This is a genomic window from Calothrix sp. CCY 0018, from assembly GCF_963920925.1.
In the GTDB taxonomy this organism is placed as follows: domain Bacteria; phylum Cyanobacteriota; class Cyanobacteriia; order Cyanobacteriales; family Nostocaceae; genus Rivularia.
The window spans coordinates 1-48996 of record NZ_CAWUDI010000056.1; the positions used below are offsets into that span (position 1 = coordinate 1).

39 protein-coding genes are annotated in these 48996 nt (G+C 37.7%); 23 read left to right on the forward strand and 16 right to left on the reverse strand.

What is annotated here, in order from left to right; translation table 11 throughout:
- Positions 1-123: 123 nt before the first annotated feature.
- Entirely contained in the window at positions 124-975 is an 852-nt protein-coding gene (locus ACM03V_RS29365; protein ID WP_414624342.1) for an Rpn family recombination-promoting nuclease/putative transposase, read from the forward strand.
- Between the two features lie 232 nt (positions 976-1207).
- On the opposite strand, the gene ACM03V_RS29370 is transcribed toward ACM03V_RS29365, so the two are convergent.
- The gene (locus tag ACM03V_RS29370) at positions 1208-1594 is read right to left on the reverse strand and encodes a hypothetical protein (RefSeq protein ID WP_414624343.1); all 387 of its coding nucleotides are present in this window, start codon (positions 1592-1594) and stop codon (positions 1208-1210) included.
- Between the two features lie 88 nt (positions 1595-1682).
- Between ACM03V_RS29370 and ACM03V_RS29375 the strand changes: the two genes are divergently transcribed.
- From ACM03V_RS29375 to ACM03V_RS29385, 3 genes are all read left to right on the forward strand, one after another.
- Complete coding sequence (locus ACM03V_RS29375) at positions 1683-2219, forward strand: AAA family ATPase (RefSeq protein ID WP_414624344.1); 537 nt, start codon at positions 1683-1685, stop codon at positions 2217-2219.
- Positions 2220-2454: 235 nt separating this feature from the next.
- Positions 2455-3354 carry a S1C family serine protease gene (locus ACM03V_RS29380; RefSeq protein ID WP_414624345.1) on the forward strand — a complete coding sequence of 300 codons (900 nt, stop codon included), beginning with the start codon at positions 2455-2457 and terminating at the stop codon, positions 3352-3354.
- A gap of 75 nt (positions 3355-3429) precedes the next feature.
- Positions 3430-4035 (forward strand): response regulator transcription factor, encoded by a 606-nt coding sequence (locus ACM03V_RS29385; RefSeq protein WP_414624346.1) that lies wholly within the window; start codon positions 3430-3432, stop codon positions 4033-4035.
- 168 nt (positions 4036-4203) lie between these two features.
- On the opposite strand, the gene ACM03V_RS29390 is transcribed toward ACM03V_RS29385, so the two are convergent.
- Positions 4204-7269 carry an NACHT domain-containing protein gene (locus ACM03V_RS29390; protein WP_414624347.1) on the reverse strand — a complete coding sequence of 1022 codons (3066 nt, stop codon included), beginning with the start codon at positions 7267-7269 and terminating at the stop codon, positions 4204-4206.
- Positions 7270-7729: 460 nt separating this feature from the next.
- Here ACM03V_RS29390 and ACM03V_RS29395 point away from each other — a divergent pair, with 460 nt between their 5' ends.
- From ACM03V_RS29395 to ACM03V_RS29420, 6 genes are all read left to right on the forward strand, one after another.
- Positions 7730-8785 carry a metallophosphoesterase gene (locus ACM03V_RS29395; RefSeq protein ID WP_414624348.1) on the forward strand — a complete coding sequence of 352 codons (1056 nt, stop codon included), beginning with the start codon at positions 7730-7732 and terminating at the stop codon, positions 8783-8785.
- Positions 8786-9003: 218 nt separating this feature from the next.
- Entirely contained in the window at positions 9004-9597 is a 594-nt protein-coding gene (locus ACM03V_RS29400) for a L,D-transpeptidase (protein WP_414624349.1), read from the forward strand.
- A 469-nt stretch (positions 9598-10066) separates the two neighbouring features.
- The gene (locus tag ACM03V_RS29405; protein ID WP_414624350.1) at positions 10067-11683 is read left to right on the forward strand and encodes a vanadium-dependent haloperoxidase; all 1617 of its coding nucleotides are present in this window, start codon (positions 10067-10069) and stop codon (positions 11681-11683) included.
- Positions 11684-11797: 114 nt separating this feature from the next.
- Positions 11798-13471 (forward strand): 4Fe-4S binding protein, encoded by a 1674-nt coding sequence (locus ACM03V_RS29410; RefSeq protein WP_414624351.1) that lies wholly within the window; start codon positions 11798-11800, stop codon positions 13469-13471.
- A gap of 23 nt (positions 13472-13494) precedes the next feature.
- Complete coding sequence (locus tag ACM03V_RS29415) at positions 13495-14895, forward strand: FHA domain-containing protein (RefSeq protein ID WP_414624352.1); 1401 nt, start codon at positions 13495-13497, stop codon at positions 14893-14895.
- 215 nt (positions 14896-15110) lie between these two features.
- Complete coding sequence (locus ACM03V_RS29420) at positions 15111-16091, forward strand: sulfotransferase domain-containing protein (protein ID WP_414624353.1); 981 nt, start codon at positions 15111-15113, stop codon at positions 16089-16091.
- A 46-nt stretch (positions 16092-16137) separates the two neighbouring features.
- On the opposite strand, the gene ACM03V_RS29425 is transcribed toward ACM03V_RS29420, so the two are convergent.
- A complete protein-coding gene (locus tag ACM03V_RS29425) occupies positions 16138-16635 on the reverse strand; it encodes an O-acetyl-ADP-ribose deacetylase (RefSeq protein WP_414624354.1) in 498 nt (165 codons plus the stop codon).
- A 115-nt stretch (positions 16636-16750) separates the two neighbouring features.
- Positions 16751-17596 carry a lysophospholipid acyltransferase family protein gene (locus tag ACM03V_RS29430; RefSeq protein ID WP_414624355.1) on the reverse strand — a complete coding sequence of 282 codons (846 nt, stop codon included), beginning with the start codon at positions 17594-17596 and terminating at the stop codon, positions 16751-16753.
- Between the two features lie 346 nt (positions 17597-17942).
- On the opposite strand from ACM03V_RS29430, the gene ACM03V_RS29435 reads away from it, so the two are divergent.
- A complete protein-coding gene (locus ACM03V_RS29435; RefSeq protein WP_414624356.1) occupies positions 17943-18509 on the forward strand; it encodes a TIGR02281 family clan AA aspartic protease in 567 nt (188 codons plus the stop codon).
- Between the two features lie 128 nt (positions 18510-18637).
- Here ACM03V_RS29435 and ACM03V_RS29440 read toward each other — a convergent pair whose 3' ends face one another.
- Positions 18638-19759 (reverse strand): Gfo/Idh/MocA family protein, encoded by a 1122-nt coding sequence (locus ACM03V_RS29440; protein ID WP_414624357.1) that lies wholly within the window; start codon positions 19757-19759, stop codon positions 18638-18640.
- A 144-nt stretch (positions 19760-19903) separates the two neighbouring features.
- Positions 19904-20098: a hypothetical protein gene (locus ACM03V_RS29445; RefSeq protein WP_414624358.1), complete on the reverse strand. Its 195-nt coding sequence runs from the start codon at positions 20096-20098 to the stop codon at positions 19904-19906.
- A gap of 224 nt (positions 20099-20322) precedes the next feature.
- On the opposite strand from ACM03V_RS29445, the gene ACM03V_RS29450 reads away from it, so the two are divergent.
- Positions 20323-21360: a cyanophycinase gene (locus ACM03V_RS29450; protein WP_414624359.1), complete on the forward strand. Its 1038-nt coding sequence runs from the start codon at positions 20323-20325 to the stop codon at positions 21358-21360.
- Between the two features lie 557 nt (positions 21361-21917).
- Here the strand turns inward: ACM03V_RS29450 and ACM03V_RS29455 are convergent.
- Positions 21918-22301, reverse strand: coding sequence for a hypothetical protein (locus tag ACM03V_RS29455; protein ID WP_414624360.1), 384 nt, complete (start codon positions 22299-22301; stop codon positions 21918-21920).
- A 587-nt stretch (positions 22302-22888) separates the two neighbouring features.
- Entirely contained in the window at positions 22889-23572 is a 684-nt protein-coding gene (locus ACM03V_RS29460; protein WP_414624361.1) for a hypothetical protein, read from the reverse strand.
- Between the two features lie 874 nt (positions 23573-24446).
- On the opposite strand from ACM03V_RS29460, the gene ACM03V_RS29465 reads away from it, so the two are divergent.
- A complete protein-coding gene (locus ACM03V_RS29465; protein WP_414624362.1) occupies positions 24447-26330 on the forward strand; it encodes a pentapeptide repeat-containing protein in 1884 nt (627 codons plus the stop codon).
- 248 nt (positions 26331-26578) lie between these two features.
- Entirely contained in the window at positions 26579-27310 is a 732-nt protein-coding gene (locus tag ACM03V_RS29470) for a CHAT domain-containing protein (protein ID WP_414624363.1), read from the forward strand.
- Positions 27311-27490: 180 nt separating this feature from the next.
- Here the strand turns inward: ACM03V_RS29470 and ACM03V_RS29475 are convergent, their stop codons facing one another.
- Positions 27491-29134: an acetolactate synthase large subunit gene (locus ACM03V_RS29475; RefSeq protein WP_414624364.1), complete on the reverse strand. Its 1644-nt coding sequence runs from the start codon at positions 29132-29134 to the stop codon at positions 27491-27493.
- Positions 29135-29249: 115 nt separating this feature from the next.
- Positions 29250-30617 (reverse strand): NAD-dependent succinate-semialdehyde dehydrogenase, encoded by a 1368-nt coding sequence (locus ACM03V_RS29480; protein WP_414624378.1) that lies wholly within the window; start codon positions 30615-30617, stop codon positions 29250-29252.
- Positions 30618-30770: 153 nt separating this feature from the next.
- On the opposite strand from ACM03V_RS29480, the gene ACM03V_RS29485 reads away from it, so the two are divergent.
- The 3 genes from ACM03V_RS29485 (at position 30771) to ACM03V_RS29495 (ending at position 35174) form a co-directional block, all read left to right on the forward strand.
- Positions 30771-31103, forward strand: a complete 333-nt coding sequence (locus tag ACM03V_RS29485) for a hypothetical protein (RefSeq protein WP_414624365.1) — start codon at positions 30771-30773, stop codon at positions 31101-31103.
- Between the two features lie 222 nt (positions 31104-31325).
- Positions 31326-33947, forward strand: coding sequence for a CHAT domain-containing protein (locus ACM03V_RS29490; protein WP_414624366.1), 2622 nt, complete (start codon positions 31326-31328; stop codon positions 33945-33947).
- Between the two features lie 12 nt (positions 33948-33959).
- Complete coding sequence (locus tag ACM03V_RS29495; RefSeq protein ID WP_414624379.1) at positions 33960-35174, forward strand: tetratricopeptide repeat protein; 1215 nt, start codon at positions 33960-33962, stop codon at positions 35172-35174.
- Between the two features lie 49 nt (positions 35175-35223).
- Here the strand turns inward: ACM03V_RS29495 and ACM03V_RS29500 are convergent, their stop codons facing one another.
- The 4 genes from ACM03V_RS29500 to ACM03V_RS29515 all read right to left on the reverse strand — a co-directional run bounded on the left by ACM03V_RS29500 (position 35224) and on the right by ACM03V_RS29515 (position 38986).
- On the reverse strand, positions 35224-35403 hold the full coding sequence (locus ACM03V_RS29500; protein ID WP_414624367.1) for a type II toxin-antitoxin system HicB family antitoxin: 180 nt from the start codon (positions 35401-35403) through the stop codon (positions 35224-35226).
- Between the two features lie 42 nt (positions 35404-35445).
- Positions 35446-35847, reverse strand: a complete 402-nt coding sequence (locus ACM03V_RS29505; protein WP_414624368.1) for a type II toxin-antitoxin system PemK/MazF family toxin — start codon at positions 35845-35847, stop codon at positions 35446-35448.
- Complete coding sequence (locus tag ACM03V_RS29510; RefSeq protein ID WP_414624369.1) at positions 35832-36110, reverse strand: hypothetical protein; 279 nt, start codon at positions 36108-36110, stop codon at positions 35832-35834. The genes ACM03V_RS29505 and ACM03V_RS29510 overlap by 16 nt, the downstream gene beginning before the upstream one ends.
- A gap of 1262 nt (positions 36111-37372) precedes the next feature.
- Entirely contained in the window at positions 37373-38986 is a 1614-nt protein-coding gene (locus ACM03V_RS29515) for an adenylate/guanylate cyclase domain-containing protein (protein WP_414624370.1), read from the reverse strand.
- A 352-nt stretch (positions 38987-39338) separates the two neighbouring features.
- Here ACM03V_RS29515 and ACM03V_RS29520 point away from each other — a divergent pair, with 352 nt between their 5' ends.
- The gene (locus tag ACM03V_RS29520; protein ID WP_414624371.1) at positions 39339-40547 is read left to right on the forward strand and encodes an RNA-guided endonuclease InsQ/TnpB family protein; all 1209 of its coding nucleotides are present in this window, start codon (positions 39339-39341) and stop codon (positions 40545-40547) included.
- 276 nt (positions 40548-40823) lie between these two features.
- Positions 40824-42347, forward strand: coding sequence for a VanZ family protein (locus ACM03V_RS29525; RefSeq protein WP_414624380.1), 1524 nt, complete (start codon positions 40824-40826; stop codon positions 42345-42347).
- Positions 42348-42505: 158 nt separating this feature from the next.
- On the opposite strand, the gene ylqF is transcribed toward ACM03V_RS29525, so the two are convergent.
- Together ylqF and ACM03V_RS29535 are read right to left on the reverse strand one after the other, a co-directional pair.
- Complete coding sequence (ylqF, locus tag ACM03V_RS29530) at positions 42506-43396, reverse strand: ribosome biogenesis GTPase YlqF (protein ID WP_414624372.1); 891 nt, start codon at positions 43394-43396, stop codon at positions 42506-42508.
- A 140-nt stretch (positions 43397-43536) separates the two neighbouring features.
- Positions 43537-43917 (reverse strand): VOC family protein, encoded by a 381-nt coding sequence (locus tag ACM03V_RS29535; protein WP_414624373.1) that lies wholly within the window; start codon positions 43915-43917, stop codon positions 43537-43539.
- Positions 43918-44328: 411 nt separating this feature from the next.
- Here ACM03V_RS29535 and ACM03V_RS29540 point away from each other — a divergent pair, with 411 nt between their 5' ends.
- The 4 genes from ACM03V_RS29540 (at position 44329) to ACM03V_RS29555 (ending at position 48866) form a co-directional block, all read left to right on the forward strand.
- Positions 44329-45615, forward strand: a complete 1287-nt coding sequence (locus ACM03V_RS29540) for an AAA-like domain-containing protein (protein WP_414624374.1) — start codon at positions 44329-44331, stop codon at positions 45613-45615.
- Between the two features lie 87 nt (positions 45616-45702).
- Entirely contained in the window at positions 45703-46785 is a 1083-nt protein-coding gene (locus ACM03V_RS29545) for a class I fructose-bisphosphate aldolase (protein ID WP_414624375.1), read from the forward strand.
- A gap of 221 nt (positions 46786-47006) precedes the next feature.
- A complete protein-coding gene (locus ACM03V_RS29550) occupies positions 47007-47801 on the forward strand; it encodes a class I SAM-dependent methyltransferase (RefSeq protein ID WP_414624376.1) in 795 nt (264 codons plus the stop codon).
- Between the two features lie 93 nt (positions 47802-47894).
- On the forward strand, positions 47895-48866 hold the full coding sequence (locus tag ACM03V_RS29555) for an MBL fold metallo-hydrolase (RefSeq protein ID WP_414624377.1): 972 nt from the start codon (positions 47895-47897) through the stop codon (positions 48864-48866).
- The last annotated feature ends 130 nt before the right edge of the window (positions 48867-48996 follow it).

A 48996-nucleotide genomic window follows, 5' to 3' on the forward strand; every position in this document is an offset into this window, starting at 1 on the left:
TCACGGATAATTGAAAATACTACGGCGGTTAAAACCGCCCGTGTCGCTTTCCTCTCAGGTCTTAAGACGCTGAGTTTCCCGCTTTCCGCGTATTTCGTATGAATAATTAAATATGCGAAATATATGCCAAAATCAGCAGATATCGGTAGCAAACGATTAATTAGTTTATCTCCCGATGCTTGGGTAAAGTGGGTGACGCAATCAGCGGAAGTTTCGGCAAGAGAAATACTTGCTTCGGAGTTTCAATGGATTAGTCGGGAAAGCGATGTTGTAGTCAAAGCTTTTCATCCACAAGTTGGTAATTTCTTAGTATTGAACGAACTACAATTACGTTACAACACTCGTTTACCAAGAAGAATTCGGGCTTATGCAGCGCTAGCAGAAGAAAAATACGATTTACCAGTTTATCCAGTATTAATTAATATCTTGCCACCACCGCAAACAGTAGAAATTGCCAGCGGTTATCAGTCGGAAGTTTTGGGATTGCAAGCACGCCAAGACTATCAAGTTATTAATTTATGGGAAGTTGACGTACAACTAGTTTTCCAACAATCTTTATCATCATTACTTCCCTTTGTACCAATACTTAAGGGTGGAAACGAGATAGCGGTTGTGCAGCAAGCAGTACAGTTATTACGTGCAGATGAAAAGTTAGATGAATTAGAACCACTTTTGGCGTTTTTTGCTAGCTTTGTATTATCAACTCAATTAGTACAGCAAATTATGAGGTGGGATATGACTGTATTGCAGGAATCACCCTGGTATCAAGAGATTTTGAATCAAGGAGAGATAAAGGGTTTAATTTCTGGAATTGAATTAGGTTTAGAACTAAAATTCGGTTTGGAAGGTTTACAGTTAATGCCGGAAATATCTCAAATTAAAGATATAGAAGTTTTAACCGCAATTAGGGAAGGTATACGCACAAAAAATACTTTAGAAGAAATTCGTCAGATATATCAAACTAATGAAAGTTAAGGTTTAGTACAGCAAATTATGAGGTGGGATATGACTGTATTGTAGGAATCACCCTGGTATCAGGAGATTTTGAATCAAGGAAGAAAACAAGAATTAATTTCTGGAATTGAACGGGGTTTAGAAGTAAAGTTTGGTGGGGAGTAGGGAGTTATGAGTAATTGTAGGGTGTGTGACGGCTACTATGAATTATCAAGTGTAACGAAATTTTAAATTATGCCGTCACGCACCACAACTAATTTTTAGACAATCTTTTCAATTGAGAATTAACAGCACTAATATACTCAGAATCATTAATTGTATCTGGAGACAATCTTCCGGCATCAATTCCATGTTTAACTAAATCTTTTGCGCTGATTTCACCAAATCTAATCGCTGTTAATAAGGAATTATAACCAGGAACATCTTGATTTTTAAATTCTCCTTGATAAGCTAAAGAAACTAAATTAAATGGAGTAATATTGTTTTGAATTTGACTCTGAACAACATTTGAATTAACAGCAGTTTTATTCGCTAAAACAGGTGGTGTAGCAGTAGTTGCAATTAAAATTGTGCCAACAGCAGCGAGTAATAAACGTTTCATAATGGCGGCTCCGGTATTTAATAATTTTGCGTAATTCAATTTGTTTTCCTTGATTTATATAATGCTGTACCAACCTGAGACGGCAATAAATGCTAAATGAGAAATAAATAAGAGGTTGATGAGAAATATGAATAATTCTTCTCTACCACAGCGGATTTGTGTAATTGGTACTAGCGGTGCGGGTAAAACAACTTTGGCTCGTCAAATTGCTCAAAAGTTGAATATTTTCCATTTCGAGTTAGATTCTCTTTTTTGGGAACCGAATTGGGTAACAGCACCTGCGGATATCTTCCGTCGTCGCGTGGAAGAAGCTTTGGTTGGTAATAACTGGATTGTTGATGGTAATTACAGCAAAACACGCGATATCGTTTGGGGAAAAGCTGATACTCTTGTTTGGCTGGATTATTCTTTCCCCTTGGTGATGAGTCGTGTTTTATGGCGAACTTTTCATCGGGTAACAACACAGCAACAAATCTGCAATGGTAATTATGAAACTTGGGGAAAAGTTTTCTCAAAAGAATCGATTATTTTATGGAGTTTACAAACCTACCGCAGACGCAAAAAAGAATATCCGATTTTAATTAAGCAACCGGAATATTCGCATCTTAATATAGTGCGGTTGACTTCTCCCCAAGCTGCGGAAGATTGGTTATCGAATTTGTGAAAACCTCACCCTCGCTTTACAAATAGGTAAATCTCTCCCTCTCCTTGTTAAGGAGAGGGTTGAGGAAACTGGTAAACGGTAAATCTCTCCCTCTCCTTGTTAAGGAGAGGGTTGGGGTGAGGTTAAAACGGTATCCTCCCCATTCTTCCAGGTGTAGATTCTGCCCAAATATCCGATGTCGTATCGAAGAATAAAGCGCCACAATACAAACATCACAGAGTACAACAAACTTTTTATGTCTTCACTACAAGCTTTATCAAACAATATTGCCGAAATCGTCGAACAATCTGGGAAAGCAATTGTTTCAATCAACGCCAACAGACGCTTTTCTCCCAGCGGTATTCACTGGCGCAAAGGTATTATAGTTACCTCCGATGAATCATTAAAACGTTGCGATCGCGTTTCTGTGACTCTCGAAAACAATGTTAAAAAATCGGTTTCACTTTTAGGACGCGATGCAACTACCGATGTAGCAATTTTCAAAATCGAAAATGCCGATATACCTGTTGCGACAATCGGCGATGCTGCAAATCTTAAAGTTGGAAATTTAGTTTTAGCGTTAGCTAGAGGTAGCGAAGGAGATATTCGTGCTGCAATGGGTGCGGTTAGCGTAGTTGGTGGTGAATGGCAAAGTATGAGCGGTGGAAAAATCGATCAATTTATCCGCCCTGATATTTCGCTTTATCCAGGATTTAGCGGCGGCGCTTTGGTTGATGCCACAGGAAATATTATCGGCATGAATACAACAGGAAGAAGAGGTACGGCTTTAACAATTCCTGCTTCTACAATCAATAGAGTTGTCGAACAAATAGTTACTAAAGGTAAAATTCCACGGGGTTATTTGGGTTTGGGAATGCAGCCAGTTAGACTACCGGATAGTTTGAAAAGTTCTCTGAATTTAACTTCAGTTGGTGGTGTAATTGTCGTGAATGTAGAACCATTAAGCGCTGCTGAAAATGCCGGAATTTTATTAGGAGATATATTGATAAATTTTGACGGCAATAGTTTAGAAGATACTAATGATATCTTGGCATTGCTCAACGATAGTTCTCGTATAGGTAAAAGCGTTCAACTGCAACTTATACGCGGCGGTAAATTAATTGAATTGCATATAACCGTAAACGAAAAACAATAATAAATATGCCCTGATACCCCGCAGTCGCGACAACGGAACGCAAAGAAAGAGGAAGAGAGAGATATATAATGACTTATGTCCGATTTCCAATCTGTAATTAGAATCATAGTAGTTGCAGCTTCCCCGGTTATTAGAATGGGTTTATCGGCAATGCTCGAAGATAACCCAAAATTCATTGTGGTAAAGAGTGTTTCAGATATCGATGAAATTGTAGAGCTACAAGCTGATGTGATATTGCTCGATTGGAATGAAACCGATTATGAATTAATAAAACAGCAGTTTATCTGGGCAACTATTATTATTGTCGATGAATTTGCAGATTTTAATTTGGCAACGATATTAGCTGCTGGCGTGAAAGGAATATTGCCGCAAACAAGTATGGAATCTGAGATTATTGCAGCAGTGGAAGCGGTGGTTTCGGGATTAATTGTACTGCATCCACAAGTTATTAATAATCAACAGTTGCTCAAAGAAACAAACTTGCAAATATTAACCCCGCGAGAAATCGAAGTTTTACAAATGTTAACTAATGGAATGAGTAACAAATTAGTAGCGCAGAATTTACATATTTCCGAGCATACCGTTAAATTTCACGTTTCATCTATCTTTCAAAAGTTGGATGTTTCAACACGTACTGAAGCTGTAGCAGTAGGAGTTAGGTTGGGGTTGATTATGTTGTAATTGGTAATTGTAGGGTGTGTTACGGCACGAATAAATCTTGTTTTAAGATTACTATTTAAATAATGCCGTAACGCACCATCGGATATTGTGGTGGAAGATTAAGAGTAAAAAACCGCAAAGAGCGCGGAGAGCGCTGAGGGAAGAGATGAAGAGGAATGGAAATAAATATTACCATTTTTCCAATTTATTCCAAGCAAATTCTCGTAACTGCTCATCGGGGTCATTTTCGGCTCTGTCGCGTAGTAGTGGTAATGTTTTGGCGTGGTTTGGGTAGTTTTCGAGAATTGCTTCAAGTGCAGTTTGACGAGGATTACAATTAGGATTACTGATAGACGTAAATAAATCGTTAAAGGAATTATCAGCAGCAATATCATATATGAAGTCATAAATATCAAGAGTGGGTTGCCAACTTTGAATTAATTCTTGCATCAGCGTCTCTCTAAGGGAATCTTTAATTAAATAATCATTTTCAAGCTGACAACATTCTATAAGTACACTTAAAATATCTGGTTCATCCTTCCAATTACTAGCTAATTCTTTAATTACTACACTTTTATCTACATCCTTATTATTGGACAAAAGTAGATTTTTCAGCATTGGTAAAGTATCGAGGTCATCTTTCCAACCTTTAACTAATTCTTGTAATGCTATAGCTCTTAAATGATTATTAGCATCATCAAAAACTAGATTTTTCAGCATTGGTAAAGTATTGGGGTCATCTTTCCAACCTTTAACTAATTCTTGTAATGCTATAGCTCTTAAATGATTATTAGCATCATCAAAAATTAGATTTTTCAGCATTGGTAAAGTATCGGGGTCATCTTTCCAACCTTTAACTAATTCTTGTAATGCTACTTTCTGTATTGTTTCTATTTGATCAATTCTGACTACATCATCATCATCAAGATAGTCATCATGATTATAGGGATAGCCATCATCGTCAGGTAAATCATTTAGCCTATTTATTTCAACTGTAGTAGAATCTATTAGCTTTTTAAGTAAAGGTAAAGTTTCTGGATGTGTTTTAAAATCTGTTGTAATCCATGAAATAACTTTAATACAAATCCTCTCAAAGTTAACTTCAATCATGGAGTATTCTTGAATGATATAATTAATAGATTTAAAAATAAATTTAAATAGTAAATGTACAATTGAATTGAGATTAGAAGGATTTTTTACTTGTTTAAAGCATTCATTTGCTACATAAATGTTAATAAAATCATCACCAATTCCGTTTTGCTCAATTAAAAATTCAATAATCTCCCCCACAAACCTCGCGTCAATCATCCCCGCAATCAATGTTAAAACCTCATACCAGTCTTTATCCCCCCAGTTTTTACCAAACACTTCTGTCTTCAACTGCTCAATACTTAAAGTTTGTGTTTCTTTAAACTGCCAAACAAATTCCCAAGCACAAAAATATTCTAAAAATGTTCGATGTATAAATCCATAATAATCAGCACCCAGGTAACACAACATAAAGTTGCGGGTTCTAAGTTGATTTATAATTAATTTAGCAGCAACTCTAGGTTTATCAACTTCTATGGTTTTTAAATACTCTTTGAGAATTCTTTCTAAATCGCTTTCTTTAATTAAATTGCCAGCCAAACCTTGATCGCTGGTTTGCATAAAATAAGCAACTTGACGTAACATTGCCTGCTTATCTTTATAATCAATCTCTATTGGATCTAATTTATCTTCTATTAAAGTACGTTCAACATCCCATTGATGTAGCAATACTCTCGATGCTTGATTATAAAGTTCGGCTCTATCTCTTGGTAATTCCTGGTTGCGGTTGAGAATTGCCATCATTGTTAACAATAAAGGATTCCCCGCTAATTCTCGAATCGCTTTTGAATTCTCAATCCCTTTCTGCAATCGTTCTTTTTTTCTAACTTTATCTGCTTCGTCATTAAAAGTTAATTCATGCCAGCGATAGATGAAATCTTGAATTTGTTCTGTTTCTAAATCTTGAATCATAAAATGCTTAAATTCAGCATCTCGCAATCTTTGAGATTTATATTTATAATCAATAACGCGAGAAGTCACAATTACCTGTACGTCTGGATATTCATTTGTGAAGCGATGAATATCTGTAATTACATCTTCTCTTTTGCCAGCGTCGAATACTTCATCTAATCCATCAAACATTACCAATACGTTACCAGCTTTAAGTTGGGTTTGTAGTTGATGTTGATTTAAATGATGTACGGCACCGCTACATTTATGGAAAAATTCGATAAAATTACTGCATTCTTTGTCATCCCGTCGTCGCATATAGGTACGCAATTCAATTAATAACGGTATTGGTTGAGAGATTGAATTATTTAAAGGTGATTCTGCCCAAGTTAATGCTAAATATTGTAATAGTGTAGATTTTCCGCAACCTGGATCTCCTAAAATTACTGTATAATTATAAGTTTGTTTGTCGTTAATAACTTCTAATACAGAACGTATGGGTTCTTGCTGGCTTTCTTGCAATCGTTTTAAATGTTCTTTCGGTAATTCATGTTGCGGTAAATTTTCATTTACTTCCCGCACGTTTTGAGCAATAAACATTCCCCATAACTTCAGTTCGTTATAGGCATAACCTGTAGTATCTAAACTTTCTAATTTTAGCTTACCGTATGTTTCTTTTATCGCTTCCTGATATCCTAATAAATCAAAATCGGGAATTATTCCGGCAGTTTCTTGAGTATTATCCTTGATTGCTTCGAGATTTTGCGAATCAAGAATAACTCTAAGTTTATCTGAATCCCGAATGATTGCTTTAACTTTTTTAAGATAGCGCTTACCAAGTTTTTTCCAATCAAACTCATCCGGTAAAGCTGGTAAATCTAATTCATACCATTTACTTTCTAACTTTTTAGTATTTAAAATTTCACATTCGTAATTAAAAGCACTTCCCAAAATCTCTTTAACATCTTTGTTGTAAATAAATTTATTAAAAGGCTTAACAAACTGCTGCAATTCCTCATCTTCAATATCAGCATCTTCTAATTCCTGCTGCACCAATAATAAAAACTCCTTTAAAGCTTTACCAGCAGCAACATCTATATCTTGCTTTTGCAAACGCTTCAACGCATTACCGGGAATACCCTTAAATAAATCTTTAGTCCAATCCTTCGCTGCATCCTTAGCGATATTCCCCAAATCCTTGGATAATTCTGACAAAATCGGTTTAAAAATAAACCCCGCAGCCTGCGCTACTCCCCAAACAACCAATAAATCCATCGCTTGCTCTTAGTAACATTTTGCTACGAGTATAGCGAATTAGATCGGTAATTTCTCTGTGGGCAATATTGTCTATTATATTTAAGGAATACGAAAGGGCTTAAGCCCTTACTACGAACCTTTATTATCTTTCAAAATTATTTCTTTTAATTCACATCTTGCACCATTCTTGTTAAGCCCCAATTCTCGCCTTAAAATAAATTTCAAGGCTTATATACAAAGTACGTTAAAACGCACTACAATCACCTCAAAATATTACCCAGTCTGATTTATCAGACTTTGTATGTGAGCCTGGGAATTTATTCCAAGGCGGTTTGTGAGGCTAACTGATAATGATGCAAGATGTGAGTTAAGAAACTAATTACCTATTACCTATTACCCATTACCCATTACCAATTCCCAATTTCCCCTAAGCTATACTTTAAAAGAAAATAAGCCCCCTAGCTGTCAAACTCGAACCATGCGAACAATAGTAGTCGGTGATATTCATGGCTGTTATGAAGAACTTATTCAGCTATTAAATAAAATGCAGCTTACCGATGAAGATTGTTTAATTTCGTTGGGAGATATTGTTGATAGGGGTGCCGATTCGGTTAAAGTCTATGATTTCCTCAAAAATCGTCCCAATACCATCGTTTTGATGGGAAATCACGAACGCAAGCATCTACGTAATACTCTTTCCTATTCCCAAGAAATTGTTAAATTACAATTCGGTAAACGCTACGATGAATTCCTAGAATGGGCTAACGATTTACCTTATTATTATGAAACCCCCGAAGCAATTTTAGTTCATGCTGCTGTAGAAGATGGTAAACCTATTGAAAAACAAGCCGAAGAAGTTTTATGCGGCTGTACTGCTGGTGAAAAGCATTTAAGTAAGCGCTACGGAAATACATATTGGACTGAGTTATACAAGGGTGAAAAAGCAGTTATTTTTGGTCATCATGTCGTTGGCTCGCGCCCGTTAATAGTTGAGGGGAAAATTTACGGTATCGATACTGGAGCCTGTCATGGTGCAAGATTAACTGGCTTAGTTTTACCTAGCTTTGAAACTTTTCAGGTACAGTCTCCCAAAGATTATTGGAAGGAAGAGTTGGTTAAATGGCAATTACCCGTGATGGTGGCTAAACCTTGGAATAGTTATAAGTGGGACAAAATCAAAGCAATTTGTAATGATTTCAAGGATTCAAGACATCCAGAATTAACTGCTTTTTTAGTTAAGAAAGAGCAGTGGATGAACAATTTACTCAGCAATGCTCCCAAAATAATTCTCAAGGTAGAAGAAAAACTAGCTGAATTAATTTCCCTTCACGGTACCGATAATTTCAAAAAACAAGCCCGCAATTTCAGCTATGCACCCCTTTTATATAAAGCAAATTCCAGCGGCATTACCAGGGATTTTCTCAAACAAACTTTGCGATCGCCTTCCGAATGGTTGCAGGTAATGGAGGAATTGGGGGTAGAGGGGGGAGATTGGGAGATTGGGAGATGGGGAGACAAGGAGACAAGGGGATGAAGAGGTAAGAGAATTATGGGAGCAAAAAGCCACATTACCCCATCATCATTCTCATTACTTACTACTCCTTACTCCCTAATTACACTTAATTCTCTGAAAAAATAAAAATAGGGGATTTTTCTCAGGTGGACTTATTAGACAGCAATTACAGTTGAGAAACATGGAAAAATAGTAGGCTAATGTTAATCAAAATCACCTTAATATCTCTCCTAAATTTAATGCTTGTTAGCTGTCTTCATTCAGATGCAAGTAGGAAAAATAATAATCCAATAACTTCTAAACCAAGTATAGGTTCAAAATCAAATAACCAGAAGATTGCTACAGGAAATACTAACCCACTCAATCATCTTGGTAACTTCATGACTTTAACAGCAACCGGACAGACTAATACTTTAAATAACCCTCTTTATAAACTTCGTCTCTATGCAGATGGAAAATTAGTTGATAGCTTTACAACCGTATCTGGACGAACGTTCACACAAACTAAAAGCCGTCACCAAAGCGGAACTGAGGCTCCCTTACCCGACGGCAAATACACTGTTGCTAGCTCTACAATCCCAGGGGCGATCGCCGAAGCAGGAGAACATTTCTTACCCATAGAGCCTAAATTGAAAACTGGACGCTCGGCTTTAGGTTTTCATTTCGATCCGTCTTTTGAAAAAAGTAATGGAGAAGATGGGACAGCAGGATGCATCGGATTAATTAGTACAGAAGATTTAGATAAGTTGTTGAGTTTTGTTGATACCTATAAACCTGAATTTCTCGATGTGCAAATTTTAGATAAGACTTATGCAACCAAAGCTAAGAAGTAATTTTAATTATTTAAGACGAAAAAATATAAATAAAATATAAATTTATCTTAATCATTTCGTTGAAATTATGGTTTGTAGATAAGATGCGCTTACCCTGTACTACAAACCTTTTAAATGTAGAGACTTAGCACTGCTACGTCTCCCCGTGTTTTGTTAGTATAAAAAACTCTTATAGATGCAGATAACGCAGAGGAAAGAAGTAAATAGGTATGGAAGTTAATTCATAAAAGTAATCTGAGATCCAAAATAGAATGACTAACTTACAGTTTTATATTCAAACTGCAAACTGCATAAGCTTAGATAAACTGCATCTAGAACAAAATAGTTGAGACACATTTATGTTTAGTATCTCAGCATGAAACTAAAAATAGTACCCTCATGGGTACCAAAAATGTTTCGTAATCGTATAACTTCTAGTTGATTGATCACTTAGTACACAAAACCAATTTCAATTATCAAGGAATTTTTCATGAACAACAAACAAGATTTATCTAAAGAATGTCAAGAATTCGCTCCTCAAAGCAGTTTTGAACGTCGGGAATCCTCTTTAGAAATCCGTCAAGAAGCAGCAAAAATAGCTTTTAATCGAGGTGTCATCGCACATATATGTAATGGTGAACAACAAGACTACCGAGATGAAAATGGCAATCCTAATTTTATTGCTAATTTCTCTAAAGGCTTAGAACATAACTATTTAGGCGAAGTTGACCCCCATGCTTATAACACATTTCTAACAGCTTTAAAGAGTGGTAAATCCGCAGACTTTGAAGCAATTCCTCTAGGTGGTTCTCGCAAACTTACCAACCCTCAAGCAGGATTAGCTTTTGATTTGCAAGGATCTGATAGCCATGCTTTGGCAATACGTCCTGCACCTCGTATTGATTCTGCTGAAAACTCCGCAGAGATGGCAGAACTCTACTGGATGTCACTTCTACGGGATATGAGTTTTGGTTTATACGATCGCAGCCCCCAGGTTGCAGAAGCAGCAGCAGATTTATCCAAACTTTCCGATTTTCGTGGAGCTAAAGTTAAGCGTCAAACTAAAGATGGTTTTATCGATGAAGTTACCTCACAAAGTCTGTTCCGAGGAGTTCTCGACGGGGATAAGGTAGGTCCTTATGTTTCCCAATTCATGCTCAAGGATATTCCCTACGGTTCGCTGACTATTTCTCAAAAACAGAAGACAGTCGCACCTGGGATAAATCACATGACTGATTATGATTCTTGGTTGCACGTCCAAAATGGTGGGTTAACGGGTTCAGATATTTTTGATTCCACACCCCGCTATATCCGCAATCTTAGAGATTTAGGTCAATATGTACACGTAGATGCTTTATACGAAGCTCACCTAAATGCTTGTTTGATACTGTTGGGAATGAAGGCTCCTGTAGATGAAGGAAACCTTTATAAAAAAACCAAAGCTCAAGATGGCTTTGGTACTTTCGGTGGACCTCACATTCTCAGCTTGGTGACAGAGGTTGCAACCCGCGCTCTCAAAGCAATGTGGTTCCAGAAGTGGTTTGTACACCGTCGCTTGCGTCCCGAAGCATTTGGGGGAAGGGTTCACAACCATCTCACCGGATGTGCAAAATACCCAATTAATTCAGAACTATTTAATTCCTCTGTTTTGCAAAAGGTTTTCAGCCAATACGGAAACTATCTGCTACCAATGGCATACCCTGAAGGTTCTCCCACCCATCCATCTTACGGTTCCGGACACGCAACCGTTGCAGGTGCTTGTGTCACGATTCTCAAAGCTTGGTTTGATGAGTCTTGGGTAATTCCTCAGCCCGTAGTTCCCAATAATGATGGTACTGAGTTGATTAGCTACAGCGGCACTGATGCAGCAACGATAACAGTTGGTGGTGAGTTGAACAAGCTTGCTTCTAACATTGCGATCGCTCGTAATGGTGCTGGGGTTCACTGGCTTTCTGACTATACAGAATCGATCAAATTGGGCGAACAAGTAGCTATTGGTATTCTCCAAGAACAAGCATTGACTTATAACGAAGACAGTTACTTTAAGCTCACAAAGTTTGATGGCACCTCAATCAAAATTTCTTCCGCAGGAATAGAAACAATTTAGTAATCTGTCCCATAAGTTTTGTTGGGTAATCCAAGTTCGTAGTAAGGGCTTTAGCCCTTTCATCTAAGGATTAAAATCCTTACTACAAACCAATAATTTTCAGGAGTGTAAACAATGTTAAGCAAAGTATCAGAAAGCAAAATGCACGCGGTGAGATGGATACTGGTGATTGGTTGGTTAATTTTAATTATTTCTCTGTTTTACGACCCCATAAGCCACATTCTTACTGACCCCACAAACCTCTTATCTCCTCTGCGCGATAGTCACGAATGTATCCCGGTTCAAGGCGATCGATGTATTTTTGAAAAAGCTTATCCGATTGGTACCAGAATTTTTTGGGGAATGGTACTTCCTTCGCTTGTATTTATTGTTTTCGTATTTGGTCATGAAACTTGGCGGCGTATTTGTCCTCTCTACTTTCTTTCACAAATTCCCCGTGCTTTGGGTTTGAAACCACGATTAAATATTGAAAATAATCAATGGTTAGTTAAAAACCATTTTTATCTACAGTTTTTTATCCTATTTCTAGGTTTAAGCAGCCGCATTTTATTCATTAATTCAACAAGATTGATTCTCGGTTTGTTTTTGGTTGCGACTATTTTATCTGCAATTACAGTAGTATTCCTGTATGGAGGTCGTAGCTGGTGCCATTATGTTTGTCCTTTTGGTGCCGTACAAACAGTGTTTACAGGACCTCGCGGTTTATTAGGAAGTAGCGCTCATCAAGCACCACCAAAAAGTATTACCCAGTCCATGTGTAGAACTGTAGACAAGACAACTGGTGAAGAGAAAAGTGCTTGTGTTGGCTGTAAGTCGTCTTGTATAGATATTGATTCTGAAAAATCTTATTGGAGCGATTTGCAAAAACCGGGACGAAAGTTTCTTCAATATGGTTATCTGGGATTAGCGATTGGCTACTTCCTTTATTACAGATTATATGCTGGAAACTTCAGATATTACTGGTCTGGTGTTTGGGCTTACGATAATTCATTATCTGCTCTTTGGAAACCAGGTTTTTATGTTAATAATCAGTCGATTGCAATTCCAAAAATTGCTGCTGTACCGCTAACTTTAGGATTCAGTATCTTAATATCCTATCAAATTTGTCACAAACTAGAAAAAATTTATCGAGGTTATTTAAAACATAAATATCCGGAAATGAGTTCTCAACAAGTATTGCACCGGACATTTACAATTATTACCTTTCTAGCTTTTAATGCTTTCTTTGTTTATGGAGGAAGACCGGAAATTCTCCGCTTACCAATAGTATTACAACTATTATTTAACGCGCTGATAGTTTTAGTCAGCACTATCTGGTTGGTTCGTAATTGGAAACGTAGTGCCGAACAATATCAAAAGGAAAGTTTAACTCATAGCTTTCGCCGTCAACTCCAAAAATTGCCTCTTGATATTGAGCAATTTCTCAACGGACGTTCGTTAGATAAACTGAAAGCAGATGAACTGTTTGTGTTAGCAGAAGTATTACCTCAATTTTCCGAACGAGGTCGGCACTATGTATATAAATGGATGCTGGAAGAAGCTTTAGCAGAAAAATGCACCTGCCCCGAAAACAGTTTTGAATATCTAATGCCAATACGTCAAAAGTTGGGATTACCAGATGAAGAACACTACCAAATTTTATCTACCATTAGTAGTGAAAGTCCGGAAATTATCTATCCTCAGCAACAAGAAAAAACAAAGAAAACACAAACATTACCTACACTCAAAAATCATCAGAAATCGTCATCAGGTTCTGCGGAAACACAAATCCGACGTAAAAAGCGTTAAACACTTATCTATTTTTGAATATCATGAAAATTAAAGCAATCAATTATCAAACAAGCTCCTGCCAAGAGAAAATTATTACCCCAGAAATAGAAAGTCTTAATAAATGTTTAATTGGCAGGCATCCTAATTGCGATCTAGTTCTCAATACTCCGGAAGTTAGTCGTGTTCACGGGATGATTTATGCTTACGAACAACAGTATTACTTTATCGATTTAGCTAGTAGCGATGGTTCCCGCATTAATAACCAAGAAATGGAAGTGAATCAAAGTTATCTCCTTAACCCAGATGATGTTATTCACATTGGCGATTTTCTATTACTTATTGAAGAAATGCAGCCTCTCGAACATCAATCCAAATCTCAAGTAAAAGCATGGCGATCGCCTACCTTGTCTGCTCGTTGCGTGCGGGTAATTGATGAGACACCAGATGTGAAAACGTTTACTTTTGTTGCCGAACCATCTGTTGAATTTACTTACCAACCGGGACAATTTGTAACCTTGGAATTAGAGATTAACGGTAAGGCTGTTAAACGCGCTTATTCTATCTCTTCAACTCCTTCTCGCCCTCATAGTTTAGACATCACTGTTAAACGAGCTACTCCCCCAAACGATGCACCCGATGCACCTCCGGGTTTAGTCTCTAATTGGTTGCATGACAATTTACAAGCTGGTAGTCAAGTTAAAATTGGTAGTCCATTAGGGGATTTTAGCTGTGTAGAACATCCATCATCAAAAATATTATTTATCTCTGCGGGTAGCGGAATTACACCAATGATGTCGATGTCGCGCTGGTTGCTGGATACAAACGCTGGCTCAGATATAGTCTTTTTCCATAGTGCCCGTACTGCTGACGATATCGTTTTTCGGCAAGAATTAGAGTTGATGGCATCGAGGTATGCTAATTTTCAACTTGCAACTACTCTTACTCGTGAAGATTCTAACTCAAGCCTTGGGGGTAGAGTTGGTAGATTTGATAAATCAATGTTGCATGAAATAGCCCCCGATTTTACCGAACGAACTGTATATGTTTGCGGTTCCGAGCCTTTTACTCAACAGGTGAAAGCAATGCTTGAGGAATTAAAATTCCCTATGGAAAATTACTACGCAGAAAGTTTCGGGAAACCAAAGAAGAAAAAAGACAACAACATTCAACTACAAAAGACGTTAACTACGAAGCAAACAGAAACCTTAGTTTTGGCTAAATCGGGAGTAGAGCTGGCTTATGAGAGTGCAGATACTATTTTAGAAACTGCTGAAAAAGAAGGGATCGAATTGCCTTCTATGTGTAAGATGGGGGCTTGTCAAAAATGTAAATTACGGCTTCTAGAAGGTGAAGTTCGTTATGATGAAAATCCAGAATGCGAAGAAGGGCATATTTTAACCTGTATTGCTCAACCTGTAGGGAGAGTGGTAATTGAAGCTTGATGAAGGCGTATTTTTGCATCGAGATCCGGTGAAAATGCCGGATTTTTTGATTAAAATGAACAATTAAACTTTGTTAATTACTAATGTAAAATTGTTTGTTAAATTCTTTTATAACCATACTTTATATTAGATTTTAATCTTATTTTCCTTGATTAAAGATATTATTGTTGTAAATCACTGTGCGGCAAATCTGTTTATTTAAGGAGTTAAATGTAATGGAAAGCAAAGAATTATCCCTTATTCCACAAATGAACTGTATACCCCGTTCGTTTGATTCAGATGCACCAGAAAACTTTTATACTGCGCCTTTTATTAAAAAGAGTGGAATGCAAAATGTATTTAATCATTTTTTAAATAGAGATAGCGATATTTATGTAGCAACTTATCCAAAATCTGGCACAACTTGGACTATATCAATAATTGAACATTTAATAAACAAAGTTCCCCAAAAAGGTATTTCAACTGGTGCTAGTTTAGTAGAGGCTTGTTTGTGGTTAGATAGAGCCGCAAGTGGAGAAAACTGGCGTTTAATGTTTTCAGAATTGGAGAAGATGAAATCTCCAAGATTTTTTAAATCTCATGCGAGTGTGGGTTTAATAAAACAACCAGCAAGAATAATTCAATGTATAAGGCATCCTCTAGATACTTTTGTTTCTGCATGGCATCATATCAGAGGAAAACTGGATCTTTTTTATTATAACGGGTCGTGGGGTCATTTCTTTTCAGAAATAGCGCTGTCATCAAAATATGAAGGCGGTGATTGGTTTGATTATCACGAAGAATTTTTGAACGCATCTAGAGAAGGACAAATTGATGCATTATTTTTAAGGTATGAAGATATGAAGAAAGATAATGCTATTAGTGCCATACATAAGCTTGCCTTCTTTATTGGAATTGAATCCTATGATGCTGAAAAAATATCGATAGCAACTGATTTTCAAAGCATGAAGCAAAAATCGATTAAAGAGGGACATCTTGATACAAAAGGAAATTTATCTCAAGTTTTAGTTTCTCAAGAAGTTGGTGATCAGAATACTCCATCTAAGGCTCATATACGAAAAGGAGTTGTTGGAGATTGGGTGAATTATTTGAGTGATGATGAGTTGACTATGTGGCGAAACTATGTATATGCCAAAAAAGATTCATGTCCTCATGTTATTGATTTTTTCTCTTTAGATAATTTACTTTGTAATTAAATGGTGCGTTGACGGCAGCGACAACACACCCTACAACAACAAGTTATTAATTAGCCAAAATCCTTTTATAAATCTCAGAATTATCCTTACCAAAACAACAAAAAATAACTTTCAGCATACAGTTATTCTTCTCTAATTCTTCCGAACAAGTTTTCACGGCAATTTCAGCGGCTTTATCTTTGGGATATCCATAAATACCAGTGCTAATGCAAGGGAAAGCCAAAGATTCAAATTTTTGTTCGGCAGCGATTTGTATGCATTTACGGTAACAATTAGCTAAAAGTTCTGGCTCCCCATTATTACCACCTTGCCAAACTGGCCCCACGGTATGAATAATAAAACGTGCGGGTAAATTATATCCTTTAGTTAACTTCGCATCACCAGTTTTACATCCTCCCAAAGAACGACATTCCATAACAAGCTCTTTTCCTGCTGCTCTGTGTATCGCTCCATCAACACCACCACCACCGAGCAAACTGGTATTTGCAGCGTTAACTATTGCATCAATTTTTAGTTTTGTGATGTCGTTTAAAATTACTTCCATATCTATCAAATAAGTTAAAAACGGCTTGAGATATATTTTTTCAACGCAGAGAAACGCAAAGGTTGACGCAGAGGAGCGCAGAGTTTTTTTATTTTTACCTACTCCCAATTACCAATTACGAATTATTATTAACTTCCCTTGCCAATTTATCCATTTCTTGCTGCATTTTTGTGCAAACCAAATCGTAACAAGCATCTACATAATCGCGATTTTTCGCTACTTCTTTACCATATTTTTCAAAAATAATCGGTTTGCAAATACGGGTATGAATTTGTACGGGAAACGGTATATTTGGTAAAGGGCCAATTGCTAAACCCCAAGGTAAACCTAAATAGATGGGAAATACTCCTGGATCTAATTGATATAGCCACGGTAAACCCCTATCGTTTAATTGTTTCACTAATTCGTAGAAATCGCCTAAAACAATTAAAGTTTCGTGTGCCCCTACTGAAATTGCGGGAATTATCGGTACTTCGTGTCTTAAAGCTAACTTGATAAATGCTTTATTCCCGGCGAAATTAATATTGTAACGCTGGTTGTAGGTACGAAACATATCATATTGTCCCCCTGGATATACCAAAACGCTGGCACCTTTTTTTAAAGCTGCATTCGCTGGTTTCGGATGAGCGGCGATCGCACCTGTTTTTTGAGCTATATTACCGAGAGCGGGACTAACTTCCCAAGCATAAGGATGCATCAAACCATACGCTAAACGTTCGGTTCCATATCTACGGAACCAATCGTACATCATCATAATCATATCGGGAGTTGCCATCCCCCCATTGTGAGAACCAACTATCATTACTTGTCCTTCGGGAGGAATATTTTCCCAACCATCGGTTCTAACTCGGAAATAATTGCGGTAAAACCACTCCCAAATCGGCATGAATGATTCAATAAATTTGGGATCTCTTTCTTCTAAAGACCAACCATGTATAGATTTAGTTTGCTGATTACTCATAATTTTAATATATATGTTCTTCTGTCTCTTCAAAAGCGATGATTCAACACCACCTTTGATTAATATTAAGCAAGTTATGAAAGACTAAACATAAAATACAGTGACTAGTTACCAGTTACCAGTTACCAAGGTCGGATTTTTATCTACTACCAGTTTTCATTTCAGGTAAATCCTGCTTTAGTATCGCGATCGCAATTACAAACTAGATTATAAATATTGTTCACTGCTAACTGTTCACTGTTCACTGTTAACTGTTCACCATACCTTTATATAACCGGGCTAAATTTTGATCTCCACCTGGGTACTCTAATAATAAGCAGGTTCGGCAAAATTAGGAAAATAATATATGAAAGGTGTTTTCAGTCGGTGGATTACCAAAATTACGGTTATACCCACATTATTAATTTTACTTTCAAGTAATACCGCTACGGCTAATGACCCCGGAGCCTGTTTCATGACAACCGAAGACGGCAGAACCCTCGATTTGGGAAGGCTTTGCGGCATCACACCCATCAAACCTGTGGATACGGGAGTTTATCGAATTCCTATCAAACGTCGCAGGGGAAATACTCCCATAATAGATGTTACATTCAACGGTAAAAAAACTTTTGAGATGATATTTGATACAGGTGCTAGCGGCACTTTAATTACTCAATCGATGGCAAATGCTTTACAACTCAAGCCTTCGGGAACCCTTCAAGCCAGCATCGCCGATGGTTCGATAATAAAATTAAAAACAAGTCAAGTAAAATCAATTGGGGTTGGTGGTGCTGAGGTTAATAACGTTCGAGTCGCCATAGCCCCCAAGGCAGAAACCGGACTTTTAGGACATGATTTTTTTGGTAACTATGACGTAAAAATCGGGCAAAATACAATTGAACTTCACCGTCGTCAGAAAACGGCGAGTAATTAGGTTTGTAGTAGCGCTGTCTTCGCATCTTATCGAAATTTCATCTCAATTTATTTACAACTGCTGTAATTAGGATGTGCTGTTAGCGTAGCGTGCCCGCCAGGGCATAGCACTACTACGAACCTTTTAACTCAAATAAACTTATCTAAATTTGGTACATTTACCCAATTGGATGTTTCATTAGATTCGTGAGACTTATCCATCAACAATTGAGAATAAACTCCTTCACGTAAAGATGGTGTTGTGGATTCTCCGCTATTAATCGCTTCTACCCATTGATCCACAACTCGCAAAAATCCAGAAATACGACCATCTGCATAGTTTTTAGGAAACGTTAATCGATTGGGAATTTCGATTTCTGCAACTGGTTTACCTGCTTTAGCACCCCAGACGCGGAATCCATGTACGTAATCTTTTTGATTTTCGCTAGCTAAAATTAATGTCCCTTCATCTCCATAAACTTCGATCGCATGGGTACGTGGTGCGAAAATTACTGCACTAATAGAAACTTGACATGGTGTTCCCGAAGCTAATTCCAACATTAACGCACAGGTATCGTCTGTAGTGACGGGTTTCATTTCGCCGGTTGCTGCATCTTTTCTTTGAGGAATTGCCGTTGTAAAATGAGCATTAACTCGACTTACTTCTCCAAATAACCAGTGAATGTAGTCGAAAGTGTGGGAACCCAGGGAACCCAAAGCACCACCACCTTTTTCTTTTTGAGAATACCAGTTCCAAGCGCGATCGGGATTAGCTCTGGAGGAACCAAACCAGTTGATTGTAATTAAACGTTTGTTGCCAACATAGTTTTGAGCTAATAATTCGCAAAATAATAGCCATCCGGGTACGAAGCGAAATTCAAAGTCTACGGTAGCAGCTAATTTTCTTTCTTGAGCTAAATAATAAAGTTCTTTGGCTTCTGAGACGTTTAAAGTAACTGGTTTTTCTAATAATAAATGTTTTCCGGCTTCTAAAACTTGCTTTGCCATTTCGTAATGTAGAAACGGCGGTGTTGATATCGCGACTGCTTGTACTTCGGGTAATTGCAGGATATCAGTAAGATTGTCGCAAGCGTTTGGGATGTCGTTGGATTCAGCGATTTCCTTGGCTTTATCCAAATCCCGATTGTAAACGGCGACTACTTGAGTACGGGGATGGGCTTTCAATCCGGGGATATGGACTTTTTTTCCGAATCCCGTTCCTACTACAGCAACGCCAATTTCACCCTGTTGTTTTTTTGATGCAGCGGTCATAAATGTAAATTATATGTAGATAAAGCGTTAATCTTATAATTTACAACAATACTTACTTGTTCCCAAGGGATTCGGGATAAAAAACCATTATAGAGACAGAGGAAGGAGTTTAAGAGAGGTTTTTTAGAAGGCAGTTGTAGAAAATTAAGTTCGACTAGCTTTTAATCTACTATCGTTGCGAATAGATTGAGAAATAGCTTCTACCAACAACAATCGCTCATTAATAGATAATTGCAGAACGAAATTTAACAAACTATGGGCATATGTTGTTGCCAAAGAATATGTTTGAATTTTGTTGAGATTATCTTCTAATTCTGTACGTAGCGATTCTAAAAACAAAGCATCATTACCTAATTCAGAAGCTTCATCATCATATTCGTGATTATCTTCAACTTCTTCTAACCGTTGATTATATGTATTAATTAGATGATTAAATTTATACCTAAAACAAAACTACAAAAAAATTAGATAAATTATTTTTTAAGCGTATAAAAAAAAACTGATAAAACATAAATGCAATGTGACTGTAATATTGAACAGTACAAGTTACAAATAACTGATTTATGGCTATAAAACTTCCGGATTACAGAGAAGCAGGCGATAGTAACCATTTTGAATATTTTGTAGAGTATGGAAAGGTTAATAGTTCTTCTACAAAACCTGCCATCCTTTTAATCGGTGGTGCTGCAAGAGCAACGGTAGGGGAAGATGCAGCTACTACATGGTTTCTCAAACAAGCCAATCGCGGAGATTATTTAGTTTTGCGTTGCGGTGGAGTTGGCACACAAGCACAGTGGATTACAGATAACTATGTTGACTTAATCAATTCGGCTGCGGAACTTTCTATTGATAGTCGCGAAGCCGCTAATAATCCGGAGGTGGTGCAAATTATTAAAAATGCGGATGCTTTATATATTGCTGGTGGCGATCAAAACAAATATGAAGATTATTGGGAAGGAACTGCGACTGAAGATGCAATTAATTATTTAATCAATGATAAGAAAGTTCCTGTAGGTGGAACTAGTGCCGGGATGGCAATTTTAGGAGACTATTATTATGCTCCTTATAACAAAGGATTGCTGAGTTCGGAAATTTTAGATAATCCCTGTCATGATAATACCCAAGATATTTTTCACAGCAATTTTCTCAAAATTCCCTATCTTAAACACGTAATTACCGATACGCATTTAGATAGACGCAACGACAATCACCCGGAAACAAGATACGGAAGAATTTTCGGTTTAATGGCTCGAATTATGGTAACAGAAAATCACCCAGTTTACGGTATTGGTTTAGAAGAAGGTGCTTTTGTAGCTATTGATGAAAAAGGAATTGCTCAAGTTTTTGGTAATGGTTCTGACAAAGGACAAGATGCATATTTTTTACAAACTAATGACGCATTACCAGAAAAAATAAAACCGGGTTCTCCGTTAATTTGGGATAATAAAGGACGAGCAGTTAAAGTGTATAAAATTCAAGGCACGCCGGAAGGAAGCGGCTCTTTCGATCTTAACAACTGGTTAACTGCTTCCGGAGGAACTTGGGAATATTGGTATACCACAGATGGCTATTCTGGTTTTCGACAAGAACGAATTAAATAGTTAAAACCGCAGAATTTCCCCAGACTTTAATTAACTGGGAACCAACACTAATTAAGCCCCGTCACCAAAGCCCTTCGGGCTTAAGTCGCGAAGTAAAAAGTAATAAGTAAGAAGTAATAAATTTTAGCCCGAAATATGGTATAAAGCCTCGTCTTTTAAAGACGAATAAAAACCAAATTTATCATTATTTGAATCCTCTACCTTTTAGGTAGAGGTATTACTTATTACTTATTACTTACTACTTCTTACTTGTGAACCCAGAAGCATTAACCATCCGCTTGAGGTATCTATTCCGCTTGTGTTCGTATAACTTAAACACCATAAAAAATGGCTGAAAAGCTTAGAAAATCAAACTTCTTACTTCTTACTTCTTACTTCTTACTTCCGCGAAGCGGTACTAGTCACACAACGGCACGGCAATAATGCGGAAAGAAAATCTACACCGCGTTTTGCCTCCCCTAGAAACAAGTGACTGAAAAACCGAAAAAACCGAAAAAACTGAAAATTTAAGTTTGAATCTAAAATCTAAAATCTAAAATCTAAAATCTAAAATCAATTCAACGAATCGGATAAGCAGGTGTTCTTAATTGTTTTTTATCTTTAATTAAAGGTGTCATCCAAGGTGCTGAAGGTGCTGAAGGTGGTAAATGTACGGGTGCATAGTTGTAACCGGGGGATTTTGGTACATAAGCTGGCGGCATTTTATCATTTATACCTTCTTCAGCTGGCGGAATCCAACGTGGTGGCGGTGGCATCGGATTTACACCACCTTGCTCTGGATTCAACATTGCATCCATCGAATTTTCTAGTTTGACGGCTTGATATTTGACGCTATCTATTTTACGTAAGGCAACGTTCTTTACCGTATTTGTCAAACCTGGTTCATGAGTTAATAAAACTGTGAATATCGCAATTGTTAAACTAAGAATTTGCTTTTTCATATTTATCGCTCCCGACAACTTAGAAATTCCATGTATCCATGTACTCAGCTAGCAACTGCCATCTGCTTGCTTTACTCGCTTCGCGATCGCAATTTTTCATAAACATCTATAAGTCAGTTTTGTATTGATATATACTCCGGTCGCCGTTCCTATGCTTACCCTGGCAATATACGTTTGATTCACGAGCTAAACCAGTCTATTGAGCAGCTTTGAAGAAATCAAAAGCCACCTCAAATGCCAATATAACAAATATATTCTCAGCAATTATACTAATTATATTGTATTGAAATATGCTCTGTCATCATTCCTTAACTAAACTTATATTAGTTTGTTATATAGTTATTTAGTTAGGTTATTATTTTTAAATTCGTTTATAGCGAGAATAATTAAATGGTTTGCCTGTTGCCTTTATCTTTGAGCAATAACCGAAAAACCAAAACCTATAACTTATCTCAAACAGGAGCGATAAGTTAGCTATGATTCAATATTCAATACACATTCTACAAAACTAAAAAGACGCAGCAATACTACGTCTCTTTTTGCTATATAATTATTTCCAAATTTTCCAAAATTCAAGAATAGTCATTTTATCTCTTCAACAATGAAATTACTTGTTCTCCACTAATCTTGATAAAGTAAAAACACCAAGAAATAATACCAATTAATTTTAAGCTATCTTCAAAAAAATAAGTATCATCTTTTTGAAATATAAAACTATCTGTAGGAAGTATTTGATCGACAGTAATTGATAGAAACAAAAAGCTGATTGCTATGGCAAATATTGTAAAATGATTATCCAAAATTGTATCTCTAAATTTTAAAACCAAATATATAAATATTATTCCGTAAGCCAAAAAAGTCATTTTTTCAGATATTTTAAGGTAATAAGGAAAAATTTTTTCATGGAGCATAAAAAAATCATCTATTACTAACAGCAACGTGAAGCTGCCGAAAGATAATAAGAATTTAGAATATTTATGGGATTGTTTTACGCTAAATAATACAGTTCCACTAAATAATAATATTGCTGCCGTAGCAGACCACAAGAAAATTCCTATGTTTGAAAATAATCCATAATAAGGCTCTACAGAAGCAGCTACGAATACGTCTCTAAACAACACCGAAAACTGTACTTCTGATTGCAACCATGCTGCAAGTAGCATAAAAAATGCTAAAAGATATATTCCAAAAAAGATAATATTTGCCTGCTTAAACTGAGTAGATTTTAATTGTTGAGGTCTACAATTTGTTTTTGCTAATTTATTAAACATTTAACTCGATCAGAACATTACTCAAAGGTTAATATCAGGTTAACGTTAAAATAAGTAGTTTTAACTTTCTTTATGTAATCTTTGTATACTTTTTAACCTTACTTAATATTTTAAACAATATGACGCGGCTTAAAAATAAGTAAATATACTGCTGCGTGTTTGCACCACTAACTATAATTTTTTGCGACGAAAATATAGAATCCGACACAAAAAAACTCTACTTATAGAAGTCTAAGAATTAACCACAAAAATTTGTTCAACAGCTTACCGACTACCCAGCAAGCGAATTGACTCGCTTTTAAAGCAGTACCCAAGTTATTGTGAATCATAGCCCATTCATAATATTCGGGTTCGGTATCTAAAGCTATTTCTGCTTCGCTGCCAGCATTCGTTATACCAATTCTGTATGAGGCTGCGCTTAATCGCCCTCACTCTGGAAGAGTGGGGCTACCCAAACAAAGCCCACCTGCGTGGGCTGAATTCGGCGCATCTTTATAAAGAAATGGTATTAGTAGCTGATTGATAATATTGAAATAAATTTGGAGACGCTTTTCATCCATTGGATTTAAAAATATTTTTTCACTGCTTTATTAGAAAACTATCCATAAAGATTTTTCAAGAGTGAATAAATACATTTTGTAGGAATTGGTAATTGGGATTGGGTAATGGGTAATTGGTAATGGGTAAGTAGGTAAGCCCGCATTAATTGTATATTTACTACTCAGTTATATAGCTGTTCCCCATTCCCTATCCAAACGAAATGTTAAATTAAATCTTGGCAGGGGTACTTATTCCCTATTCCCTACCTCAACCGCATAAGTTGATTCCACTGACACCCATATAAACTTGTAGTAGAACTTTTGGAATTATTCCTGTGGATTACTCAGGGCAAAACCTACGCGGAAAGTCATTTAAAGGACAAAACTTAAAAAATGCTGATTTTAGCGATGCCGATATTCGCGGCGCAAATTTTACCAATGCAATTTTAACAGGTGCAAATTTTAGTCGCGCTAAAGCTGGGTTGCAAAAGCATCATGCGATTTTTCTGGTGTTTACTTCGTGGTTGCTTGCAGGGATATCGGGATTTTTATTTGCCTTTAGTGGTGCTTTGGCAGAATCAATCTTTGATAGCTCAAGTAGAGAAAATCAATTAGCAGGCTGGGTTGTAATCGTTACATTGATTATCTTCTTTTTTATTATAGTTCGCCAAGGAATACAAGCTGCTTTAGGAGCCTTCGCCGTATCCGTAGCCTTCGCCGCAGCCTTCGCCGCAGCCTTCGCCGCAGCCGTATCCGTATCCGTATCCGTAGCCTTCGCCGTAGCCGGAGCCTTCGCCGGAACCGTATCCGTAGCCTTCGCCGTAGCCTTCGCCGTAGCCGCAGCCTTCGCCGTAGCCGGAGCCTTCGCCGCAGCCGGAGTCGTAGTCGGAGCCGTAGCCGGAGCCGGAGTCGTAGTCGGAGCCGTAGCCGTAGCCGAAGCCTTCGCCGTAGCCGTAGCCGGAGCTGTCGTAAGTGCTTATATTGGGTGGCGAGCAATCAAAGGAGATAAAAAGCACGCCATCATCCGTAATTATGCTGTGGCTTTTGCGGCGTTTGGCGGTACAAGTTTTCGCAATGCTGATTTAACTGATGCAAATTTTACTCTGGCAAACCTCAAAAATACTGATTTTAGAAACGCGATTCTAACTCGTACTTGTTTCCGAAAGGTGAAAAAACTTGACTATGTACGTCCAGGTAATACCTACTTGAAACATACCGAATTATGTCAGGTATTAACTACGGGAAATGGACGAAATAAAAATTTTGACCGTGAAGATTTGCGGGGAATTAACCTGCAAGGAGCAGATTTAATCGATAGTAGTTTTATTGCTGCCGATTTAAGTGCAGCTAATTTACAAGATAGCGATTTATCGAGAGCCAAGTTAGTCCAAACCCAGTTAGATGAAACGGATTTTACTGGTGCTATACTTACCGGGGCTTATATTGAAGATTGGAATATTACCACTCATACCAATTTTAATGGAGTGCGCTGCCAATGTGTTTATATGCGACTCCCCACGAAAGATAATCCCGAACCTTTACGGAAACCCGATAACAGGGAAGAAGTATTTGGAGATGGAGAATTTGGGGATTTTATCAAACCAATAGTTGACACCCTCGATCTTTATCATAATCAAGGAGTTGACCCCAGGGCAATAGCGATTGCATTTAAAGAGTTAGCAGAAAAGCACCCCGAAGCGAATTTAGAAATCGTAGCGATGGAAAAACGGGGAGAAGATAAATTTTTACTCCGTGCTAAAGTCGCTCCGGAAACGAAGAAATCTGAATTAAGTCAGCAGTATTTTGAGAGTTACAATCATCTCAAAACTTTGTCTCCACAAGAGCAAATACAACATTATTTAAACCAGATATCAGTAAAAGATAAAGAAATTGAAGGGCAACAAAGGCAGATTAGTAGTTTAGAAAATATGGTAGGAACTGCATTAGGTCGTCCACAAATGCAGGTAGAAACTTTTCACTCTCAAGGAGATGTGATGTCTGATCAAGATACTACTAATTATAATTTAGATCGAGCTAAGTTTGGTGGTGGTTTTGCTGGTACGGGAGGAAGTCAATCAAGTGGTAATTTAGGTGATTATTCTACTAACAATATAGAATCTCAGCAGTCAAGTTTAGTTCTGATTGTTTGTAGAAAATGTAGTCATAAAAATCCAAATCATTTTAAGTGTTGTTCTGAATGTGGGACGAAATTGACTTAGTGAATGTATGAATATAGCTGTTTTAAATTGGATGCAATACAAGGAGAGAGGCTTCAAGTCTTGCTCCCTCTCCCCCTTCCCCTCTCCCAAGCTTGGGAGAGGGGTGCCCTTCAGGGCGGGGTGAGGGAGAAAGATTATGGTTGTTACTGGCATAAAACTTGTATGAACGAAGCACGCGGAAATTCTATCAAAGTCAACAGCCTAGCTGCACACCCTACATTATAAATACAAATTAAGAGAACAAAATCATGTCAGAATCAAAATACAATTTAAGCAATGCAAAATTTGGTGGTGGATTTGCGGAAGGAACCCAAATCGGTGGTACTTTGAATGATTATTCTACAAATAATATCACTGACAAAAATTCAGAAAATCCAGAAACTAATACTGCTGATATCAAAACAATTTTAGTATTAGCTGCTAATCCCAAAACGACTTCACGTTTACGATTAGATGAAGAAGTACGAGAAATTGATGCTGGTTTGCAAAGAGCAAGAAAGCGGGAAGCTTTTGATTTACAATTTGATTTACAAGTACGTTGGGCTGTGCGAGTTCGAGATGTTTCCCAAGCTTTATTAGATTTTAAACCGCAAATCGTGCATTTTTGCGGACATGGTGGTGATGATGGTTTAGCTCTCGAAGATGAAACTGGGAGAGTACAGTATGTTTCCACAGCAGCATTAGCGGAATTATTCGAGTTGTTTAGCCCAAAAAATAATCAAAATCAAAAAAATATAGAATGCGTGATTCTAAATGCTTGTTATTCCGAAGCGCAAGCAACGGCAATTTCACAATATATTCCCTACGTAATCGGGATGAATAAAGCCATCGGAGATAAAGCCGCCATTGAATTTGTAGTGGGTTTTTACAGTGCTTTAGTTGCTGGTGAGTCAATTGATTTTGCTTACAAACTCGGATGTAACGCGATCGCAATGGCTGGAATTCCGGAAAATTTAACTCCCATACTCAAGGTGAAATGAAAGGATTAGTAGCAAAATTAGATTCAGATAATGTTTGGGAGACGTAGCAGTGCTACGTCTCTACATTGTTAGCAGTCAAATATAGCGCTTTTCCGTTGAGTAAAAAATTAGTCCTCACCCCGCCTGCGGCAGCAGTATCCTTACTAAGGAGAGGGCAAAGGGGTGAGGTTCAGTCTGTGTCTACACCGCACAATTTAATTCCCCAGCTTTTTTAGTAAACCGCATATTTTCGCGATAATCTACACGACAATCAATTACGGCAGGAACATCTTGGGCTAAAGCTTCCTTGAGCATGGGTACTAAATCGGTAGCAGCTTCAACTCGATAACCTTTTAATCCCATGCTTTCGGCGAATTTAACAAAGTCGGGATTACCAAATTTGATAAAAGATGCTTTACCTTCACCAAATTGATTTTCCTGTTTCCACTCAATTAAACCATAGCCACCGTCGTTGAAAATCAACGTTACAAATGGCGTACCCACTCGCAATGCTGTTTCTAATTCCTGACAGTTCATCATAAAGCCACCATCGCCGCTGACAGCAACAACTTTACGGTTGGGATGAACTAATTTCGCGGCTAAAGCACCGGGAATTGCAATTCCCATCGCTGCAAAACCATTGGAAATAATACAGGTATTTGGACTATGACAATGATAATGACGGGCAATCCACATTTTATGTGCGCCGACATCAGATATTACAATATCATCAGGCCCCATCACCTGGCGTAAGTCGTAAATTACCTTTTGCGGTTTCATGGGAAATGCGTCGTCTTTCGCGTGGTGTTCGTAATCCACACGAATACTTTCCCTTAGTTTAATTGCATAGGGTGGCTCTTTATCATGTCTATTTGCTACCTTCAAAATCTCATTTAGAGAATCGGAGATATCACCAACAACTTCCACTTCCGGAATATAGCTACTATCTATTTCTGCTAACTTTGTAGCAATATGAATAATCGGAATTTCCCCATCGGGATTCCACTTTTTAGGCGAAAATTCAATTAAATCGTAGCCAATTGCAATTACTAAGTCAGTATTATCAAAACCACAAATACTAAAATCTCGTTGCTGCAATCCTACAGTCCATAAAGCTAAAGGATGAGTATAAGGAATAATCCCTTTACCCATAAAAGTATTCGCAACCGGAATATTTAAGTCGGTAGCAAATTGTGTTACCGCATCGCTAGCTTTTGCACGAATTGCTCCATTACCAACTAAAATTATCGGATTTTTAGCTTGAGAAATTGCCGCAGCAGCAGCCCTTGTAGTTGCAAAAGAAGCATAGCTTTTTTCTACATTATCTTTACGCAAAGGCTTACCTTCTACAGGCATTGCGGCGATGTTTTCGGGTAAGTCAATATGTACCGCACCTGGTTTTTCTCTTTGCGCTCGTTTAAAAGCTTTGCGGACAATTTCTGGCGTAATACTCGGACGAACAATTTGCTTGTTCCACTTAGTTACAGGAGCAAACATTGCTACCAAATCTAAATATTGATGGGATTCAATATGCATTCTATCGGTTCCCACCTGTCCGGTAATCGCGACCAACGGCGCACCGTCAAGGTTGGCATCTGCAACCCCAGTCATCAAATTAGTCGCACCGGGACCAAGTGTAGAAAGACACACCCCAGCTTTCCCCGTCAAACGTCCGTAGACATCCGCCATAAAAGCCGCACCTTGTTCGTGACGGGTAGTAATAAATTTAATTGGAGATTTTTTCAAAGCCTCCAAAACGTGTAAATTCTCTTCACCGGGGAGTCCAAATACATATTCCACCCCTTCATTTTCCAAGCACTTGACTAGTAATTCTGCTGTATCCATTATGATTCCCCAAGTTTTAATAAGAGTTAGGAGTTAGGAGTTAGGAATTAGGAGTTGGGAATTAGTGTTTTTTTACAACCAACAACTAACAACTAACAACTAATAACTAACAAAATCATTTCACCCACACAGTTTTAACATTGACAAACTCATGTATGCCTTGAATGCTTAATTCTCTTCCATAACCCGAAAGCTTGGTTCCACCGAAGGGCATTCTGGGATCGGATTTGACTAAACTGTTGATAAATACAGCCCCCGCCTCGATTTCGGAGATTAAACGCTGTTGTTCTGCGGTGTCTGTTGTCCAAGCACTCGCACCCAAACCGAAGGGTGTATTATTGGCAATTGTTATGGCTTCATCAATATCTTTAACCCGAAATAACATCGCTACAGGGCCAAAAAATTCTTCTTTAGCCGTGGCAGAATCGGGAGAAATATCGCTAAGAATTGTTGGTGGATAATAGTTTCCCTTCATATTTAATAAAGGCTTGCCTCCCATCAATACTTTTGCACCGTTATTGATAGATTTTTGCACTTGTTCATCTAATTCTTTAAGAATATCGGCAGTAGCTAGGGGACCTATATTAGTATCTTCCTGCATTGGGTCGCCGATTTTCAAGGCTTGAAATTTTTCTAACAGTAATTTTTCAAATTCGTCTGCAATATCTTCAGCTACAATAAACCGTTTCGCTGCGATACAAGATTGCCCGTTGTTCAACATTCGTGCTGTAGTTCCCGTGACAGCCGCCACTTCTATGTCAGCACTTGCTAAGACGATAAACGGATCGCTTCCTCCCAATTCCAAAACCGTTTTTTTGAGATGCTTGCCAGCAATAGCAGCTAAAGATGCTCCCGCTCCTTCGCTTCCCGTTAAAGTGGCAGCTTTAACTCGTTCGTCGGCAACTATATTTGCTACCTTGTCCGAACCTATTAATAAACTTTGAAAAACACCTTGGGGAAAACCCGCTCTTTGAATAATATTTTCAATAGCTAAAGCACACTGAGGCACATTAGAAGCGTGTTTGAGCAAACCAACATTACCAGCCATCAGCGTCGGAGCAACAAAGCGAAACACCTGCCAAAACGGAAAATTCCACGGCATCACCGCTAGAATCACCCCTAAAGGTTGGTATTTAACAAAACTTTTATTAGCATCGGTTTCCACGTAAACATCAGCAAGAAATTCGGCAGCCTTATCCGCATAATAACGACATACCGAAGCGCATTTTTCAACTTCAGCAACAGCGCTTTTATAAGGCTTACCCATTTCCAAAGTCATTATCTTGGCAAAATCCGCCTTATCTTGCTCCAAAATATCGGCAGCTTTGAGCATCCACTCAGCACGTTGCTCAAAACTCGTCTTGCGGTAATCCCCGAAAGCTTCATGCGCCGTGGATATAGCATTCTTCACATCCGCATCACTCAAAGACTCAAAAGACTTGAGAGTTTCCCCAGTCGCAGGATTTATCGTGGCGATCGCCATTTTTTCCCCTCCCGAATAAATAGTGTGAGGTAACTTTACAGTCTTACACAAAATTTTCCAAAGCTACCACCACTTTTGGGAAGAGATGGGGAATGGGGAGATGGGGTGTAGAATTTTAATTGATAACTGTTCACTGTTAACTGGTAACTGATAATGGCAGATATTCAAGTAGCGATTGAGGGTGAAGATTCGGTTGCAGCTACGGAGGCACTTTTATCAATTTCCGGAATCTCTGGAAGCTATACTATACCCGAAGATACTGAAAGAGAAGGAATAGCAATAAGCGCTGCAACCATTGCCACGATAGTTGGAATTGTGGGGGGAACAATGGCAATAGCAGAACAAATTCGTAAGTGGTATCTCGAATATAAGCAGCACAAGTCTGGTAAAAAAATCGCCAAGGTGTTGATTGTGGGGAAGAATGGCGAAAGGTTACTTTTAGAAGGTGCTACAGCCGAACAAATTCAGCGGATTTTGAGCAGTTGATTTTATTTGCAACAAACTTTATAAAATAACGAAAACCTAACCCCCCTACCCCCCTTCCCTACGAGGGAATGGGGATAATAAGCCTCTCTCCTTACAGGAGAGAGGTTTGGAGAGAGGTCTTTTTTTTCGGGAGATGTCTAACAACTAACAATATCAAAAACTTCCGGAATCATACTTATTACCATTGGGGATAATATTTAACATTCCCATTTTCCCGGATTTATGCAAATCCTTCATTTCAACCTCAAATTTATTCAGGATAATTACGTAGAGCTACGTTACTTTGAAGACAATAAAAACAAGTATCAAAGCCGTTCGCTTCCTTTAACAGAAATTGCCGATTTAATTCAACTGGCGGAACAAGATTACTATGTACCTTTACCGGAAGACTACGTAAAAACGGGAACCAAGCTATTTAATTGGTTGGATGGAGACAGGTTTTTTCAACAATTACTGGATAAGCAGCGAGGAAAAGGGGTTGTTTTAGCTCTCAGCACGTCGGGAAATATCGCGCACCTACCTTGGGAATTATTACACAACGGTAAATGCTTCCTGGTAGAAACAAAGCCGGGGATAATTCCGGTGCGGTGGGTGTTATCGGATACTACACAAAAAATATCAATTAAGCCAGAGCCAGAAAATCGAGCGTTGCAAATGTTGTTTATGGCTGCTTCCCCTTTGAATGTGAAACCCGTGCTGGATTTTGAGAAGGAAGAAGCCAGCATATTAACAGCTACAGCGCGACAACCTTTGACGCTAACAGTAGAAGAAAGCGGTTGTTTGGAAGAGTTGGGATATTTAGTAGAAGATTATGGTAAAGAAGATGATAAACAATATTTTGATGTTTTACATTTAACTGGTCATGCGACAATAAAGGATGGAATACCAGCTTTTATTACAGAATCTCCCACGGGTGAAGCTATAGAATCAACCGCTGATGATATCGCTACAGAATTACAGTTTCAGTTACCCAAATTAATTTTCCTTTCTGGTTGTCGTACTGCACAAGCTGGTAATAGTGGTGCGGTGCCTTCAATGGCGGAATCTTTGCTGAATGCTGGTGCTACTTCGGTTTTGGGTTGGGGACAAAAGGTTTTAGATACCGATGCAACTGCGGCTGCTGCGGCTTTATATCAAGCGTTGTCGGCAGGAAAGCTGTTAACTGAAGCTTTGGTTTTGACTTATCAAGCTTTAATTAAGAATAAAGCGCGAGACTGGCATTTATTACGGTTGTATGTAGGGGATACTTTACCGGGGAATTTGGTGACATCTTTACGCACTAGGGGAAGGAAACCAGCACCACCTCGTTCGTTTAATGCCGAATTTTTAGATCCTGCGGGTAAGGTGAAAGTACCAACTAGAGAAAGTTTTGTTGGTAGAAGACGACAGTTACAAAGTTGTTTGAGAAGTTTAATTAATCCCTCTTCTGAAGAAATTGGGGTGTTAATTCATGGAATGGGAGGATTGGGTAAAAGTAGTTTAGCTGCGAGATTATGTGACAGGTTAACTAATTTTCAGCGCGTTGTTTGGGTAGGAGGAATTGACGAAGCAAGTTTAGTAAATCGGTTGACGGAGAAGTTAGATAATCAAGAATTGCGGGAAACGCTGCAAAATCCAGATGAAGAATTAAAATTTCGGTTGAAAAAAGTATTTGGTTGGCTACAAGAAACCGGGGATAATCCTTTTTTGCTAATTTTAGACGACTTTGAAGCCAACTTAGAACCCCGCAACGACAGTTATATATTGCAACCGGAAGCAGCAAAGGTATTATCAGCTTTAGTTTGGGCGATTCGTGACATTTACGCATCTGACAGAATTATAATTACCTGTCGCTATGACTTTGAATCAACTTATTTACAGCAATTCTACAAACAACCCTTAGAAGGAATGCATGGTGCAGACTTGCGAAAAAAGCTGAATCGTCTCGCTGCTTTTGAGGCTCAATCCCAGGTAGACGAGACATTGCGAGCAAAAGCGCAACTGTTAGCAGATGGTAATCCCCGGTTGTTGGAATGGTTGGATAAATTATTGCAATCCAATCGCGATTTACCCACAGATAACGTAACTACAGTCATTGCGACGCAAGGAAGCAATCCCAAACACCCAACTTCTCACGAGTACATGAGTGTTACTAACGTTGATATTGCGGCAATTTTGGATAAATTAGAAATTGATTCAGGAGAATTGCGGGAACAGGTTTTAGCAGAAGAATTGTTGCAGCAGATGGATAATACGATGCGGGAAATCCTGCAACTTGGTTTAGTGTTTGAGTTACCCGTACCTAGGGAAGCATTAGCAGCAGTTTGTGAAAGTATTGTTGATTTGGGTAACTATATAGATAAAGCTGTAGCGTTGGGATTGTTGGAAGTTAGCCCGGATGAATCGTTAAGAGTGCCGAGGATTTTACCTTTGAAATTGTCGGGTGATATGGATTTGTGTAAGAAGGCTTCGCAGGTTTTATATCGGTTGTGGTGGGAAGAGGCAGATAAAGCAGAATTACTTTGGTTCGGGAATATTCCACATTTAATCAACTATCCTTTCTCTTGGATGAAAATAACAGAAACTACAAGGGAAGAACGAATGTTAGAAATTTCTCGGTTAGCGTTACAAGGAAAAGAAAAAAGAATTTTAGTAAATATAGGATCGTTTATAGCAAGGAGATGGAATTACAATAACAGATGGCAAGAAGCAGCTAATATTTGCCAAGAAATTTTAAAACTAGTAGAAGATTATCGCATTTTTCATAACCTATCTATTTCTCAAGGACATCTTGGTAATATTGATAAAGCCTTAGTAAACTGTCACAAAGCCTTAGAATTATGTTCATTAGAACATGAAGGATAAAAAGCTTCAATAATTCATAATTTGGCAACCATTGAAACTCTAAGGGGTAATTTTGATGAAGCGATAAGTCTTCATGAAAAATCGTTGAAATTAAAACAAAGTATAGGCGATGTTGGAGAAATAGCTAGAACATTCAGTGAATTAGCAAGAATAAAAGCTGAACAAGGAGAATTTGAAGAAGCGCTCAAGCTCTATAAATATTCTCTTTCACTTAAAAATCCCATTGTTGCTCCTAAGTTTAAAGCGTTGGTCTTTAATAATATGGCAAATATATATACTGAACAAAGGAAATTTGACGAAGCGCTTGCTCTTTATGAGCAATCTTTTAAAATCTGTGAAAGACTTGAAAATATTGAATTAAAAGCAGCCGTTTTACACGGAATTGGTCGTGTATATGATGCTCAGGATAGATTTGACGAAGCAATTAATATTCTGCATAAATCTCTAGAACTCAAAAAATCTATAGGGGATATTAAAGGAGAAGCAGCAACTTTATCAACATTAGGGCAACTGTTAGCAGAAGAAAAAGAAGATTTTAGAACAGGTTTAGCATATTTAGAAGAATCGCTAAATATTTACAAAAAACTTCAATCCTCATCTGTAGAGGAGATCGAGAGGATTATTCTTATTGTACAACAGCAACAAGCAATTACGTTGCATAATACAGCAGTTTCTAAAGTTCAAGAGGGATGTTTTGATGAAGCGATCATACTTTATAAGCAATCTCTTGTAATTACAGAAAAGACAGGTGATGTCTTAGATAAAGCGAAAACTTTAGGAATGTTAGGTCAGTTATTAGCCGATGTCAAAGGCGAATTTGATACAGGGCTGGATTACTTGCAACAGAGCTTAGAAATATTACAACCTCTTCAGAGTACTGACGTTAAAACAATTAAAACAGTTATCTTTAAATTACAAAAAAAGCAGGCAATAACTTTATATAATGAAGCAATAGCAGAAGTTCAGCAAAAACGCTTCAAAAAAGCTTTTACTCTTTTTCAGCAATCTCTGGAAATTACTGAACGCATTGATGATATAAAAGGAAAAGCAATGATTTTTGTATGGTTGGGGAAAATTATAGCTGATGAAAAGCAAGATTATACAATCGCACTCGACTATTTACAAAAGTCTTTGGAGATATTACAGCGTATAAAGTCACCGGATGCTCAAACTGTCAGGGAAATGATTGATAAAATTAGGTCTGCGCAACGTAACTCAGAAAGTTAGGAATTGGGTATTGATAATTATAAGTTAGCGTGTTGGGTTGCGCTGTCGCTTAACCCAACCTACGAAGATGCTTTTTTTCAACATATAAATAACCTTTAATCGCATCTTTAATATTTTCCACCGCTTCATCCAGCGATTTACCTTGACTTACGCAACCAGGAAGCTCGGGTACTTCAGCAACGTATCCTTGATATTCAGAATCGAATATAAAAATTACTTGAAATTTCACTATCAATCAACCTTAATAAAAAAGAAATATTTTCATAAATTACTATTTTGGTTTTTTGCCTCTTTCCAAAGCTTTTGACTCAGGAGGTGGAGGTTCGGGTGGCTTTTGAAGTATTTTAATTATTACCGTAGTAACTTCGTTTATTTTATCGTCCTTCAATTTTCCTATATATCGAATTATCTTACTTTTGGCGACTGTTGCAATAATATTAGGACGAATATAACAAGGACTTAAATTTAATTTACCAGTGATAAAATCTTTATCTTCCAACTTAATTTCATCATCTCTGCCAGGTTTGCTGGTAATAGGGCAAATTATTATATCATTACTATCGGATTGTGCGATTATTAAAGCAGGTCTTCTCTTTGTAGTAGATGCATCTGAGAATGGAAAAGGAACTGAGATAACATCACCTTTAGTAAAATGATCTACAGTTCTTTCCACGCTTCATCTTCCTCTGGTGTTAACCAAATTTTGCTCAATGATGATTCGCTTAATTCGATAAAATCTTCTACTACCGTTTGAGTATCATCTGTATCGTTATGCAAACTATGGATTTTCTCAACTGATAATCCAGTTAGTTTTGCTACTAAAGTTAAATCGATTCCTTCATGTAACATATTTACTGCAACTTGGATTAATCCTTGCTGTAAACCTTGTTCCCATGCTTCACGTAAAGTGTTAGCTTTAATTGCTCCTTCGTACATAATTTTTAATTGTTTAGGTTACGCTGTTGCTCGATCCAACCTACTATAGGAATCCTTTTTGATTTTTGATTCAATATTCTGCGGAGTAATCCTATATTACATAAATATAGCAATTTAAACGTTAAAGGTAATGAAGACTTCTTGCACCATTGGCAACAACCGCTTGCGATCAATTCTTGGGCTGCATAAACCTTCGTCTGATAAATCTGACTGAGCAGGCTTTTGAGGTGATTATAGTGCGTTTAAACGTAATTTGTATATGAGCCTTGGAATTCCCAACCGAGGCGGGAATTCGGACTTAATCAACTTGTGCAACAATCTCCAGAAGCACAACAGCTATATCAACAGCTTGAGTCAATTCAAAGATTTTTCCAATACTTCCATCTATAAAACCCATACGGGCAGGTTTTATAGATGGAAGCGAGCTTTTTAAGTATTAACCACTAAAAACTATGCAGGGGATGGGCATCCTAGCCCGTCTGAATTTTCTTAAAAAATAGTACGGCAAAGCTAATTCAGCGTGCTAAAAACTGAACGGCAATCATCGTTACAAAGAATAGCGAAAATAAGTACATTAAACTATCTGTATTTAAAAGCATGGTATCTGTTCCCTAAAAACTATTATCTGTAGACTAAGTATAATCACATATTTGTTCCCAGACAAAATATAAGTATAATCACTAGTCCTAATCATTCTAAAAATATCAATAAGTTTTCTAAATAACATTTTTGTCAATATACCTAAGTGTATAAATAATTTACTGTAGCTTTTAGATTTTATCGCTCTATCCAAGAACCCCACGCAGCAAGCTTTTAACCGCTTAGTGCGCTTTATAACTTCAGAAGTAAAATATGCGGAGCTATACTTATTAACATTTAGGGTAATATTTGTCATCCCTAGTTATTCGGATTTATGGTAATCTTTAATTTCTATCTAAAGTTAAATCAGAATCAGAATAATTACGTAGAATTACGTTACTTTGAGCTTATTGAAAATGATCCAAGATTTTACTTTACTCGAATTTACGTCACAGTAACGAAAAAACTAGTACTCTTCCACATTCAGATCCCCCCAACCCCCCGATGCGTTGGGGGGCTATAAATAAATGAAACCCACGCAGGTGGGTTTTGCTTGTGTAGGCGCGGTTTCCAACCGCCAGCTACTTATAAAACCTCAATATTCGCGAAACAATCTTAACTCCTGCGATTGCTTCCTCGTACCTCGTCGCAATGACAATGCCCAATTACCAATTACCCATTACCTAATACCTTTTCCGATTGTGATAAACACTAACCAACCGCTCAATACCTTTAAACCGATATTTCCCCATCAATTCAAATCTGCGGGGTTTGGAAAGCATTTTATAAGTTTCTTCACTAACTACGCATTCCCCAGGATGACAAACCCCTTCCATGCGTGCTGCTAAATTAATTGTTGCTCCTAAAGCTGTATATTCTACCCTTTGGGAACTGCCTACATCTCCTACCACTGCTTTACCACTATTGATAGCAATTCTCAATTCTAAGGGTTCTTGCCAAAACTGGTTGTAATTCAAGTTTTCCAAACGCGCTAACATCCTCATGGCGGCTGCTACAGCCCTATCTGCATGATCTGGTTGCGGTTCGGGTGCGCCAAAAAATGCCATGATGCAATCGCCGATATATTTATCCAAAGTACCCCCACAGCCGAATACTTCCTGTAACATTTCTTCAAATAATTTGTTGAGTAACTCCGCAATTTCCGTAGGAGTAAATCGTTCGGACATTGCTGTAAATCCAACTACATCGGCGAATAAAATGCTAATTTCGCTTTCTTTTGGCGGTAATCTTCCGTCGGGTAAGGTTCCTAATGCTATCAACTGCTGTACAACTGCTGGTGAGTGATAGCGTTCCAATCTTTGTCGAATTATCTCTTCACTTTTCAGCTTTTCTATTAGTAACCAACGTTGAACGCTCGAAGAAACAAGGTTTCCTAAAGTCGAAAAAAAACTCAAATCTTCCGAACCTTCTTTTACCCAATGATAAGAAGAAAAACTTGCATCGGCATAAAGCACTCCGACAACTTTGTTTTCATCCCATAAAGGTACTGCCATAGCGCTACGAATTCCTTTGAGAAAAACGCTATGCTCTTCTTCAAATCGTTCGTCTTGATGGGTATCGGCTGATTGAATTGCAACTTTTTCTTCAAATACTTGCTGACATATGCTTTGAGAGATCCAGCTATCATCAGCCATTAACTGTTCTTTATTATTAACATTTCGACTTGCAGCATTTACTAATACTAAATTGCCGCAATTTTGAACATCAATTAACAGCCCCAAACGGTCAATACTATTAAGATAACGAAAGACAACCTGCTGTACTTGCGAGAAAATTTCTTCAATAGAAGTAGCCCCCGAAAGATTTTTAGCTATATCTACCAAATCTTTGAGACGGGCGATCGTTCTATCTTTGCTGCTGATATTACCATCTTTACTATCAGCATCTATCCACTCCTCTTGTAATTGTTCAACATTACGAAGTATAGTTCTGCCTTCAGAAAAACCTGTATACTTAGGCGCAATTGGTTGAGGAGGAAGACTCAAAAGCACTATCAGAGAAATATCTCCTACCCAAATTACATCCCCATGAGAAATGACAGTAGGCTTAGTTACGGGTTGTTCGTTTAATATTGTGCCGTTTTTGCTACCCAAATCTTCAACCATCCACAAACCATTTTTCCCTTTAGTAAAACGCGCATGACTGCGAGAAACACCTCCAAAAGGTAAACTTAGGTTACATTCTGGCAACCTACCAATGATATAAATATCTTGATCCACCGTCACCGTTTTTTGGGTATTTCCCCTTTGGAGACGTAGTTTCAACTCGTCAGTCATGGCTGTGCTTGATTGTAATCCTCGAAGCAAGGGGGTAAACGGATGCAGAAAACTCTGCCACCGTCAAGCGTTCAAAAATAAAGTTTTAGTGTATTAGAGTTAGTAAAACTAATACATTCCATTTATGACACTGCAAACGGCACTCCGACAACTATAACTCTTGTCAATTTAATTTTAGATTTTAGATTTTAACAACGGATGCTTTTGTTTTAGATTTCGGAAATTACCCATCAAGCGATCGCACTACCCTTTTACCGAAAATAATGGGTAAGACAGCCTCCCACTTTTAGGGGGACTTTTATTAATTATATATTCATGGTACAGTCGTTTATGTCAAACACATCGACGTAAGATGATAGTATTTGAGGCAAAACTAAAGGGAGAGGACGAGCAGTACCGAAAGCTTGATGAAGCTATTCGTACTGCTCGTTTTGTTCGTAATAGCTGCTTGCGGTACTGGATGGACAACGTGGGTGTTGGTCGATACGACCTAAGTAAGTTTTGCGCTGTACTTGCTGCTAATACTGAGTTTCCTTGGGTCACTAAGCTTAACTCAATGGCTCGACAAGCCAGTGCAGAAAGAGCGTGGTCTGCAATTGCCCGGTTCTTTGATAACTGCAAGAAAAAAAAGTCAGGTAAAAAAGGTTTTCCAAGGTTTAAGAAAGAACAAACACACGGTTCCGTTGAATACAAAACTAGTGGATGGAAGCTTTCTGATGACCGCAAAAGCATAACTTTCCTCGATGGTTTTGAAGCTGGAAAATTTAAGCTTTGGGGAACTCGTGACTTGCACTTTTATCAACTTAAGCAGTTTAAAAGAGTGCGAGTTGTGCGTCGTGCCGATGGCTATTATGCACAGTTTTGTATTGATCACGAGCGGATAGAAAGACGAGAGCCAACGGGTAAAACTATTGGTATTGATGTTGGTTTAAATCACTTTTATACGGATAGCAATGGGAAGACAGTAGCTAATCCGCTTACTCTCCGTAAGAGCGAAAAGTCTTTGAAACGACTTCAGCGTCGATTGTCTAAAACCAAAAAAAGCTCTAGGAATAGAATCAAGTCTAGAAATAAACTTGCTCGTAAACACCTCAAAGTAAGTCGTCAGCGTAAAGATTTTGCTGTTAAAACGGCAAGATGCGTAGTGAAGTCTAACGACCTCGTGGCGTATGAAGATTTGCAGGTGCGTAATATGGTTAAAAACCATCGTTTAGCTAAGTCAATCAGCGATGCGTCTTGGTCGCTGTTCCGGCAATGGGTTGAGTACTTTGGTAAGGTTTTTGGTGTGGTAACTGTTGCGGTTCCGCCACACTACACTTCACAAAATTGTTCTAGTTGTGGTGAAGTTGTCAAAAAGACTCTTAGCACCAGGACTCACATTTGCCCTAAATGTGGGCACACTCAAGACCGGGATTGGAATGCAGCGCGGAATATATTAGAAAAAGGTTTGAGTACGGCGGGTCACGTCGGAACTAACGCCTCTGGAGACATCGACCTCTGCTTGGGTGAGGAAACTCCTCCAAGTAAGTCGAGTCGCGGAAAGAGGAAACCCAAGAAGTAATTCTTGGAATCCCCGCTCGTTTACGTCGGGGAGAATGTCAAGAGACAGGTGTTAAGCATCTGGTGCCTGCTTCTTTATGCCTTTTATATAAGTTATATAGTGATTACCTATTTTTATTCATTAGAAGACTTTATCAATTCTTTACATAGATAGAGTTATATCTGTCATATGTGAAGAAGCAATACAATAGAAAACGTTAGAATCGGATTTAATGATTTGCGATGGTTTAACTACCGAGAATAAATTCATGATCTAATAGTTACAGCAGTATTTTTTATTCCTTATAACTTATTTATGAAACAGCATTATAATTCACAAACAGATCGTTCTAATCAACTGAGTAATTCGGTTTTTTTATTTTTAGTTATTTTCAGTATATTAGCAGTAGTAGTCGCAACACTTTATCCTTTTAACTTTTCATTACCAGACAATATTTCCAAGCGAGAATTAGTTAATAGTTTTGACAACAACAGCTTTTTTAACGACCAAGTAAACAATGTTATACTCTTTTTACCTTTAGGGTTTGGTTTAACGGGTTTATTACAAACAAAAAAAGCAAAGTTAATTTGGCAAATTGTAGCAGTAATTTTAGCGAGCGCTGCCTTATCATCAAGCGTTGAATTGCTGCAAATTCTGGTACCTTCAAGAACACCAACACCCGCCGATATTTTTAATAATAGCTTTGGCGGCTTTCTAGGACTAATTTGCTTTTATATCTGGAATTCTCAAAGCTTTAAAGCGATATTACAGCGTATAGAAGATAGTAAAGCCAGTAACTCAATAAATAAGATTACCTTATTTTTTACTGGTTATATAATTCTGACATTTTTGCTGACTATTCCCTGGCAAGCTACAACTAATTTAAGCGGTTGGAATCCTAGTTTCCCGTTAATAATTGGTAATGAAAGAACTGCCGATCGAGGTTGGGAAGGTAACATCTCCGAGTTGAATATTACCAATCAAGCTTTTACTCAAAACCAAGTAAAACAAGTATTTTCTTCAAATAATAATTTTCCAATCCAGGCAGATTCTCTAATTGCTTCCTATGATTTTACAGGACAAGCACCATATAAAGATAAAACGGGAAAACAACCGGATTTCTTATGGAATGGGGAATCAACAACTCAAAATGAAAATCAAAATCAAGTCTTTATAAGTCCAAATCGCTGGCTACAAACAGCAACACCCGTCAAATCATTAAGCGAGAGTATAAGTAAAACCTCAGAATTTACGATTAGCACTACCCTTACTACAACTAATACAGAACAAAACGGCCCCGCGCGAATTATTTCGCTTTCTAACGATTCTTTTCGTCGTAATTTCACCTTGGGACAACAAGGAAGCGATTTAGTATTTCGAGTCAGAACTCCCCTTACCGGAGCAAATGCTTCTGATGTAAAACTAGAAGTGCCATTAGTATTTAAAGATGCAAAACCGCATCAAATAGTTATTACCTATTCTAAATCCTCGCTAATCATTTATGTAGACAACATTGCCAATATCCACACCTTAAACTTACTTGACTTAATACCCAAAGAAAAAAGATTTTTCTATTACGGACTAACATTTATTCCGCTAGGACTTTGTTTAGCTTTGCTAACAACATTAGCAAGAAGAAAAATCAAGTTTTACCGTGTGATGCTACCCGCAGGAATCATATTACCTTCCTTGATATTAGAAGGAATTTTGGTACAAGAAAGCGGTAAAAGCATCAATCCAAAAAACCTATTTCTGGGAATATTATTTACAGCCGGTACAATGTTGATATTAAAAGCAAGAACGGGAAACAGTGAGAAGTGAGCAGTAGACATCTCCGGAAAACATTATATAGTTTTAAATTTACACTTTGACCTAACCCCCTTGCCCCCTTCCCTGCTAGGGAAGGGGGTAAATTAAGCCTCTCTCCTAGTAGGAGAGAGGTTTGGAGAGAGGTCTTTTTCATTTCCGGAGATGTCTAGTTAACTGCTAACTGATTCCGGTACTTCCAAAGGAAATTGCCCTAAAAGTCCTTTACGATAATCGGTGACAATAGTTCTGGCACTACGCTCTACATCACCTTGATATTTGTGTTCGGCTAAAGCGTACAAGTATTCTTCTCCGGTGTATGGTGTAGATTCAAGTTTGTAACGAGATAAAAAAGGATTTTCTGGTAATACTTTCGGAGCAGTTTCCTGTATTTCTCCAACTATATCTACGAATGCTGCTGCTACTTTTTGATTGTCGTAAGATGCTTCTCCAATATCGTCGCAAATTGCTAATTTTAAAGCTGCTTCTTGATTATCTAATCTAAGAGGAATGATACCGGGAGCATCTAATAATTCTAATTCTTTGGAAATTCTCACCCACCTCAAAGCACGAGTTACACCAGGGCGAGCCGCGCTTTGTACCACACGTTTTCCCAATAAACGATTTATCAAAGCTGATTTACCTACATTCGGAAAACCAATTACCACAGCACGTATGGGGCGAGGTAACATTCCCCGCTCTTTACGCCGTTGATTAACTGCACTTCCGGCAGATTGTGCGGCTTTGGCAACTCCATTTACCCCTTTTCCTTGTTTGGCATCAGTAAAAATCGGAACTTCGTTATTAGCTCTAAAATAATCCGTCCATAATTCCCTTGTTTCGGATGAAATCATATCTAAGCGATTGATTACCAACAATCTTGCTTTATCTCCAATCCATTCCGACACTTGCGGATGATGAGTTGATAGCGGTATTCGAGCATCTCTTACTTCTAAAACAACATCAACTAATTTTAGCTGTTTTTTTAATTGTCTTTCAGCTTTGGCTATATGGCCGGGATACCATTGAATTATGTTTAATTTATAGTTTTGAGTAATGGGCATAATAATAAGGAGTAGGGAGTAGGAATGAAATTTAAGTATATAGCTTTATAATTCGTAATTAGCTGCACTGTTGAAAAAACGAGTTTCTGGTTTACCCTTGCGTAGGTAGCCGTTGCTCATTGTAGAAATTAATTTGACCTTTAATCTTTTGCATACGCCTGATGCAAAATAATTCGATTGCCATCAATGTCATAAGCATAAACCTCTCTACCGTGGGAAGCGCGAGTAATTTCGCCAAAAGGAGGATGACCTAATGTTTCAAGATGATACATCACACGTTCTAAATCTTTCACTTCTAAACATAAGCTAACGCTACTTCTAAAAGAATCATTAAATTCAGGAACATGAGTTTCTTTTGGTTTAAAAATGGCTAGTTTTAAACCTGAAAGCTGAAATTCTGCATAGCTATTAGGAATATGATTGTTAGGGTTTTGACTGAGAAATTGAATGTAAAAATCAACTAATTCTTCTAAGTTATGAGTAGCAATAGTTACAAATGCTTCAGTATATTGAAAAGACATATTAATCTACGGGGCAAAGGTGAAGGTGAAGGTTAAAGGTGAGTATATTTTAAGTAATTATGTTTTCATTCTTTTTAATGCTAAATATATCGCGGAAATACTCATTAATTTTACAATACAGCTTCAAGCGTGCATTCCAAAAATAGACTGATTATTTCTTAATAAAATTAAATTATCTAAATATAGATTTACGGCTTGATCGTTATCGATTATAAATAAAAAGCCTTTGTATGTAAGAACCCAAATCAGCTAAACTTGATATCTTGATTTTTTTTACTTTTTAAGTTTTCCGCTGGATTAAACTCAGAATAAGATAAGTATTTTTTATAACAATCTAAATAGATAGCAATTTTGTTGTTAATATTTGACAATTTTAAAGGTTATAAATAGATAATTATACCCTGTAAAAACATGACTTTTATAAGTAATGCTAATGATTCAAAAATAATCAATTATCAATATCAAGTTGGCGGTAGTTTAGAAAATGATGCTGCTTGTTATGTTGTGCGTCAAGCTGATAAGGAACTTTATCAAGCTTTAAAAGCCGGAGAGTTTTGCTATGTATTTAACTCTCGACAAATGGGTAAATCATCAATGATGGTACGCATCAGCCATATATTAAAAGAAGAAGGATATCAATGTACTACAGTTGATATGAGTTGCGTTGGTAGCGAGCAGGTAACTCATGCTCAATGGTACAAAGGAGTTGTTGCTGAATTATGGCGAGGATTTCGTTTATTTGGCAAGTTTAACTTAAAATCTTGGTGGCGGGAAGAAGAGGATATTTCTGTACTTCAGCGTTTAAGTCATTTTATTGAGGATGTACTTTTAGTACAGTTTCCAGAAGATAAAATAATTATATTTATTGATGAAATTGATAGTATTCTTAGTTTAGATTTTCCTGTAGATGATTTATTTGCTTTAATTCGCTTTTGCTACAACCAAAGAACGTTAAATCCAGAATATCATCGATTAACTTTTGCAATTTTTGGAGTAGCCACACCCAGCAATTTAATAGCTGATAAAAATCGTACTCCATTTAATTTTGGTAAACCGATAAATATAAGGGAATTTACTTTAGATAGAGCGCAACCTTTAGTAAAAGGTTTAGAAGGTAAAGTCAGCAATCCTCAAGCAGTTTTGCAAGAAATATTAGCTTGGACTAACGGACAGCCATTTTTAACTCAGAAGCTTTGTAAAATGCTGACAAGTGGCGAATGGGTAATAGCAGAATCAGAAAAGGAAGCTGCAATTGAAATTGATAAATTAGTTAAAACGCAAGTTATTCAAAACTGGGAATCGCAAGACGAACCCGAACATTTGAAAACTATCAGAGATAGAATTATTCAGCAACAGAAAGCCGGAAGATTGCTCGGTATATATCAGCAGGTTTTACAAGGTATAGAACTAGAAGTAGATATTAGTAAAGAACAAACGGAATTATTTTTATCTGGTTTAGTTATTAAAGAAAACAATTTACTTCAGATCAAAAATCGTATTTATGCAGAAGTATTTGATTTTAATTGGGTAGCAGACAAATTAAGTCAATTACGTCCTTATTCTCAAAGAATAAATGCTTGGATAGCTTCAAACAGTGAACAGTTATCAGTTACCAGTTACCAGTTACCTATTCAAATTGTCCCCCCCCATCCCCCCCATCTCCCCCTCCCCTGTTCCCTATTCCCCATTTCCTTTTAACAAAATAGTTTTTGTCAAACTTTCGGTATATGCTCATTTTAGCTAGCATAGCTACCATCAAAGACGGAAGCCAATTAGGACAATATCATGACTAGCATCTCCTCTGTACCCGATTTTATCGAATCTTTGCTAGGTAACGAAGCTAAAGACTTGCTTACCCACAAAGCAAAAGTCTCTCAAAATATGCTTCATTTACCCGGAAGCGATTTTATTGATAGAGTTTGGATTAATAGCGATCGCAATCCCCAAGTGTTGCGTAGTTTGCAAGCGCTGTATTCTACCGGAAGACTTGCCAATACTGGTTATCTCTCGATTTTACCTGTAGATCAAGGTATCGAACATTCAGCGGGTGCTTCTTTTGCTCCAAACCCAATGTATTTCGACCCCGAAAATATTGTTAAATTGGCAATAGAAGGTGGCTGTAATGCGGTTGCTTCAACTTTGGGAGTATTGGGAATCGTTTCCCGTAAATATGCCCATAAAATTCCTTTCATCGTGAAAATTAATCACAACGAATTGCTCAACGTTCCCAACGGCTACGACCAAATTATGTTCGGTGATGTAGAACAAGCTTGGAATTTAGGTGCTACTGCTGTGGGTGCCACAATTTACTTCGGTTCGGAAAATTCCACCCGACAAATCCAGGAAGTTAGCAAAGCCTTCAAACGCGCTCACGAGTTGGGAATGGCTACTATATTGTGGTGCTATTTGCGTAACAGTGCTTTCAAGCAGGATAAAGATTATCATCTCTCAGCCGATTTATCATCTCAAGCCAATCATTTAGGCGTGACAATCGAAGCCGATATTATCAAGCAGAAAATGCCTGAAAATAATAACGGATACGGCGCAGTTGCCAAGGCGATCGGTACAAGTTACGGAAAGACCCACGAAAAAGTTTATACCGAATTAACCACAGACCACCCCATCGATTTAACCCGCTATCAAGTATTAAATTGCTACTGCGGACGCGCTGGTTTAATTAACTCCGGTGGTGCAGCCGGTGAAAACGACTTTGCATCAGCAGTACGTACCGCAATTATCAATAAGCGTGCTGGAGGTACCGGGTTAATTTCCGGACGTAAAGCATTCCAGCGTCCTTTTGAAGATGGTGTTAAATTATTCCACATGATTCAGGATATTTACTTATCTGATGCTGTGACGATCGCTTAGGTAATTGGTAATGGGTAATTGGTAGCTTGTAGGTTGGGCTCGCGGTTCACTTTCAAGATATAGTTTTAAGTGAATAATTTATATGTGAACCGTAACCCAACATTCTTCTTATCAATATTTATCCATAATCATATATGTTGGGTTATGACAATGCAGGGAATAAAGATTCTAGTTACAAGTAAAATTTGTTCAAGCTGTCTAACCCAACCTACTAACTTAGAATGAAAATTACTAAAAATATCTATAACGGCGATTGTTATTACGGTTTAGTTGTCGAAACTTACAATAAATTTCATCCTCAAGGAAATATAAATGACGCTGCTTTTTATAAGTTATTAATAGATGAAGTTGCTGGTGCGGTTTTAGAAATAATGTGTGGCTCTGGTAGAGTTTTAATTCCTTTGTTGCGTCAAAATATCGATATTGATGGACTTGATTGTTCAAATGAGATGCTCGCAAGTTGTCGCGAACAAGCTTTAGCAGAAGGTTTAAGTTGCAATCTCTACGAGCAATATGCTCATGAAATGGAATTACCTCGTAAATATAAAACTATTATTTTTTCCTATTCATCTTTTGCTTTAATTATAGATAGGAATCAAGCTTTTGAAACCCTACGTAAAATTTATAATCATTTAGAAGATGGCGGACAGTTGATATTAGATATGGCTATTGCGTGGTTAGTCACTGAAAAAAAAGACGATGGAATCTGGAAGTTGAGCCGTAAGGGTATGTTATCAGATAATCGCTTTGTTCATATAAGTCGAGTTGCAGAATACAACCGTTTAGAACAATTGGAATATTCACAAATAAAATATGAAGTTTATCAAGATGGTAAATTAATTGATACTTTACTTGATGAAATCCAGTGCCGTTACTACGGTAAATATGAACTGCAATTGTTGCTTGAAAAAGCGGGTTTTTGTGGAGTTCGGACTTATGGAGATTTTCAAGATAAAGAAGCGGATAATGGTAATGAAATTGTTACGTTTAGATGTTTTAAAAAAACAAATACTTAATCTAAAGTTCAATTATTCAATCTTTAGACGGTTTTATTCAGAGAATTCACCGATTTATGATGAAACTTGATTAAGAAAAGTCAAGAATTGAACGTGAAAAAATACTTTTTTGGAACGATCGCACTAATTGCAGCCCAAATAATTGCTAACCCCGCTCAAGCAGCGGAAGTAAAGGTTACACCTGTAGGCAGTCACGAGGGCGAATTTTGTGCTTTTGATCGCGCTTTAATATTTGAAGATCCGAATGGAACACGTTTGGTTTACGATGCAGGAAGAACCGTTGCAGGTGGAGAAGACAGACGACTTGGCAAGATTGATGCAGTATTAATCAGTCACGTGCATGGAGATCATTTGGGCGATCGCCATATATCTTCAGTCAATGCAGGTGAATGTGGCAAGCCGTCGGTAGAAGTTAGCGCAACCCCCGTGTCTAACAGCGTTAATATAGCCGTGGCGAAGAAAGCTAAAATCGTTGTCGGCAGCGAGATGAGCAGTTTTTTGGCGAACAAGGTAGAAGCTAATGGTGGCGATCGCAATTCAGTGCAGCTTGTCCGTTTCGGTGCTTCCGTTGATGTCGGCGGTGTTAAAATTACTACCATACCTGCGGTTCACTCGAATGGATTGAGTGGTGATTTTATCCCAGGTGAATTAGGAGAAAACTTAAAAGCTGCTGGCTTGACTGCTTATGTTGGGCCGCCGACAGGTTATGTACTTAAATTTACTAATGGTTTAGTAGTTTATTTATCGGGAGATACTGGCGTTACCGCAGAACAAAAAACCGTAGTGCGGAACCAGTATGGTGCCCAATTAGTAGTAATTAATATCGGAGATACCTACACAACCGGGCCGCAAGAAGCAGCTTATGTAGTCAATAAATTGATTAAACCCAAATCGGTGATAGCCTCACACGCTAACGAAGCAGCAACGCGATCGGGAAAGGTGATTCCTAATACTAAGACTGACAAATTTATTCAAGCAACCAAGGTACCCGTATACGTTCCTTTAAGTGGAAAAACAATGCAGTTTAACGGAGCCGGAAAATGCGTTGTTGGCTGTCAAAATTAGTAAAATTTGTAGCTTGTAGGTTGGGTTAGATTCACTTTCAATATATAGTTTTGAGCGAATAATTGATATTTGAAACGTAACCCAACATTCTTCTTATCGTTCTAACTCACCGGGGAATGCAATTAAGATG

Bases quoted from the DNA above. Each gene is read 5' to 3' on its own strand.
- ACM03V_RS29535 (WP_414624373.1), bottom strand. From the start codon at position 43,917: ATGTCTTTTCAATATACTGAAGCATTTGTAACTATTGCTACTCATAAC.
- ACM03V_RS29380 (WP_414624345.1), top strand. From the start codon at position 2,455: ATGTCTTCACTACAAGCTTTATCAAACAATATTGCCGAAATCGTCGAA.
- ACM03V_RS29385 (WP_414624346.1), top strand. From the start codon at position 3,430: ATGTCCGATTTCCAATCTGTAATTAGAATCATAGTAGTTGCAGCTTCC.
- ACM03V_RS29550 (WP_414624376.1), top strand. From the start codon at position 47,007: ATGAAAATTACTAAAAATATCTATAACGGCGATTGTTATTACGGTTTA.
- ACM03V_RS29520 (WP_414624371.1), top strand. From the start codon at position 39,339: ATGATAGTATTTGAGGCAAAACTAAAGGGAGAGGACGAGCAGTACCGA.
- ACM03V_RS29430 (WP_414624355.1), bottom strand. From the start codon at position 17,596: ATGAGTAATCAGCAAACTAAATCTATACATGGTTGGTCTTTAGAAGAA.
- ACM03V_RS29375 (WP_414624344.1), top strand. From the start codon at position 1,683: ATGAATAATTCTTCTCTACCACAGCGGATTTGTGTAATTGGTACTAGC.
- ACM03V_RS29405 (WP_414624350.1), top strand. From the start codon at position 10,067: ATGAACAACAAACAAGATTTATCTAAAGAATGTCAAGAATTCGCTCCT.
- ACM03V_RS29395 (WP_414624348.1), top strand. From the start codon at position 7,730: ATGCGAACAATAGTAGTCGGTGATATTCATGGCTGTTATGAAGAACTT.
- ACM03V_RS29540 (WP_414624374.1), top strand. From the start codon at position 44,329: ATGACTTTTATAAGTAATGCTAATGATTCAAAAATAATCAATTATCAA.
- ACM03V_RS29490 (WP_414624366.1), top strand. From the start codon at position 31,326: ATGCAAATCCTTCATTTCAACCTCAAATTTATTCAGGATAATTACGTA.
- ACM03V_RS29435 (WP_414624356.1), top strand. From the start codon at position 17,943: ATGAAAGGTGTTTTCAGTCGGTGGATTACCAAAATTACGGTTATACCC.
- ACM03V_RS29410 (WP_414624351.1), top strand. From the start codon at position 11,798: ATGTTAAGCAAAGTATCAGAAAGCAAAATGCACGCGGTGAGATGGATA.
- ACM03V_RS29460 (WP_414624361.1), bottom strand. From the start codon at position 23,572: ATGTTTAATAAATTAGCAAAAACAAATTGTAGACCTCAACAATTAAAA.
- ACM03V_RS29455 (WP_414624360.1), bottom strand. From the start codon at position 22,301: ATGAAAAAGCAAATTCTTAGTTTAACAATTGCGATATTCACAGTTTTA.
- ACM03V_RS29510 (WP_414624369.1), bottom strand. From the start codon at position 36,110: ATGTACGAAGGAGCAATTAAAGCTAACACTTTACGTGAAGCATGGGAA.
- ACM03V_RS29440 (WP_414624357.1), bottom strand. From the start codon at position 19,759: ATGACCGCTGCATCAAAAAAACAACAGGGTGAAATTGGCGTTGCTGTA.
- ACM03V_RS29420 (WP_414624353.1), top strand. From the start codon at position 15,111: ATGGAAAGCAAAGAATTATCCCTTATTCCACAAATGAACTGTATACCC.
- ACM03V_RS29400 (WP_414624349.1), top strand. From the start codon at position 9,004: ATGCTTGTTAGCTGTCTTCATTCAGATGCAAGTAGGAAAAATAATAAT.
- ACM03V_RS29415 (WP_414624352.1), top strand. From the start codon at position 13,495: ATGAAAATTAAAGCAATCAATTATCAAACAAGCTCCTGCCAAGAGAAA.
- ACM03V_RS29475 (WP_414624364.1), bottom strand. From the start codon at position 29,134: ATGGATACAGCAGAATTACTAGTCAAGTGCTTGGAAAATGAAGGGGTG.
- ACM03V_RS29425 (WP_414624354.1), bottom strand. From the start codon at position 16,635: ATGGAAGTAATTTTAAACGACATCACAAAACTAAAAATTGATGCAATA.
- ACM03V_RS29450 (WP_414624359.1), top strand. From the start codon at position 20,323: ATGGCTATAAAACTTCCGGATTACAGAGAAGCAGGCGATAGTAACCAT.
- ACM03V_RS29545 (WP_414624375.1), top strand. From the start codon at position 45,703: ATGACTAGCATCTCCTCTGTACCCGATTTTATCGAATCTTTGCTAGGT.
- ACM03V_RS29515 (WP_414624370.1), bottom strand. From the start codon at position 38,986: ATGACTGACGAGTTGAAACTACGTCTCCAAAGGGGAAATACCCAAAAA.
- ACM03V_RS29480 (WP_414624378.1), bottom strand. From the start codon at position 30,617: ATGGCGATCGCCACGATAAATCCTGCGACTGGGGAAACTCTCAAGTCT.
- ACM03V_RS29470 (WP_414624363.1), top strand. From the start codon at position 26,579: ATGTCAGAATCAAAATACAATTTAAGCAATGCAAAATTTGGTGGTGGA.
- ylqF (WP_414624372.1), bottom strand. From the start codon at position 43,396: ATGCCCATTACTCAAAACTATAAATTAAACATAATTCAATGGTATCCC.
- ACM03V_RS29485 (WP_414624365.1), top strand. From the start codon at position 30,771: ATGGCAGATATTCAAGTAGCGATTGAGGGTGAAGATTCGGTTGCAGCT.
- ACM03V_RS29390 (WP_414624347.1), bottom strand. From the start codon at position 7,269: ATGGATTTATTGGTTGTTTGGGGAGTAGCGCAGGCTGCGGGGTTTATT.
- ACM03V_RS29365 (WP_414624342.1), top strand. From the start codon at position 124: ATGCCAAAATCAGCAGATATCGGTAGCAAACGATTAATTAGTTTATCT.